At 71.8% G+C, this 57671-nt stretch carries 45 protein-coding genes (1 of these 45 running past the window's edge); 19 read left to right on the forward strand and 26 right to left on the reverse strand.

Going from position 1 to position 57671, the window contains the following annotated elements:
- Positions 1–34: 34 nt before the first annotated feature.
- Positions 35–691 (reverse strand): hypothetical protein, encoded by a 657-nt coding sequence (locus tag CAP_RS32435; RefSeq protein WP_044247977.1) that lies wholly within the window; start codon positions 689–691, stop codon positions 35–37.
- Between the two features lie 297 nt (positions 692–988).
- Here CAP_RS32435 and CAP_RS32440 point away from each other — a divergent pair, with 297 nt between their 5' ends.
- Together CAP_RS32440 and CAP_RS32445 are read left to right on the forward strand one after the other, a co-directional pair.
- On the forward strand, positions 989–2479 hold the full coding sequence (locus tag CAP_RS32440) for a bifunctional metallophosphatase/5'-nucleotidase (protein ID WP_197041450.1): 1491 nt from the start codon (positions 989–991) through the stop codon (positions 2477–2479).
- 100 nt (positions 2480–2579) lie between these two features.
- Positions 2580–3080 carry a TraR/DksA family transcriptional regulator gene (locus CAP_RS32445; protein WP_231511814.1) on the forward strand — a complete coding sequence of 167 codons (501 nt, stop codon included), beginning with the start codon at positions 2580–2582 and terminating at the stop codon, positions 3078–3080.
- Positions 3081–3244: 164 nt separating this feature from the next.
- Here the strand turns inward: CAP_RS32445 and CAP_RS32450 are convergent, their stop codons facing one another.
- Positions 3245–5269, reverse strand: coding sequence for a hypothetical protein (locus CAP_RS32450; protein ID WP_044247981.1), 2025 nt, complete (start codon positions 5267–5269; stop codon positions 3245–3247).
- Positions 5270–5397: 128 nt separating this feature from the next.
- Here CAP_RS32450 and CAP_RS52775 point away from each other — a divergent pair, with 128 nt between their 5' ends.
- The 3 genes from CAP_RS52775 (at position 5398) to CAP_RS32465 (ending at position 9265) form a co-directional block, all read left to right on the forward strand.
- The gene (locus CAP_RS52775; RefSeq protein WP_231511815.1) at positions 5398–6093 is read left to right on the forward strand and encodes a hypothetical protein; all 696 of its coding nucleotides are present in this window, start codon (positions 5398–5400) and stop codon (positions 6091–6093) included.
- A gap of 78 nt (positions 6094–6171) precedes the next feature.
- Positions 6172–7845 carry an RIP metalloprotease RseP gene (gene rseP, locus CAP_RS32460; RefSeq protein ID WP_044247983.1) on the forward strand — a complete coding sequence of 558 codons (1674 nt, stop codon included), beginning with the start codon at positions 6172–6174 and terminating at the stop codon, positions 7843–7845.
- 13 nt (positions 7846–7858) lie between these two features.
- Entirely contained in the window at positions 7859–9265 is a 1407-nt protein-coding gene (locus CAP_RS32465) for an RsmB/NOP family class I SAM-dependent RNA methyltransferase (RefSeq protein ID WP_052376435.1), read from the forward strand.
- 5 nt (positions 9266–9270) lie between these two features.
- On the opposite strand, the gene CAP_RS51220 is transcribed toward CAP_RS32465, so the two are convergent.
- The gene (locus tag CAP_RS51220) at positions 9271–9417 is read right to left on the reverse strand and encodes a hypothetical protein (protein WP_156041338.1); all 147 of its coding nucleotides are present in this window, start codon (positions 9415–9417) and stop codon (positions 9271–9273) included.
- Positions 9418–9451: 34 nt separating this feature from the next.
- On the opposite strand from CAP_RS51220, the gene CAP_RS32470 reads away from it, so the two are divergent.
- Both CAP_RS32470 and CAP_RS32475 read left to right on the forward strand, forming a co-directional pair.
- Positions 9452–10525, forward strand: coding sequence for a metallophosphoesterase (locus CAP_RS32470; protein ID WP_231511816.1), 1074 nt, complete (start codon positions 9452–9454; stop codon positions 10523–10525).
- Between the two features lie 27 nt (positions 10526–10552).
- Entirely contained in the window at positions 10553–12409 is a 1857-nt protein-coding gene (locus CAP_RS32475) for an ABC transporter ATP-binding protein (RefSeq protein ID WP_044247986.1), read from the forward strand.
- A 95-nt stretch (positions 12410–12504) separates the two neighbouring features.
- On the opposite strand, the gene CAP_RS32480 is transcribed toward CAP_RS32475, so the two are convergent.
- From CAP_RS32480 to CAP_RS32530, 11 genes are all read right to left on the reverse strand, one after another.
- Positions 12505–13047 carry a hypothetical protein gene (locus CAP_RS32480; RefSeq protein ID WP_044247987.1) on the reverse strand — a complete coding sequence of 181 codons (543 nt, stop codon included), beginning with the start codon at positions 13045–13047 and terminating at the stop codon, positions 12505–12507.
- Between the two features lie 267 nt (positions 13048–13314).
- Positions 13315–14751 carry a hypothetical protein gene (locus CAP_RS32485; RefSeq protein ID WP_197041452.1) on the reverse strand — a complete coding sequence of 479 codons (1437 nt, stop codon included), beginning with the start codon at positions 14749–14751 and terminating at the stop codon, positions 13315–13317.
- Positions 14748–16697 (reverse strand): protein kinase domain-containing protein, encoded by a 1950-nt coding sequence (locus CAP_RS52780; protein ID WP_197041453.1) that lies wholly within the window; start codon positions 16695–16697, stop codon positions 14748–14750. The genes CAP_RS32485 and CAP_RS52780 overlap by 4 nt, the downstream gene beginning before the upstream one ends.
- A 108-nt stretch (positions 16698–16805) precedes the next feature.
- The gene (locus tag CAP_RS32495; protein WP_231511817.1) at positions 16806–18119 is read right to left on the reverse strand and encodes a hypothetical protein; all 1314 of its coding nucleotides are present in this window, start codon (positions 18117–18119) and stop codon (positions 16806–16808) included.
- 23 nt (positions 18120–18142) lie between these two features.
- Positions 18143–19408, reverse strand: a complete 1266-nt coding sequence (locus CAP_RS32500) for a hypothetical protein (protein ID WP_044247993.1) — start codon at positions 19406–19408, stop codon at positions 18143–18145.
- Between the two features lie 51 nt (positions 19409–19459).
- Entirely contained in the window at positions 19460–22249 is a 2790-nt protein-coding gene (locus CAP_RS32505) for a M1 family metallopeptidase (RefSeq protein WP_052376437.1), read from the reverse strand.
- Positions 22250–22381: 132 nt separating this feature from the next.
- Positions 22382–22843 carry a type II toxin-antitoxin system VapC family toxin gene (locus CAP_RS32510; RefSeq protein ID WP_044247994.1) on the reverse strand — a complete coding sequence of 154 codons (462 nt, stop codon included), beginning with the start codon at positions 22841–22843 and terminating at the stop codon, positions 22382–22384.
- Positions 22843–23091 carry a hypothetical protein gene (locus CAP_RS32515; RefSeq protein ID WP_044247995.1) on the reverse strand — a complete coding sequence of 83 codons (249 nt, stop codon included), beginning with the start codon at positions 23089–23091 and terminating at the stop codon, positions 22843–22845. The genes CAP_RS32510 and CAP_RS32515 overlap by 1 nt, the downstream gene beginning before the upstream one ends.
- Before the next feature lie 173 nt (positions 23092–23264).
- Entirely contained in the window at positions 23265–24752 is a 1488-nt protein-coding gene (locus CAP_RS32520; protein ID WP_156041340.1) for a DUF8173 domain-containing protein, read from the reverse strand.
- Positions 24749–25396 carry a hypothetical protein gene (locus CAP_RS32525; RefSeq protein ID WP_156041341.1) on the reverse strand — a complete coding sequence of 216 codons (648 nt, stop codon included), beginning with the start codon at positions 25394–25396 and terminating at the stop codon, positions 24749–24751. Before CAP_RS32525 ends, CAP_RS32520 begins: the two co-directional genes overlap by 4 nt.
- A gap of 4 nt (positions 25397–25400) precedes the next feature.
- Positions 25401–26153 (reverse strand): RNA polymerase sigma factor, encoded by a 753-nt coding sequence (locus CAP_RS32530; protein ID WP_044248000.1) that lies wholly within the window; start codon positions 26151–26153, stop codon positions 25401–25403.
- Between the two features lie 288 nt (positions 26154–26441).
- Between CAP_RS32530 and CAP_RS32535 the strand changes: the two genes are divergently transcribed.
- The gene (locus CAP_RS32535; RefSeq protein WP_081865499.1) at positions 26442–27344 is read left to right on the forward strand and encodes an STAS domain-containing protein; all 903 of its coding nucleotides are present in this window, start codon (positions 26442–26444) and stop codon (positions 27342–27344) included.
- Positions 27345–27440: 96 nt separating this feature from the next.
- Entirely contained in the window at positions 27441–28424 is a 984-nt protein-coding gene (locus CAP_RS32540) for a DMT family transporter (RefSeq protein WP_044248001.1), read from the forward strand.
- 47 nt (positions 28425–28471) lie between these two features.
- On the opposite strand, the gene CAP_RS32545 is transcribed toward CAP_RS32540, so the two are convergent.
- The 4 genes from CAP_RS32545 to CAP_RS32560 form a co-directional block, all read right to left on the reverse strand.
- Entirely contained in the window at positions 28472–29443 is a 972-nt protein-coding gene (locus tag CAP_RS32545; protein ID WP_044248002.1) for an alpha/beta fold hydrolase, read from the reverse strand.
- Between the two features lie 66 nt (positions 29444–29509).
- Positions 29510–30475, reverse strand: coding sequence for a hypothetical protein (locus CAP_RS32550; RefSeq protein ID WP_044248003.1), 966 nt, complete (start codon positions 30473–30475; stop codon positions 29510–29512).
- Positions 30472–32733, reverse strand: a complete 2262-nt coding sequence (locus CAP_RS32555) for a M1 family metallopeptidase (RefSeq protein ID WP_044248005.1) — start codon at positions 32731–32733, stop codon at positions 30472–30474. The genes CAP_RS32550 and CAP_RS32555 overlap by 4 nt, the downstream gene beginning before the upstream one ends.
- A 20-nt stretch (positions 32734–32753) precedes the next feature.
- Positions 32754–33677, reverse strand: coding sequence for an N-acetylmuramoyl-L-alanine amidase family protein (locus CAP_RS32560; RefSeq protein WP_081865500.1), 924 nt, complete (start codon positions 33675–33677; stop codon positions 32754–32756).
- A gap of 59 nt (positions 33678–33736) precedes the next feature.
- Between CAP_RS32560 and CAP_RS32565 the strand changes: the two genes are divergently transcribed.
- Together CAP_RS32565 and CAP_RS32570 are read left to right on the forward strand one after the other, a co-directional pair.
- Positions 33737–34696, forward strand: coding sequence for a carbohydrate-binding protein (locus CAP_RS32565; protein WP_044248007.1), 960 nt, complete (start codon positions 33737–33739; stop codon positions 34694–34696).
- 112 nt (positions 34697–34808) lie between these two features.
- Complete coding sequence (locus CAP_RS32570; RefSeq protein WP_044248008.1) at positions 34809–38033, forward strand: alpha-amylase family glycosyl hydrolase; 3225 nt, start codon at positions 34809–34811, stop codon at positions 38031–38033.
- Positions 38034–38435: 402 nt separating this feature from the next.
- Here the strand turns inward: CAP_RS32570 and CAP_RS32575 are convergent, their stop codons facing one another.
- The 3 genes from CAP_RS32575 to CAP_RS32585 all read right to left on the reverse strand — a co-directional run bounded on the left by CAP_RS32575 (position 38436) and on the right by CAP_RS32585 (position 41089).
- Positions 38436–39302: a DNA adenine methylase gene (locus CAP_RS32575; RefSeq protein ID WP_044248010.1), complete on the reverse strand. Its 867-nt coding sequence runs from the start codon at positions 39300–39302 to the stop codon at positions 38436–38438.
- Positions 39303–39540: 238 nt separating this feature from the next.
- Entirely contained in the window at positions 39541–40200 is a 660-nt protein-coding gene (gene msrA / locus CAP_RS32580) for a peptide-methionine (S)-S-oxide reductase MsrA (protein ID WP_044248012.1), read from the reverse strand.
- A gap of 76 nt (positions 40201–40276) precedes the next feature.
- A complete protein-coding gene (locus CAP_RS32585) occupies positions 40277–41089 on the reverse strand; it encodes a hypothetical protein (protein WP_156041343.1) in 813 nt (270 codons plus the stop codon).
- Between the two features lie 94 nt (positions 41090–41183).
- On the opposite strand from CAP_RS32585, the gene CAP_RS32590 reads away from it, so the two are divergent.
- From CAP_RS32590 to CAP_RS32600, 3 genes are all read left to right on the forward strand, one after another.
- Complete coding sequence (locus CAP_RS32590; RefSeq protein ID WP_044248016.1) at positions 41184–42569, forward strand: flavin monoamine oxidase family protein; 1386 nt, start codon at positions 41184–41186, stop codon at positions 42567–42569.
- Between the two features lie 412 nt (positions 42570–42981).
- A complete protein-coding gene (locus CAP_RS51225; RefSeq protein ID WP_197041454.1) occupies positions 42982–43683 on the forward strand; it encodes a hypothetical protein in 702 nt (233 codons plus the stop codon).
- A gap of 403 nt (positions 43684–44086) precedes the next feature.
- Positions 44087–45004, forward strand: a complete 918-nt coding sequence (locus CAP_RS32600) for a DNA adenine methylase (protein ID WP_081865501.1) — start codon at positions 44087–44089, stop codon at positions 45002–45004.
- A gap of 619 nt (positions 45005–45623) precedes the next feature.
- On the opposite strand, the gene rsmI is transcribed toward CAP_RS32600, so the two are convergent.
- Together rsmI and CAP_RS32610 are read right to left on the reverse strand one after the other, a co-directional pair.
- On the reverse strand, positions 45624–46472 hold the full coding sequence (gene rsmI, locus CAP_RS32605; RefSeq protein ID WP_044248019.1) for a 16S rRNA (cytidine(1402)-2'-O)-methyltransferase: 849 nt from the start codon (positions 46470–46472) through the stop codon (positions 45624–45626).
- Between the two features lie 3 nt (positions 46473–46475).
- A complete protein-coding gene (locus CAP_RS32610; protein ID WP_044248021.1) occupies positions 46476–47990 on the reverse strand; it encodes an RNA polymerase factor sigma-32 in 1515 nt (504 codons plus the stop codon).
- Positions 47991–48146: 156 nt separating this feature from the next.
- Between CAP_RS32610 and CAP_RS32615 the strand changes: the two genes are divergently transcribed.
- The 4 genes from CAP_RS32615 to CAP_RS32630 all read left to right on the forward strand — a co-directional run bounded on the left by CAP_RS32615 (position 48147) and on the right by CAP_RS32630 (position 52781).
- Positions 48147–48836: an FXYD domain-containing ion transport regulator gene (locus tag CAP_RS32615; protein ID WP_044248023.1), complete on the forward strand. Its 690-nt coding sequence runs from the start codon at positions 48147–48149 to the stop codon at positions 48834–48836.
- Positions 48833–51130, forward strand: a complete 2298-nt coding sequence (gene mutL, locus CAP_RS51230) for a DNA mismatch repair endonuclease MutL (RefSeq protein ID WP_044248025.1) — start codon at positions 48833–48835, stop codon at positions 51128–51130. Before CAP_RS32615 ends, mutL begins: the two co-directional genes overlap by 4 nt.
- Positions 51127–52125: a tRNA (adenosine(37)-N6)-dimethylallyltransferase MiaA gene (miaA, locus tag CAP_RS32625; RefSeq protein ID WP_081865502.1), complete on the forward strand. Its 999-nt coding sequence runs from the start codon at positions 51127–51129 to the stop codon at positions 52123–52125. The genes mutL and miaA overlap by 4 nt, the downstream gene beginning before the upstream one ends.
- A gap of 212 nt (positions 52126–52337) precedes the next feature.
- Positions 52338–52781, forward strand: coding sequence for a response regulator (locus tag CAP_RS32630; RefSeq protein WP_231511818.1), 444 nt, complete (start codon positions 52338–52340; stop codon positions 52779–52781).
- A 123-nt stretch (positions 52782–52904) separates the two neighbouring features.
- Here CAP_RS32630 and CAP_RS32635 read toward each other — a convergent pair whose 3' ends face one another.
- The 3 genes from CAP_RS32635 to CAP_RS51240 all read right to left on the reverse strand — a co-directional run bounded on the left by CAP_RS32635 (position 52905) and on the right by CAP_RS51240 (position 55966).
- The gene (locus CAP_RS32635) at positions 52905–53540 is read right to left on the reverse strand and encodes a DUF2231 domain-containing protein (protein WP_197041455.1); all 636 of its coding nucleotides are present in this window, start codon (positions 53538–53540) and stop codon (positions 52905–52907) included.
- 210 nt (positions 53541–53750) lie between these two features.
- Complete coding sequence (locus CAP_RS55280) at positions 53751–55325, reverse strand: hypothetical protein (protein ID WP_052376440.1); 1575 nt, start codon at positions 55323–55325, stop codon at positions 53751–53753.
- Entirely contained in the window at positions 55322–55966 is a 645-nt protein-coding gene (locus CAP_RS51240; RefSeq protein ID WP_156041346.1) for a hypothetical protein, read from the reverse strand. Before CAP_RS51240 ends, CAP_RS55280 begins: the two co-directional genes overlap by 4 nt.
- A gap of 302 nt (positions 55967–56268) precedes the next feature.
- On the opposite strand from CAP_RS51240, the gene CAP_RS32650 reads away from it, so the two are divergent.
- Positions 56269–57671, forward strand: the 5' portion of a protein-coding gene (locus CAP_RS32650) for a hypothetical protein (protein WP_156041347.1). The gene runs 28 nt beyond the window's last position; the window shows 1403 of its 1431 coding nt (coding positions 1–1403); it begins with the start codon at positions 56269–56271; its stop codon lies beyond the right edge, outside the window.

Here is a 57671-nt window from a genome sequence, read left to right on the forward strand (position 1 = left end):
CGGGGGGCGGGGGCGCGAGCCCCTGCCCCGAGAACTAGAGCCCGAGCTGGGGGGCGCAGCAGCTCTTCGAGGGGAAGCAGGAGACGGTGTCGCTCATGCAGGTGCCCACCTGGGTGCCTTCGTCGAAGCACTTGCAGGAGGCTCCCCCTTCTGGCCGCGGCACGCACTCGGCGGCTACCGGCTTGTCCTTGCAGATCCCCTCGCAGCGACAGCCGCCGTTCTTGGGGGTGCAGACCACGTCGAGGCAACCGCCGGTGGTGCACAGCTCCCAGGTGGTGAGGAGCGCGTCGCAGGCTGGAGGAGGCACGCAGTCTGCGGTGCGCTCGACGAGGAGGCAGGCCCGGTAATCCGCTTGCTCGGACGCGCACTCGGGGACGGCGACGAAGCCTTCGAGGCATACGGACACGCACTCTTCGAGGGGCTCAAGAGCGCAGCCCAGCTCGGCGAGGGCCGCGCAGTCGCGGTAGCAGATCACCGCGGCGCCCTCGGACAGACCGCTGCCTCCGGCGCCACCTGCGCCGCCTGCGCCAGCGCTGCCTCCCGCACCCCCTGTGTTGCCAGCGCCGCCCGTGCTCCCCGCGTTGCCGGAACCCGTCGTGCCCGGGGCGGGTTCGTCGGCGCCGCAGGCGCATGCGAGCAACAGCAAGGTGAAGGAGACGCGGAAGAGGTGATGGTGCTGGAGAAGGTGCATGCGAGCTGCCCGGCCTGCGAGGGTATCCGAGCGAGGGTCACCGGAGGAAGAACGGCCGCGAGCGCAGAGGCGGCGCAGAATGACCGCAGGAGCGGAGCGCGGAGGTGGCGTGACGCGGCGCGCGCCAAACGGATGAGGCGCGTGGGCGGGCTGCGCAGCAAGGTTCGCGCATCTCCCTGGAGATCCTCCGGGTACACTGAGCGGGTGGAGCACGTGGGGAGTCGCAGGAGGCGTTCGTTCGTTTCCCGTCGTCGCCGCGGCATTGCGGGCGGCTTCATCGCGCTGGTTCCTCTGGTCGTGGCGGGCTGCGGCCGGGCACCGACCCCACCCGAGAAGGCTGCGGCGCGGGCCGTGGGGGCCACCGAGCGCACCCCTGCCACGGTCACCCTGCTCTACACGACCGACGAGCACGGGTGGCTCTTGTCGAGCCACGATCAAGGCGAGGTGCGCGGCGGAGCAGCGGAGATGCTCGCGCACTGGATGTCCCGCGAAGGGCACTGCCCCGGGCCGAAAGGGCCACCCAACGTGCCGGCGTGCAAGGACCCGGGCACCATCGCCCTGTCGGGCGGGGACAACGCCACGGGGCCTGCCATCTCCTCGTACTTCCAGGGGCTGCCCATGGCCGAGGCCATGGGGCGCATGGGCTACACGGCGTCGGCGTTCGGCAACCACGAGTTCGACTTCGGGCGCGAAGGGTTCGTGCGCAACCGGGCAGCGTCCGGGGTGACGTACCTGGCGGCGAACCTGAAGGTGGTCGGTGGAGGGCCCGCGGAGGTGCGGCTGCCAGGGTTCACGGTGATCGAGCGGCGCGGGCTCCGGATCGGGGTGATCGGTCTGGCCACGGAGGACACGCTCCGCACCGCGATGGCGAGCCGGTTCGAGGGGATCGCGTTCGAGGCGGAGGAGAAGGCGCTGGAGCGCGTGGTGCCGGAGGCGTGGCGCGCCGAGCCGGACGCGCTGGTGCTGATCGCGCACGAGTGCCCGGACAAGCTCCAGCCGGTGCTGGCGCGGCACCCGGAGTGGCGCCTGTCGTTCGTGGGCGGCGGCCACTGTCACAGGACCAGCAACACGCGGGTGGGCGACACGCCGCTCATCAACCCGGGGTGGAAGCTGCGCAGCTACGCGCGGGTGGTGCTCGACGTGGACCCGCGGCGGGCGCTCGGCAAGCGGGTGGTGTCGACCTCGACCGAGATCGTGGAGCTGAGCCACCCGGAGGGGCAAGCACCCGCCGAGGAGGGGCTCGCGCGCAGCAGCGCCGCGTGGCAGGAAAGGCTCGAGCGCGCCCTCGGTGAGCGGATTGGATACACGGGGGGCATGGAGCGCGACTCGCGGGAGCTCAGCCGCTGGATCGGGGCGTCATGGCGGGAGGAGCTCCACGCGGACGTGGCCATCCTCAACAAGGGAGGCATCCGTCAGGCGGTGCCGAGGGGGTCGATCACCAAGGCGACCGTGTACTCGGTGCTGCCCTTCGACAACAAGCTGCTCGTGTGCTCCCTCAAGGGGCGGGAGATCGCGCAGCTCCTCGGGAACAAGGAAGCGGTCGCGATTGGGCTGACCCCGACGCGCCAGGGTGGGTTCGTGCTCGATGGCGGGCGCCCGTTCGACGAGGACGCGCAGTATTCTGTGGCGACCGTGGATTTTCTCTACTTCGGGGGTGATGGGTTCACCTTCCAGGAGCAAGACCCCTCACCACGCTGGACGGGCATCGACTGGAGATCACCCGTGATCTCGTACACGCAAGCCCTGTCGAGCAGTCCTTCCGCACCCCTGGAACACAAGATTCACTGAGGGGAAGGGGTCCCCGCGGGGTGGCGCGAGGACCCGCAGACGACATCAAGCAGCGAGCCTCCGCTTCACCGCGGCATGGCGCTTGCCGTATAAAGCGGAGATGTCGTTTGAAGAGAACAGCGGGCCGAAGCGGAACGTGGAACCCGGGGGCGCGGCGGCCGCACCGGCTGCAATTCGGCCCCCGACGCGCGTCAGCGCAGCCCGGGATGACGATGATGGTCCGCAAGAACTGACCGCCGAGCAGCTCGACGAGCTGCGGCGCATGCTGCAGGACCGTCGCTCGGCCATCGTGGGGAGCATCGGAGAACGCCAGAACGAGGAGCGCGACGTCAGCACCTCGCGCGTGGTGGGCGACGAGATGGACGAGGCGACCCTGGAGGGGACGACCTCGATGACGGGCAAGCTCCTGGAGCGCGACGTGCGCCTGCTCTCGGAGATCGACCGGGCGCTGGCCAAGCTCCGGGAGAACGCTTACGGCATGTGTGAGGGCACCAGTGAGCCGATCGGGTACGCGCGGCTGCGGCTGCAGCCCTGGGCACGCTACAGCGTCGAGTACCAGGAGGAGCTGGAGCGCGAGGAGCGGACGCGCGGCGGGAGGTGACGCGAGCCGCGTGACGCGAGCCGCGTGACGCGCAGGACGTGACGCGCAGGACGTGACGCGCAGGACGTGACGCGCAGGACGTGACGCAGGGGGAGGTGGGGGAGGTGGGGGAGGTGGGGGAGGTGCCGCGGGGACGCTGGGCCCCGCGGCGCTCCGCGAGCCGCTCAGGGCTTGAAGGACTGGGCGAGCTTGAGGCCGCTGACGAGCAAAGCGCCCACGTCTTCGAGCGCAGGCTTGGTCACGTTGATGGTGAACTGAGCCTGCGGCGCTGCGCCGCCCTGGTTCTGGGTGGAGAAGAAGATGGGGCCCGCGCCCTTGTGCGGTAGGTTGTTCAGCACGCCGAGCGCTTGCTGCACCGCGGGGGGTCCACCCGTGCCGCCCATGCCCATCGCGCCGAGCACGGTGCTCGCAGTGCTCCCCACGGAGCGGGTGATCGGCGCGATCGTCAAGAACCCGCCCATGTTGGCCTTGGCGTTCTTGATCGTCTCGAGCCCGGCGCGGCTGGTGAGGGTGCCGTCGGCGGGAGCGCCGTTCTTCACGGCCGCAAGCCGCCGCAGGAGATCTGCCTTGTCGGCGCCGATGGCCATCCAGCTCGTGTCGCCGTCACCCATGATGTAGAGGTGCACCTCGAAGCGGAGCGGCTTGCTCTTGGTCTTCGCCGGTCCAGCACCATCGAGGGGGTTCGGGTTCGGCGCGGGCAGGTCCTTGAAGGTCAGGTCGATCGCGACCCCACCCTTGCCGAGCTCCTTGGGCGCCGCGACCGTCTTCACGGTCGGCAGGAACTTGGCGTCGTCCTTCATGAGCTTCTTGAGTGCGGCCTGGATGCTGGGCCGGCCGTACGCGGTGACGATCCGCTTGAAGTAGCCGCCCAGGACCTCCGGCTTCTCGGTGACGCCGATGAGGTTCCAGCCGACGGAAGTGTTGATCAGGTCCTCGAACATCTTCTGGGTCGCGTCCTGCCCCGCCTTCGCCGCTGCGGGTGGAGGAGAGCCGCCGGATGCGGAGACCGAGCTCGCGTCCTTGCTCACGGGGAGGTTGCGGAGGAGATCCGCGAGGGCCTTGCGGTCGGCGGCAGAGACGGCGTTCTCCTTGGCGAGGTAGCCTTCGAGGAGGTCGCCGAGGGTCTTGAGGAGGGGCGCGGCGCGGGACCCGTCCGCGCTGTGGGCGAACGTCGCCGTCTCGCTGTCCTTCGGCAGGCGCCAGAAGAAGGGCGGGGGCGGGGCAAGCACGCGCGCCTGATCGGCGATGGTGCCCCCGAGCCACGAGGAGCTGCCGCGGAGGGCGATGGCGCCGGAGACGGTCAGGCAGCTCGTCGGATCGGCGCCGACCTCCAGGGTGATCTTGTCGGCGTCGGCGATGAGCGCGCCGACCTCGGTGGTGAGCGCGTTGCCCGCTTCCATGATCGTCTTGTCGAAGAGGGGCTCGCCGATGGTGGCCTGGCTCTGGATGAGGATCGGGACGCCGCGGAGCTGCTGGCGGGCCATGGCCCCGAACTTGTCGGTGATCGGGACGAGGCGCAGCTCGCCGCGCAGGTCGCGCCCCTCGGCGGGGGTGCCGGGCAGGGTGCGGGTGACGTACGGAGAGAGCTCGACGAGATCGGCGTCGCGGTCGCCGCAGACCAGGCGCGCAGGGGCGGAGCCAGCCGCGGCGGCGATGCCGCAGGTCCTGCGCGTGCGCTCCTTGCCGCCGATGCGGGAGAGGCCAGGGGCGATCTCGGTGAGGGTGCCGAGGTTCTCGGCGGCGCCGCGCGCGGCTTCGAGTGAGGTCAGGCCAAGGGAGACCACGCCGATCGGGCGGCCGCGCTTCGAAGCGGGGTCGAGCGCGACGACCCCGAACACCGGGGCGTCGAGCGCCACGACGGCGGCGAGCGCCTTGGGATCCATGTCGGCGGGGAGCAGCTCGTCGAGGATCGCCTCGACGGCGATGCGGGCTCCGGTCTCGGTGAGCTGGGGGGGCACACCGGCACAGCCAGCGAGGGTCGAGAGGGTGCTCTGGGGGTTTGACCACCGGGCCTGGGCCACCAGGTCGGCAGGCGGAGGCACCGGGGAGAGATCGAGCGGCGCGGCGGTGGCCACGGCGGCCGGAGGCGCGACGGTGGTGGGGGTGGTCGGCGTGTCACCCGCCGGCGGTGCGGAGCCGCAGCCAGCGACGAGCGGGACCAGGAAGCTCAGCGAAAGAAGGGTGCGCATGGCGGAGCGCCTTATACGGCGGCGGTCTGGCCGAGTCGACCCTGCCGCTCGGCAGGTCACCGCTGGCCTTGATCTCCATCTTGATCTCCATCTTGATCTCCATCGCGCGTGGCCGTACGCCCTCCGGGATGAAGTCTCGCCTGCACCGCCTTGTCCCTGTGTCCGTCCTGCTCGGAGCGTGGGCGCTCGCCGCGTGCGGCGCGGACCCGAAGCCTCCGCCGCCTCCCCCGCCTGCCCCTCCTCCGGCCGCCGCGCCCGAGCCAGAGCCCGAACCGGAGCCCGCGAAGTCGGCCGACGCAGCTCCCGACGCGGCTCCCGCGGCCTCGCCTTCGCAGAGCGCCGGTCGTCCTCCGCTCCTCAAGAGCGATTCCGAGGAGATCACCGACAGCTTCGGCTCGTCTCCGCCCGCGAAGCTCGAACTCGGCGACGACACGGGACGCGCGACGCTGAGGATCCCGGAGAACGCGCTGTCGCAAGGCGTGAACATCACCTTCAAGATCGAGAAGAAGGGCAAGTCGTCAGGGCCGCCCACCGGGAAGATTTACCGGACCTCGACGGTGATCCCGCCCGACGGCACGCCCCAGGAGATCTCCTCGGCGGGCCCCTCGTTCGAGCTGGCCTTCCCCGCGGGCAACAAGAAGGACGCGAACCTCGCCATCGGCAAGATCACCACCGACGACAAGGGCAAAGAGAAGATCGAGTGGTCGGTCGTGGCGCCGACGAAGATCGACGACACCACGGGGCTCGCGCACTTCGAGCTGAAGACCCTCCCGAACGGGTACTTGCACATCACCACCAAGGCACCGACCGAGCCGAAGCAATGATCGGAAGTGCCACGCGGCCGCGCCGCCATCCCTGATGGACCCCGGCGCGGCGCTCGCCTAGAACCTCCCCTCGACGCTGTGGATCTCCTCTACTTCGCGCTGCTCTGCTCGGTGCTCATCTTCGTGCACGAGCTCGGGCACTTCGTGTGCGCGAAGCTGTTCGGGGTGAAGGTCCTCACCTTCTCCATCGGCTTTGGCCCGAAGGTGCTGCGGCTCCGCGGGCGCGAGACCGAGTACTGCGTGGGCCTGCTGCCGCTCGGCGGGTTCGTGAAGATGCTCGAGGAGAACCGGCAAGAGCCGGTGCTGCCCGAGGACAGGCGGCGCACCTTCGAGGCGCAGGCGCTGTGGAAGCGGGTGATCATCGTGCTGGCCGGGCCAGCGATGAACGTGCTCTTCCCGGTGCTCCTGTACTTCGCGGTGTTCATCGGGGAGACCCGCTTCGTGCCGCCCACGGTGGGCTCGGTGCTCCCGGCGCACCCGGCCGAGGGCAAGCTCCGGCCCGGAGACCGGATCCTCGAGGTGGACGGTGAGCGGATCACGACCTTCGCGGAGCTGCAGCGGATGGTGGCGCGGAGCCCCGGTCAGGAGCTGAAGCTCAAGGTCTTCCGCGACCGCGAGCACGTGGACGTCACGGTCATCCCCGAGGAGAAGGTCGTCCAGAAGCCGCTCGAGATCGTGGAGCGGATCGGAGAACTCGGCATCCGGCCCAGCCGACCCGCGGCCGTGATCGGGATCTCGCGCCTCGATTCGCCCGCCTTCCGCGCCGGCCTGCGCACCTTCGATCTGGTGACCGAGGTCAGCGGACGTCCCATCAAGACCTGGAGCGATCTGGAGCAGGCGCTGATGGACAACCGCGGCGCCACGGTGCCCGTGACCTACCTGCGGCCCGTGCCGGTGACGCGCGCCCTCGGCGGGCTCGCCGACCTGGCGGTGTACGAGTCCGGCGTGGCGGCGCTGACCCCCGAGACCGGCGCGGCCGACCTGCAGAGCCGGACCGGGATCGAGCACGCCGATCTCTACGTGGCAGAGGTGCCCGAGGGGTCTCCCGAGTGGAAGGCAGACCTGCGCGTCGGCGACCGGGTGGTGGAGGTGGACGGGGTGGAGGTGACGGCGTGGTCGACCTTCACCGAGCGGCTGTTCGCAGCCCCCGACAAGCCGCACGTGATCACCTGGCTCCGGGCCGGGCAGCGGAAGAGCGGGACCATCGAGCTGCGGCGGGAGGAGTACCTCGACGAGTACGGCCAGTACCGGCCGCGGTTCTTCCTGCGGGCCGCCAACTGGTCGCCGATGGTGCCGGAGCCCTACGTGGAGGGCGGTCCGGCCGCGATCCGGCTCGCGCTGGAGAGCGCCCTCGACGAGACGTACGACGTCATCCGGTTCATCATGATCGGCATCGTGCGGATCGTGGAGGGCAAGGTGAGCATCTCCACGCTGGGGGGTCCGATCACGGTCTACGACGTGGTCGGCGAGGAAGGCGCCAAGGGGGTCAGCTACTTCGTGTGGGCGATGGCGGTGATCTCGATCAACCTCGGGCTCATCAACCTCCTGCCCATCCCCGTGCTCGACGGAGGCCACCTGCTCTTCTTCACCTTCGAGGCGGTGCTGCGGCGGCCGCTGCCCCTCCGGGTGCGCGAGATCGCGAGCCTCGCGGGGCTCGTGGTCCTGGTGGGCCTCATGGGCATTGCGTTCAAGAACGACGTGGAGCGGCGCTGGGACGTGATCCAGGGGCAGCTCCGCGAGCTGGCAGGGTAGGAAACGGAGCGCCGTGACGATCAGGACGAGACGGGATCGCGGAGAGGTGCAGGCCGGTGGAGAGGTGGGGGCAGCCGGGCAGGAGCCTCCGCCCACGAGCGCGGCGCGCTCGGTCGCGGCGCGGGTGCTCGCGCGGGTCTGGGAGGAGAGCGCGTTCGCCGCCGCGGCCCTCGACGCGGAGCTGTCACGGCTCTCGGCGCTCGACGGGCGGGACGCAGGGCTCGCGACGGAGCTCGTGTATGGCGTCCTGCGGACGCAGGTCTACCTGGAAGATCGGATCGCGAAGCTCGCCGTGAGCAAGCGCTGGGCCGGTGATCCGGCGGTGCGTGCGCACCTGCTGATGGGCGCCTACTCGCTCCTGTTCCTGGATCGGGTACCGGCCTTCGCGGCGGTGTCCGAGGCCGTCAACGCCATCCGGGCTGCGGCCGACGACCGGGTCGGCGCCTTCGCGAACGCCGTGCTGCGGAGGCTCGCCGACGAGGCTGCGCTGGGGCGTCCGACCCTCGTGGATGCGGTGGTGGCGTCGGCGCCTGGCTGGCTGCGCGGGGCGCTGCGGCGGGCGATCGGGAGGGCCGGTGCTTCGGCCTTCCTGGCGGCTGGCCCGGTGCCGCCGCCGCTCGGCCTTTGCCTGTCTCCCGAGGAGGACCGGGAGGCGTGGGTCGCCAGGCTGCTGGAGGCGTCTCCGAACGCGACCATCGAAGCAGGGCGCGCGTCCCCCCGCGCGATCCTGGTCCGGGGAGCCGGCGATCTGCGGCGTCTCCCAGGCTTCGGGACGGCGTGGCTCGGGCAGGAAGAGGGCGCGCAGACGGTGGCGCTCCTGCTGGGCGCGAGGCCCGGGGAGCGGGTGCTGGATGCGTGCGCCGGGCGTGGCAACAAGACCTGGCTCCTGTCGCGGCAGGTGGGGAGCGGAGGCGCCGTGGACGCGGCAGACATCCACCCGAACAAGCTGCGCGTGGCCATGAGCGCCGGCGCACGCGCCACGTACGGGGTGGACTGGAGCGGAGGGACGGGCGACGTCCCCGAGGGTTACGACCGGGTGCTCGTGGACGCGCCCTGCTCGGGCGTGGGGACGCTGCGGCGCAGGCCGGAGATCGGTCTGCGGCGCGAGGAGCACGACCTGGAGAGGCTCTCGGCGCTCCAGGTGACCATCGCGCGACACGCCGCGACCCGGACCCGAGATGGCGGGCGCATGGTGTTCGCGGTGTGCTCGGTGCTGCGCGAGGAGTGCGAAGCAGTCGTGGAGCGGCTCTCGGGGACGCCGGGGCCCGGAGAGCCGGCGGTGAAGCTCACGCCCACCCCGTTCGACGCTGCAGAGGCCACGGCGCTGGGCATCGCCGAAGGCGCGAGCGGCGTGAGGCTCTTGCCGCACGTGCACGGGACCGACGGGTACTTCGCGGCGATGTTCGTCGTGCACCACTGAACGAGCTACCACCGCGCGAATCCTGGTTCGTCCGTGACCTCCAGGATCTCCGCGCTGCAGCAGATCGCCAGGCCTCCCGTGGTCTCGTCAGTGAGGAACGGGTTGGCATGCGCATCGGGTGTGCCCGGAGAGGCGCTTCGGAGAAAACCCATGGCGTAGCCCCGTCCGACCCTTACACTTGATGGCGTGGTGGACGCACAACCCTCCAAGGTGAAGCTGTCGAGCTATCTCAAACGGTTGTGGCCAGAGCGCGCTGCGCGTGACAAGGCAGGCCCACCGCCCACCTGGCCGGCAGTGGACGACGTGGCCGGGGGCATTGAGGAGGATGAGGGGGGCCTCTCGCCTGCGCAGCGCGGCGCCATCCAGCTCCGCCGTTTTGCAGGGCCGACGGCGTATCTCGACCAGCTCTCGCCCATCCGCATCGCGCATCTGACCGACCAGCACGTCGGGCGCGTGACGCCGATGAAGCTGCAGCGTGAAGCGGTGGATCTCACCAACAAGCAGCGCCCCGATCTGGTGATGTTGACCGGTGATTTCGTCTGCCACAGCCAGCTCTACCTCGACCAGCTCGAGGAGCTGATCCGGTCGTTCGAGGCGCCCGTCTTCGCGGTGCTGGGCAACCACGATCACTGGTCCGGCGGCGACGAGGTGAAACAGACGCTCCGGCGCGCCGGCGCCGAGGTGCTGTGCAACGCCCACACCGTGGTCACGGTGCGGCACCAGGCGCTCCAGGTGGTGGGTCTCGACGACGCCTACACGGGCCACGCCCAGCGTGAGCGGGCCGTGAAGGGGCTGCGGAAGAACCTGCCCTCGATCGGGCTGTCGCACATCGCGGAAGAAGCTGACGGCCTGTGGCGGCACGGGGTGCCGCTCGTGCTGTCGGGCCACACCCACGCGGGGCAGGTGACGGTGGCGCGGCTGCACGAGTTCTCCATCGGCAAGCTCGCAGGCCACAAGTACGTGCATGGGCTCTACGGGACCCGGACCCCCGAGGCCTCCGGGCAGGGCGCCGTGTATGTGGGCGCTGGCATCGGCGCCTCGGTCCTGCCCTTCCGGATCGGCGATCGCGGGCAGCGCGAGGTGGCCATCTTCGATCTGGGCGAGGCGCCTGGATCGTTCGAGGAGCACCACGCCGAGCAGCTTCCGCTGAAGGGCCGCAAGCCCTCGCTCACCGTGCAGGCCAAGCGTGCCGAGCAGGTGGTGAAAAAGCGCGAGAAGCGCGCCCGAAAGCGTCCCTCGGCGCTGAGCTCACGCCCCTGAAAGGGGATGGTTACACTCCAGGCACCGATGCCTGGACTATCCCGCCTGCGCGGTAGCTTCGCGTTCACCCCCCGCACCCTGGCGCTGGTCTGGAGGTCCTCGCGCGCCTCCACCATCGCGCTCGGCGTGCTCACCCTCGTCGCCGCCGTCCTTCCGCTCGGCGTCGCGTTCGCGGGCAAGGCCATCGTCGATGCCGTGGTCGCCCGGGATGCGTCGGGCGCGCTCCACTGGGTCCTCGTCGAGCTTGCCCTCGTCGCTGCGCTCGCCGCCAACCAGCGCACGCTCACCCTGATCCGGCAGCTCCTCGGCGCCAGGCTCGGCATGGACATCAACGTGATGATCCTGGAGAAGGCGCTCACCCTCGACCTGCGCCACTTCGAGGATCCCGAGTTCTACGACCAGCTCACCCGTGCGCGGCGCGAGGCCTCCTTCAGGCCGCTCTCGGTCGTCACCGAGAGCTTCGGCATGCTCCAGAACCTGGTCACACTCCTGGGTTACGGCGCGCTCCTGGTGAGCTTCAGCCCCTGGGCCGTGCTGGTCCTGGTGGTGGCGGCGATCCCCGCCACCATCGCGGAGGTGCGCTTCTCGAACACCGCCTTCCGGCTGCGGAACTGGCGCTCTCCCGAGAGCCGCAAGCTCAGCTACCTCGAGCACGTGCTCGCCAACGACAACCACGCCAAGGAGGTGAAGCTCTTCGGCATCGGTCAGGAGCTGCTCTCCCGCTACCGCCGCCTGAGCGAGCAGTTCTACGTGGAAGACAGGCGGCTCGCGCTGCAGCGCGGGGGCTGGGGCTTCGGGCTGTCGCTGCTCGGAACCGGCGCCTTCTACGGGTGCTACGTGGCCATGGCGCTGACCGCAGCCGCCGGAAAGCTCACGCTGGGCGAGCTCACCCTCTACGTCGCCGCCTTCCGGCAGGGGCAGCAGGCCTTCCAGTCCATCCTCTCGGCGCTGGGCGGCATGTACGAGCACAACCTTTACATGTCGAACCTGTTCCAGTACCTGGCCATCTCCACCACCCAGGTGACCCAGCCGCGCCCCGCCGCGCTCCCTGCCCGCGCGGAGGGCGAGGCGCCGGAGCTGCGGTCGGGGTCGTCGTCAGCCACGGAGAGCCACCTGGGAGAGCCTTCCGAGCGGGGGATTCGCTTCGAGAAGGTGGGCTTCCAGTACCCGGGCCAGAGCCGGTGGGCGTTGCGGAACGTGGACCTGTTCATCCCGGCCGGGCAGAGCCTCGCCCTCGTGGGTCACAACGGCGCCGGCAAGACCACCTTCATCAAGCTGCTCACCCGGCTCTACGAGCCCACGGAGGGCCGTATCCTGCTCGACGGGAAGGACCTCCGCGGCTGGGACCCGGAGGCGCTGCGCGCGCGCATCGGGGTGGTGTTCCAGGACTTCGCCCAGTACCAGTTCCTCCTGCGGGAGAACGTGGGCCTCGGGAGCGTGGCGCACCTGCACGACGATCCGCGGGTTCACCGCGCCATCGAGCGGGGCGGCGCGAGCGAGGTGGTCAGCACCATCTCGGGGGGTCTGGAGGCGCAGCTCGGGCGGTGGTTCAAGGACGGCGCCGAGCTGTCGGGCGGGCAATGGCAAAAGATCGCCCTGGCGCGCGCCTTCATGCGCGAAGAGGCAGACATCCTCGTCCTCGACGAGCCCACCGCGGCCCTCGATGCGGAGGCCGAGCACGCGGTGTTCGAGCGTTTCCGTGCGCTGTCCGAGGGACGGACCACGATCGTGATCTCTCACCGCTTCCCCACGGTGCGCATGGCCGATCGCATCGTGGTGATCGAGGGCGGCGAAGTGCTCGAGGAGGGGACCCACGACGCGCTCCTCGCGCGCGACGGACGGTACGCCCACCTCTTCGCGCTGCAGGCCGCCGGCTACACCTGACGAGGAGCCAGGGAGCGCTCGGCGCTTCCAGGAGGAGGTCCACCGTGACGGTCCGCGATGGCCCGCGACGCCCCGCGACGCCCCGTGATCTCGAATCAGGCGCCGGAAGCGCGGCTCCCGCCTGGCCTGTCGCTTCCAGGCCGCTGCCCTGGCTTCTCGGAGCGCGGCCCTGCATACGTGCCGCTCATGCGCAGGCCACTCTCGGGCGGCATGTCCACGATCCGACGGCGGCGGAGGATGGCTTCGGCGCGCAGCTTGTCGAAGGCGATCCGGTCATGGTGCGCCGAGATCACGCCGCCCACCGCCGCGCTCACCAGGGTGACCGCCATGGCGACCATGCGCGACCGGATCAGGACGTGCACGCCGCCCAGTCGTTCGACGTGGCTCTTCGACCAGCGCGTGTAGGTCGACCGCACCTCGGCCGTGTAGCCGGTGATCCCCGCCCAGTCGTGGAACACTTCCACCTTCTCGGTCGTGGCTGCCGCCACCCGGTCGAAGGCCTGCATCGCGTGGAGCGCGCACTCGATGTCCGCCTGCCCTTCTGCACGCGTGTAGAGCACGCCTGGCGCCGGATAGAAGATGTTCATCTCCCAGGTCGGCCCCTTCCAGCACTCGCGTTCTGCTGCAGGCGAGGACATCGGACCTCCTATCGTACCGCACATCCTTCCCCGGGAGCCCGCGACCTCCGGCGCTCCCGAGGATCGTCAGCGAGGATCGTCAGCCAGGACGCCCGTGCGCAGCATCTCCCGACGATCAGAGACGAAAACGAGAAACGATGACGGCTGCTAACTGGCCCCCCCACTACTCGGGAGCGCTCGGTTCCCGCGCTCTCCTCCGCCCACGGCCTCCTCCGTCGCGCGACGGATCTCGAAGGGGTGAGGCGGAAGGCGCGGGAGGCCATCGCGCTAGAAGCTCCCCACGAGCTTGAACCCGCCAGGAGACGCCTGGGCCCCCAGCGTTGCGGTCTGGGGGCGCCCCGCCCGCGCGCTGCTGCCATCGGGCCAGAGCCACAGCGTGACCGCTGCGGCCGCTGCGACGCCGCCACCGATGAGCAGGCCGAAGCCAACCGTGGTCAGGGTCTTCCGTTCGTCGTCGATGGCCTGGAGCTGGCTGTACTCCACCGCTGGCAAGCTCGACCCTGGCTCCCTGCGCGCCGAAGCTTCCTCGATCTCGCGCCGCCGTCCGTCGGCGGTGAGCAGGAGGACTCCGCCCACGGAGCCCAGCGCGACCGCGGTGCCGGTGGCGATCCAGGCCATGGTGCGGCTCCGGGCCTGCCGTTGTGGCGAGAGCGCCACCCGCGAGATGGCCCCGCGCGATACGTCGACCTCGGCGCTCGCGAAGGCGCCATCCGTGAGCTCCAGCGACACGGCGTGGTGCCCTGGCGCGACGGGGACACGGCCGCCCGCGCCGGGCTTCACCGGAGCGCCATCGACGTGGACACTCGCACCTGCGGGCAACTGTCCGAACGCGAGCATCGCCTCCGCCGCGGGCACCACGAAGGAGACGGCTGACGCGGGAGCCCCGGCGGGTGCGCTGCCCGCGGGCCCCGAGGGCGATGCGCCGGGGGGCGGGGAACCGCCCAGATCGCCGTGACGGTCCTGAGCGACGAGCTCCACGGTGATCTTCGCGCCCGGCCGGCACCACGCGGCGTCCATCGTGGCGCGCAGCGGCCCCTCCAGGGAGGGCGCCATCGCCAGCTCGAAGGAGCCCTCCAGCGCCGAGGAGGTGACCCGCGCCGCGACGCGCAGCCACGCGGGCACCTGGTTGGCGGTCGCCGCGATCCGCACGGGCTGCCACGCCACTGCCGGAGCGTCCACCTTCAGCCCGGAGAGCGTGATCTGCGACCGCGCGAGCCGCTGTCCGCGCTCCTTGTCCGCCGCGGCCCGGCACGCGGCGCGCACCTTGGGCGATTGATCCCGGGCCACCTCGGGGTCGTACCCCGAGGCCACCACCGCCTTCGCGCAGGCGGCTTCGCCAGCAGAAGGACCCGCGGTCACCAGCGCCGCCGTGGTCTCGAGCAGGCCGGCCTCGACGCGCAGGGCATCGGGCACCCCCGTCGTCGGGAGCCCCGAGAGGGTCTTCGTCGCGTCCGCGTAAGCCCCGTTCTCGACCTGCTCTCGGGCGCGCGCGACGACACCCGCGAGATCCTGGGCGACTGCCGGCCGAGACATCCCCGTGATGCCAAGCGACGCAGCCAGAGAGAGCACTGCAGCAGCGCCCCGGGTGACACATGCCCTGGAGGCGCCGCGCGCCGCGGGCGCGGAGCGCACCCCGGGGACGGTCGGCGCGCCGGAGAGGGGGGGGCGCTGCCGGGTGGGAAGACGGGAGCGAGGGCGACTCATGGAGACTCCGTGCGGCGCAGGTCGACGCGCAGGAGCGTCGGCTGGCCCGGCTTGAGGACCACCGAGAGGGTGCGCGATGCTCCCAGCTCGGCGTTGCGCAGCACGACGCTGTGCGGTCCTGGTGGAAGCTGGATGGGGGCGATGGGCGTGGTGCCCATGGCCTTGCCGTCGACGGTGACCTCGGCCCAGGGCAGCACCACGACCTGCAGCGTACCCGGGCCGCTCGGCTCCTCCGCCGTGGCGCGGGTGCTCGGTGGCGGCCACGGCCCTGGCGCAGGTGACGGCGTGGGCGCCCCGCTACCGGGGGAGGTGGGGAGCTTGCCGGTCAGCCGAGGCTCGACGCCCTGCTGCGAGGCCGGCGGCGCCGCGGTCCCGGTGTGGCCTTCGGGGTGCCCGCTCTCCGGGGGCTTCTCGGCAGTCTTCGTGTCCTTCGCATCTGCGGTGTCGGACGCAGCCGGGGCCGCCGTCCCAGCAGTGCTCGGATCAGGCGCCGACGTGTCGCCCGCAGGCGATGCCGTCTCCCCAGGGCGTTGGCTGATCCAGAGGAGAAAGACCCCTGCAAAAGCTGTCGCCGCCACGAGGAGCAGCACGATCCACGATCCACGCCGCGACACGGGCGGGACGTCCACCCGGGGATGGCTGCCATCCGGCACGGATCTCGTCGGAGATGAAGACCTGTCGGGCGCAGAGGTCCTCCCCGAGCGGCCTGTCGGCACGGTCGGGAGTGGCGGGATCGCCGAGGGCGTCTCTTCCGGCGGTGCGTCGTCGGCTCCCGGGCGCTTCGTACCGCCGCGCTCCAGCACCGTCGGTGCCGAGTGGGAGCTCGGAGGCCCCGCCTCGTTGCTCCCTGCCTCACCCGCCGCGGGCGCGGCCGCCCCCCGCGCGTGGACCTCGGAGATGGGTGTCCGCGGGGTGTTGAGGCGCGCCGCGGGGGTCGCTCCCGCGCTGCCGCCGGTCTGGCTCCCCCCTCCTTGCCGGTGCGTGCCGGTCACTGCCTCGCCGAGTGCAGCCAGGGTCGCTTCCACCCGGCGCTTCAGCTCGGTCCGCGCCTCCTGCTCCGCCGTCGGACCCATCGCCCACAGCGCCGCATCGAGCGAGGCTGCCAGCGCTCCCGCGTCCTGGGTGCGCGCGTTCGGGTCGAAGGCAGCCGCCGCGTCGATGGCCTCCGCGAGCGCTGGAGGCGTGTTCGGCGCGAGCTCCAGGACGCGGGGCACCGGCGACATGCCGACCTTCATCATGAGCTGCGCCTGCGTCTCGCTCTTGCGCACCCGCCGCCCGATGAGGCCCTCCATCAAGGTGATGCCGAGCGAGAACACATCGGCCCGCTGATCGAAGGCCTCTCCACGCGCCTGCTCGGGAGGCATGTACGGGAGCTTCCCCTTGAAGACCCCCGTCTCCGTCTTCTCCCCCGCGAAGCCCGAGATCTTCGCGATGCCGAAGTCGGTGAGCCGCACCCGTGCGTCCCGCGCGAGCAGGATGTTCGCGGGGGAGATGTCGCGGTGGATCACCCCGAAGTTCTGGCCATCGTCGTCGCAGAGGGAGTGCACGGCCTCCAGCGCCCGCGCCACCTCGCGTCCCACGTAGGCCACGGCGGCAGGCGAAAGCGGTCCGCCGCTCTTCCGGATGAGCTTGTCGAGCGAAGGCCCGTCCACGTAGTCGAGCGCGAGGAAGACCGTGTCCTCGGCGACGCCAAGCTCGATGAGCCTGACGATGTTGGGGTGGTCGAGCCGGGCGATGACGTGCGCCTCGGAGAAGAACGACTCGTACGCGTAATCGTCGATCTCCACCTTGGAGAGCAGCTTCTTCAGCGCCACCCTCCGCCGGAAGTTCCGCGGCCCCTCTTCCTCGGCGAGCCACACCTCGCCCATGCCGCCCTTCCCGAGCAGGCGGATCAGCCGGTACTTGCCGGCGAACAGCGGCTCGGAGTTCTCGGCTCGGGGCTTCATCGGCACGCTGACCGGCTCCCGCACGCCTCGCGCGTCTCGCACACCCACGCGCGGTGCGCTTTCCTGTGGCTCGCTCGGGCTGGGCTCTCTTGCAGGTGACGCACTGGATCAGGGCTCGGGGAGGACGGCCATCCGGATGACGGCCGCCGATTCGGTCACATCGGTCCACGCGACATAGAGAGACCCACCGGCGACCACTGCAGCGGTGGCGTCCACGTTCGTGGAAGACAGGCGCTCGATCCGGGTGACCAGTGTCGCCACGCCCGACTCCGGATCCACAGTGTGCACCTGGAGCGAGGGCGCGTTGATCGACGCCCCCGGTGAGACGAGGAGCGCAGGCCGCCCTTCCCGGGCGACCCAAGCGGGACGCGGCGTGTCGCGCACCTGTCCCAGCGTCCCGACCGGCGTGTCACTCAGCGCGAAGGGCGGATCTCCCCCGCTCAGGGTCGCGTCCACGCGGCGCAGCTCCGCCTCCCCTGCCACCGGATCGGTCGGCAGCTTGTCCCCTCCCCGCTCCGAGGGCTGCAGGTACAGGAGCGTCCGCGTCGTCGCGTCCACCGCCATGCCCAGCGCCCCGAGGCGCAGCTCGGAAGGAGCACCCCCGCCCGCGAACAGCACGGCGCTCGGGCGCACGTCGTCCAGCACCCAGAACGCTGCGTCCTCGCGCGCGATGGCGCCGGCCACGCCGACCGCCACAGACTGCCCTCTCCGCACCCGGGAGAACGTCGCCGGGGCCTGCTGCGCGCCATCGAGCCCGAGCAGGAAGACCCCCAGCTCGCCGATGACACCTGCCTCGGGCTCGGTCTCCGGTTCACGTGTGCGCACGTAACCGAGCTCCACACGATCGCCGCGCGCGAGGAGCTTCGGGCGGGACACCGCGCCGTAGCCTGCGGTGTCCAGGCGCTCTTCCCCGGGCCACGCCGCCTCGAACTGCACCCCGCGCGTCTCGTTGCCCCAGGAGGGCAGGCGCACCCGGTAGGTGAGGAGCCGCGCCCTTGGCGAGTCGTCCTCCGGCAACCGCGTCGCGCTCACCGCGAGGAGCAGGTCCTCGTCCGAGACCCCGAGCACGTCGTAGAAGGGCTCCACCGAGCCCTCGTCCGCGACGAAGCTCGTCACCAGGTCCATCGTGGGGCCCACCGACCCATCGGCGCTGACCCGGGCGCCACGGAAGCGCTGTCCCTCCGGCCCGTATGCGTAGGTTTGCCAGACGACCAGCACCCCCTGGCTCTGGGGGATGAGCTTGAGATCCTCGCCGCGCAGGTTCTCGACGCGCGTCACGGTGATCGGCACCGACGTCCCTGGCTCTGCGCACACCCCGCGGATGCAGTCGTAGCCTTCGGGGCACGTCCCTTCCGAGCAGAGCGCCGGCAGCGCGCCGTACTCGGGCGCGGTGCACGCGGTGCTCCCGACACCGAGCACCAAGAGCGCTCCGAGGGCGGCCCTCGTCACTGCCCACCCTCGAACGGAACGACCGCAACCCACAGGTCCATCAGCGACTCGTGGAACTCGGTCCAGGCCACGTACACCTTGCCGTCTGCGGCGAAGGCGCGCGCCGAGTAGATCTCGTTTCCGCTCGTGCGCGGCACCCGCCCGACGCGCACCGGGGCATCGGTTCCCGGGGACCAGAAGCCCACGTCGAGCGTGGAGAAAGAGGCGTCTCCCTCGAGCGCGAGCGGCGCGATGAGCGCCCCGCCCTCGTAAGGCGTCCCGGTGTAGGGCTCGAGCGCTGCCTGGAGGACGCCGCCGGGAGCCTCGCCGAGCACGTCACCCCCGGTGGTCATGCGCGCGAAGCTCACCGCGTAGGTCCCCGCGCGCTCGTCGTACGCCTCCCTCCGCAGCACCAGCACCTCGTCCCCCGCCGCGTAGAGCGGCACCCCATCCAGGAGCGCAGGAGGCGCCAGATCGCCGGCCGCGTCCACTTTTCCGATGGCGAAGGTCTCGAACCCCACCCGCACCGTCAGCGCGTCTTCGCCGCTCCGCCCGCTCCGCCAGAGCACACAGTCACCCGACAGCGGGAGAATGTCGGCCGGGAGCGGCTGCGTCCCCACCTGGGACTTGCCCCACACAGACCCGTTGCGGGTGATCCTCAGCACCTCCACCCGCCCCCCTTCGGAGGGCCGCGTCCAGGCGACGTCGATCGCGCCGGAGGCCGCCACCGCCCCCACGTACGGCGGCTCCACGCCGCCCAGGAACGGCTCGGTCTCCGCGTAGAGCCGCTCGATCCCGGGCGACGTCTCCCCGGGCGCCTCGCGCTCCACGGCGAGGATCTCCAGCGTCATCGCGTCCTCGTCGACGTTGGGGAAGCGCAGCATCGCCATCGCGTAGCGCGCGTCGTCGAGGGCCACCACGCTCGACGAGATGGGCATCTCGTCGCCATAGCCGAGCAGCAGCTTCGGTGCGGAGGCCACGCCGTCCGGCGACACGAGGATCTCGTACACCCCGTGCGCGTCCGGCGAGAACCCATCGTTCACGACCAGCGCCGCGCCGCCCCCGGCACGCTCCATCCAGTACATCTCGGCCGCGTTGATCCACGTCACCCGCGCCGGCCGCGAAGGACCCACCGCTGCGCCCTCGCGCACGCAGACCGTGGACTGGCAGGCGTACCCCTCGGGGCACACCTCACCTGCCCCGCAAGCAAACGGGACATCGCCGAGCTCGGGCGCGCAGCCCGAGGCGAGGAAGACCGCAGCGGCCAGCGGAAAGCGGCGCATTCCCGGGTTATATCCGTGAGGAGCGACGCCGGGAAGAGCAGCCTCGCGTGATCAGCCCTTCTCTCCCCGGCCCTTCTTCTCGTAGCGCGCGAGGAACGTGCTCAGGCTCGCGCCCTGGGCCTCACGCAGCGCGCTGCACAGCGAGATCTCCTCCACGGCCTGCGCCAGGCGTCGGGGACCGCCCGTGAGGCGGCCGATGCGCTCGCGGAAGAAAGCGTCGAGATCCGCCGCCGCTGCAGCGTCGCAGAGCCCCGATCCCACGAACGGCAGGTCCCCCAGCAGCTCCCCGGGCATGCGCTTCACGAGCGCGTCGAAGTGCTCCTTCACGAACCCCAGCGCCGTCCCTGCCATGCGCGCGTCGCCCGGGAACAGCAGCCACACGGTCTCCCGCACGTCCAGCGTGTCGGCGAGCACGAGCCCCATCACCTCCCGGGCGATCGCCGGATCCGCGAAGTCACGGAGCGCTCGCAAGAGGATCGTCCGACGCTTCATCTCCTTCTCCTTCAGGGCCTCGGCGCGCATCCGATCGAAGAGCTTCCGGTCGCCGTGGCGCGCGGCAATCGCCAGCACCGTGTCCACCACCTCCGGCTCCAGCGACGCTGGATCGGCCAGGTAGCCGTCCGCCAGACGCCGCGCCTCGGCCACCAGCGAGGGCTCCTCGCCCCGGTTGGCCGTGAGCCTCAGCAGCCTCGGCCTGAGGAGCCGCAGCGCCTCGCTCTCTCCCGCCCTGGGCTTGAACCCGAGGGCGCGCGCGCGGGCGCCGAACACCTCACGCACGAAGCGCGCGTAGGCAGGGGCGAGTGCCTCGGGCACGTGAGACCGAGGTACCCCGGCCGCGATCCCGAGCGCCGCCTCCAGCACCCGCGGGTCCGGATCCTTCGCGGCCTCCACCACCACCCCGAGCGCATCGGCGATGGGAACCTTCCCCGCAGACGTCAGCGCCTCGAGATCGCGCAGCACCGTGACCCGCTCCACCAGCGAGAGCGGCGCTCCTCCACGCCCCCCGCGCCCGATCAGCGCACGGAGCGCCTCCTCGTCGTAGGCCACGTGGTAGTACCCAGCCCCGCCCGCCTGCAGCATCGCCCAGGCAGGGCAGCGTGCCCCCGCCCCGAGCGGCACCACCACCGACGGCTGCGACACCACCGTGCACGCGCGCGTCTCCGCGCCCTTGCGACCCCCGCCATCGAGCCGGTAGCACACCGGGATGCTCCAGGGCGCAGAGGCGCCTCCCGCCCCTGCAGATCCCATCGGCAAGAGCCGCTCCTGCGTCAGGCGGAGCGCCGGTGCAGCGCCCGCCTCGCAGGTGATCTCCGACCGGAGCAGCGGCACCCCGGGTTGGTCGAGGAAGCTCGACAGCACCGCCGAGACCTCCTTCCCTCCCACCTCCTGCATCGACGCCAGGAAATCTGCCGACGTCGCCGTCTTGTGTGCATGCCGCTCCAGGTAGCGCCGCACCCCTTGCATGAACCGCTCGGGCCCCAGCCACCCCTCCACCATCGAGAGCACCGTGGCCCCTTTCTGGTAGGTGATCGGGTCGAAGGCGTTCTGGATGTCGTCCTTGCTGACGATCTCCTGGCGGATCTTCCGCGCCGACACGAGCGCGTCCTGCGACATCGCCCACGCCGCCGCCTGCGCCTGCGCGATCTCCTCGTCCCAGGACGGCTGCCACTGCTTCACGGCGCGGCTCATCACCCAGTCCGCGAACGCCTCGTTCAGCCAGATGTCGTCCCAGAACGCCGTCGTCACCAGGTTGCCGAACCACTGGTGCCCCAGCTCGTGCGCCATGATCCGCCCGAAGCCTCGCTTGAACGACGGCGTCTCCTCATCCGGCTTGGCCAGTGTCAGGGGCATGGAGAACGTGATGAGCCCCGGGTTCTCCATGGCCCCGAACGACACCAGCTTCGGGACCGGCACCACATCGAGCTTCTCGTACGGGTAGGGAATCCCGAGCTGCTTCTCGAGCACCCCGAGGAGCGCCGGCGTCGCCTCCTTCGCCCACCGCGCCTCGGCAGCGCGCCCCCGGGGCACGGCGATCCGAACCGGGGTCTGCCCCGCGCCCGCCTTGCCGGCGTCGACCAGCTCGAACGGCCCCACCGCGAACGCGACGAGGTAGCTCGGCAGCGGCTTCGTCTCGGCGAACCGCACGAGCTTCATCCCCTCGCCTGCCGGCTCCTCCGAGACCACGGGCGTGTTCGACAGGGCCATCTCACCCGCCCGCACCCGCAGGGAGAGCTGCCAGGGCACCTTGAACGAAGGCTCGTCGAAGCAAGGGAACGCCCGCCGCGCCTCGACACTCTCGAACTGAGAGAACACGAACTTCGCCCCCCCCTCCTCCTCGACGAACACGCCCCGATCGTCCTTCGAGGACACGGCGCCGCGGTAGCGCAGGGTGAGCTTCGCCTTGCCCGGCGGCACCACCCCCTCCAGCGCCACGCCGAGGTGCTCTTCCCCGCCGGGCACCACGCGCGCGCCCACGCGCTTGCCGGAAGCCTCCACCTCCACCCGCTCGACCGAGATCGCCTTCGCGTTCAGCCAGAGGACCGAGGTGGGCTCGGTGAGGTCGAGGTCGATCACGATCTCCCCCTCGAGCGCCGCCTCCCCGGGCAGCACGGTGAGGGTGGCGCTGTAGCGCGACGGGGACACCGTGCGCGGGAGGCGGATCCCGGGCGGGGTGAACCCTCCCTTGCCGTCCACCTGACCGCTCTCCGCGTCGGACGAGGCGAGCGCGGGCGGCGCCCCGGAGGGCGGGGGCGGCGCGGGCGGCGACGAAGCGCACGAGGCGGTGGCGAGCGCGGCGAGTACGGCGGTGAGCGTGGTGATCCGAGGGTTCGGGCGGCGCATGGGTCCTCCGGGAGGGGCGCAGGGCGAGGCCCATCCTAGTACGCCATCCCCGAGGTTCGTCTCTGCTCCTTCGAGGCCCGCTCGACCGGAGACCGGGATGGCGCTGCTCGGGAGCCCTAACTGCGGGAGCGGTCAGCGCGGCGGCGCCGGATCCAGCACCCGCACCTCGCAGGTCAGGTAAGGCAAGAACTGGGTGAAATGTTTGCCGTTCGCCGTCACCAGCACGTCCATCCCGTGGCGCGCGGCCGTCCCCGCGATCGCTGCATCCCGCTGCCAGGCGTTCACCAGGGCCCGCCGCTCGCGCCGCGCCCCCTTCTTCGTCGGCGCGCCGACCCGCGCTGCCAGCGCTGCCGCGCGGATCGCGCAGGGCTCGTCGAAGGCCAGCACGTTGAAGCGCTCCCCCACGAAGCCGAGCGTCGCCTCGACGTCTCCGTGCGCGCGGGCGAAGACCATCAGCTCCTGGAGGGAGACGGCGGAGATGTAGAACGTGGGCTCGACCTTGAAGCTCGACAGCGTCCACCGCAGCGGGGCCCTGAAGGGCGCCTGATCCCCCATCCAGTACGACACGACGTTGGTGTCGAAGAGGATCCGCATCAGGTCGACCGGGGCCAGAGTGAATCCATGTAGTCGCGCACGTCGTCCGTGCCCCACACCGCGCCCAGCGCGCCCCGCGATCGGTCGTGATCCACCAGCGCATCACGTACCTTGAGCGCCGGCCGTAAGCCGACCACGCTCGGCTCGCACAGCTCCCCCTCGCACGTCACCGCGGCCTCCACCTCCACGATCGCCTCCTCCCCCCAGAGGCGCCGCGCCTCCTCGCGCAGCTCGGCGCGGAGGGTCACAACCGGAGGGCCAGCTCGCGGCGCACCTGGTGAGCGTAGCGCAAAGAATGGCACCGAGATCTCCCCCGAGGACCGCCGGAGCACGCCGGAGCGCGGCCCGTCGAGGTCGGACAGGGGGCGCCGCGATCACACGGGACACCTCTCTTCGAGACGCCCCGTGCCGGGCGGGGCGTTCAACCAAAGAGGCTGCGGAACGGGTGCGTCGCGGCGGCCGCGGCGGTGCTCGCGCGCGGCTTGACCAGCCCGGCGGCGCGGGTCGAGACCAGGGCCCCGGCGCCCGTCAGGAGCACGGCGGCCCACACGATGTTGCCGACGTACGGGAGGGCGCCGAGCACGAGCAACCCCGCGCACCCGGCGGCGAGGTGCACGTACGGGTTCCGCGTGCGGTGGCCGAGGACGGCGGCCCCTGCGGTCTCCAGGACGGAGCAGGAGGCGATGAACACCGCGAGGATGGCGGCCAGGAACCCCACCGCCGCGAACGGGATGCCGATGATGGTGATGCACATGGCCGCGAGCATCACGATTCCCGTCAGGATGCCGACGATGCCGCGCGCGAAGGAGCGCATGGGGTGGGCGGCGATCTCCACCTTGAGCGTGTCCATGCGGCCGGGGGCGAGGGCGAGGAGCACCGCGCCGAGCACGAAGAGAAACGCCATGCGCGTCACGGCGTCGCCCGCGTCGTTCAGCGCCCGCTGGAGGCTGAACCCTTCCTCGTCCTCGTTGTGCGTGGTGGCGTCGACGTTGCCGGCGAGGATGGCCTTCTCGCCGCGCTGGAGAGAGCCGCCCCGGACGCCGATGTCACCGTCGATGCGCGCCCCATCCTCGACGGTGATGGAGCCGCCCATCGTCGACACGTCGCCGCGCACGCGGGCGCCGTTCCGGAGGGTGACGTTGCCGCCCGCGATGGTGATGTCACCCGTCACGTTGCCGAGCACCTCGAGCGAGCCGCCCACGACCGACACGTCGTGGACCACCTCGTCCTTCTCGATGCGCAGGTTCGTACCGACCACGCTGCGGTCGCGGTTGCGCTTCTTCCCGTGCTCACCTCCCGCGGCGCGCTCCTCGCCGTCGTCGCTGTCGTCGTCGTCGTCGTCATCGTGCGCGGCAGCAGCCGCGGCAGCGGGGGCCTCACCTGCGGCGTCACCCTCAGGCACCGCCTCGGAAGGCCCCTGGGCGGGGGCCTCCGGGCCTGCGACCTGCGTCGGAGCAGGCAAGCCAAGCAGCCCCTGAGGCGCAGGAGGCCCGAGCGGCAGCAGGGGCGCAGGGATGGAGTCGGCCTCCAGGGCGGCAGTGGGCACGGCGGCGACGCTCGCCCGGGAGATGGCGAGCAAGGAGCCATCGCGGTGGACCACGTAGTCGCCATCGGCGAGGAGCAGGTCGAGTACCTTGCCAGCCGGCTGCCCCTTCACGTGGATGTCCACCCGATCGGCGGCCGGTGCGTTCACGATCACGCTCCAGCCGGCCTCGCCCGCGAGGCGCTTGAGGGCCTCGTTGCGGGGAACGCCGTCGAGGTCGAGCGTGATGGCCTTGTCACGGCTGGGCCACTCCCCCTCGCGCTTGACGGCGGCCGACGTCACACCGGCGAAAGAGAGCGAGAGCGCGGCCGCGGCGCCGCCGCCGAGCATCCGTGCCGCCCACCGCTTGCTGGTCAACGTTCTCATCCCTGTTCTCCTTGTTCTGGCAGGATCCTGCGCTGCGCGGCCCGCGCCACGCAGAGACCGAACACCACGAGCAGCGCTGCCGACACCCAGGGCAGCAGCGAAAGCGATCCGCGCGTCGCGAGCGCGCCCGTCTCCACGAGGGTGCGGCACATGCGCACCGCGAACAGGAGCAGGCGCCCGAACGCCCCGAGGTCGGCCCCGAGCGTCCACAGGCGAGGCACTGCGGCGAGCGCGGCGACGGCCAGCGCCGCAGCCACGGGCACGAGCGGCAAGGGGCGCGACGCGAGAGACGCGGGCCGCGCGGGCGCTGGCGCTGCCGAGGGTGACGCCGAGGGTGACGCCAGGGGCACCTCGACGACGGCGACCACGCTCCCCGCAGCCGGCTGGTGCACGGGTTCGCCCGACACCGCGCGAAGAGGCGCGTGCTCGCCCTTCGCAGCGACGAGAGACTCGCCCACGCGCAGCGACAGGAGCGCCGCAGCCCCGAGGGCGCTGGCACATGAAGCACAGCTCTCGGCATGGACCACGGCGGCGTCGGGCAAGAGCGCGACCTCGCCATCGGCCAGGGCCGAGAGCGCGACCTCGCCGAGGTGGCCGTCGTCCTGCCACACCAGATCGAGCGGGAGCTTGTCGTCACACTCCATGGGCTCACTCTCCCAGCGCCGCGGCGAGGCTGCGCCTGCCGCGGGCAATCCATGTCGCCACCGTCCCCAGCGGGATGCCGAGACGACGGGCGATGTCCTGATAGCTCTGCCCCTCCACGTGGAACGCCAGCAGCGCCTCGCGCTGCGGCGCGGAGAGCTCGGCCAGTGCCTGCTGCGTGCGCCGCGCGCGCTCGGTCAGGGCGGCACGCTCCTCGGGCCCCGGACCGGGGTCCACCAGCGCATCGATCGGTGACGCTGCGTCCTCCTCGCTCTCCGACGCGGCGTACGTCGCGTGCGGCGCCTGGCGGTCGCGGCGCTCGCGGCGCTCACGGCGGAGGGTGTCGAGGGCGACGTGGCGCGCGATGCCCAGCACCCAGGGCCTGAGGGGCTCCCCTTCCTGCAGCCGCGCGTGCCCCTCGATGGCGCGCGCGAGCGCCTCGTGGGCGCCGTCCTCGACGTCAGGGTGATCCACGCTCCGGCCGAGCACGCAAGCGATGAGCGCGCGCACGGCAGGACGGAGTGCGGTCAGGTGAGGGGGCGCCATGGAGGGCCCACGCTCGGACCCCGAGGTCACCGCACCTGACGGTGCCCCCGCCCCACCAGCGCCAGACCCGGCGGTCGCTCGGCCCCCATCGTCCGTACCCGCCGCTGCAGCCACGCCTGCCGACACGCCAGCGTCCAGCGACGCGAGGTCGGCCTCGGGCGACGGCGCCGGGCACGGACTGACGTGCTGGGCTGGCATGAAGGCGTGCAGCATGCGGATGCTTGCCTATTCGCGCGAGGGCCTCGCGAAATTTCACCCCGCTGACGAGGCTCGTCAGATTTTCATCGAGCGGCTTCCGCCGTGTCCTGTCCCACATCCACGTGGGCCCGCACCGGGCCGGACGACAGGCGTATCGAGGTACGCACCGCTTCACATATGACTGCAACGGTGCTCGCAAGCACCGGGTTCGGTGTGTTGTGGCTGGATGGGATCGGATACGCTGCACGAAGAGAGGGGACCGCGCGGCGTGCTGTCCGGACGCACGCGAACGAGGGGGAGCACATGACGAAGCACGACCCGCAGGAGCACAACGGGGAACCGCAGGCGGCCTCCGCAGAGGCAAACGCGGGGGGGGACAGCGAGCATGCCCGGCTCACCACGCGGTGCCGCGAGCTGGAGGCGATACTCCGCACCATCCTGGACCACGTGCCCCTCATCGCGTGGCGCCTCGACCGTGAGGGGATCATCCAGTTCGCGGACGGTCGCGGGCTCACGAACGCCGGGATCAAGAAAGAGGACCTGATCGGCGCCAACGCCTTCGAGATCTACCCCGACGACGTGGCGGTCCCCGTGCGCGCCGCGCTCGCAGGTGAGATCATCCACGCCCCGAGCGAGGCGCACGGCATCTCCTGGGAGAACTGGGACGTCCCCCTGCGCAACGACGCCGGAGAGATCACCGGCGTCCTCGCCGTGTCGCTCGACGTCACCGAGAACCGCCGCGTGGAGCGCGAGCTGCGCAACCAGCTCGACGTGGTGATGCGCCAGCGCCAGGTGATCCAGGACCTGTCGACGCCCATCCTCCAGATCTGGGAGGGCGTGATCGCGCTGCCGATGATCGGGGTCATCGACAGCATGCGCACCGCCGAGGTGATGGACAGCCTCCTCGACGCGGTGGTGCGCGACAGGGCGCGCTTCGCGCTGCTCGACCTGACCGGCGTGGAGGCGGTGGACACCAAGACCGCCAGCTACCTCATCGACCTGGTGCGCGCCATCCGCCTCCTCGGAGCCGAGGGGGTGATCACCGGCATCCGCCCGAGCGTGGCGCAGACCATCGTGGCCCTCGGCGTCGACCTGAGCGAGATCACCACCCTCGGCAACCTGAGAGCCGGGCTGCGCCACTGCATCGTCCAGATGCGCCGGGAGCAGGTCGCCGCGAAACAGGAGCCCCGCAAACCCTCCGCCTGATACAAGCAGCAGGAGATCCTCCCGCGTTCCGGAGCGACGGGCACGACGCCCGTGGCTGTGACCCGCGCTGGAGCGTCCGGGGACATCGCGAGGATCATGGCGGCGATCGGAGAGCTTGCGGCCCTGGGTACTGCGGGCTGCTGGGTGGTCAGCTCGCTCGCGTTCACGGCGTCGGCGCGCCGCATCGGGTCCATGACGTTGAACCTGGTCCGGCTGGTGCTGGCGCTCGGGTTCCTCACCCTCTTCTGCTGGCTCTACCGAGGCCTGCCGCTGCCGCTCGACGCCTCGCCGTCCACGTGGGGCTGGCTCTCCGTGTCGGGGGTGGTGGGGTTCGTGCTCGGAGACCTGTGCCTGTTCCGCGCGTTCCTGCTCGTTGGTCCCCGCATCTCGATGCTGATCATGTCCCTCGCGCCGCCAGTCGCGGCGGGACTCGGCTGGATCTGGCTCGGTGAGCGGCTGAGCCTCGCCGATCTGGCGGGCATGGCCGTGACGCTCGGAGGCGTGACCTGGGTGGTGGCCGAGCAGCAGCCAGCGCCGGGCGCCGCCGGCAAGGCGGGTGAAGCGGGTGAGGCGGGCACGGCGACTGCGGGAGCCGCGGGGGCCAGCGTGAGCGGCATGGCCGGCGTTCCCTCCTCTGCGCCTCCAGCGTCGCTCGCAGGCCTCGCCCTCGCCGCGCTGGGAGCGCTGGGGCAAGCCGTGGGGATGGTGCTCAGCAAGCGGGGCATGGGCACCTACGATGCCTTTGCCGCGACGCAGATCCGGGTGCTCGCCGCGATCGCCGTCTACGCCGCACTCTTCGTCGCCATCCGGTGGTGGGGTCAGGTCGCGCAGGGCGTGCGTGATCGGGCAGGCATGGGCTTCGCGGCGCTCGGCGCGCTCGCCGGTCCCTTCGTCGGGGTGTCGCTCTCGCTGGTCTCGATCCAGCACACCAGCGTGGGCGTGGCGACGACGCTGATGTCCACCACCCCCGTCCTGATCATCCCGGCCGTGATGGTGCTCCACCGCGAGCGCGTGAGCCTGCGGGCCGCCCTCGGCGCGGCGCTCGCGGTCGGCGGGGTCGCGCTGCTCTGGGTTCGCTGAGCCTCCACGCGACCGAGGACACCGCCTGCTCCCCCGGGTGACGGAGGTCAGCGCGCGAGCATGGGCGCGAGGCGCTGCAACACCTCGTCGGGCGCCTCGTGGTGGGGCGCGTGGCCGCGCCGCATCACGTGGAGCGTGGCCCGCGGGAGCATCGCCGCAGCAGCGATGCCGAGCGGTGCAGGCAACAGCGCGTCGTGCTCGCCCCAGAGGAGCACCACCTCGGCATCGATCTCCTGGAGGCGCTCGCGGCGGTGCGGGACGGGCCCGAGCGCTGGCGCGAGCACCCGGAAGGCCCTCGCCGCGTCGCGCCGGCCATCCGACACGGCGGCGAGCTCGGCGTGCAGCGCGTCCAGGCGGCGCGCGGTCGGCGACGCGGCGCGCGCACCGGCCAGCGAGAACAGGGCCGACGCCGCGCGACCCGCGGCGCGCTCGGGCCCGAGCAGGAAGTAGGCGCGCCCGAGGGCGCTCATCTCCGGCCCGAGGCCCATGGGCGCGAGGAGGCCGAGCCAGCGGGGCCTCGCGCGGCGACGCAGCGCGATCTCGAGCGCGCAGAAGCCTCCGAGCGAGTGGCCCACGAGCGGCGCCTCGTCGAGGCCGAGATCGCAGAGCAGCGCCTCCACGGGCTCGACGAAGAAGCGCAGGGCCTCCTCCACGTCGCCCCGCGCGTCCTCCGGAGCCTCCCCGGGGGTGCAGCTCCCGGTCGACCCTTCCGTGATGTCCTCGGGAGCGCGCGCCGGGAAAGGAGGCCACGCGGAGTGGCCGAACCCCGGCAGGTCCACGGCGATCACCCGGTGGGTCCGAGCGAGCGCCGGGAGCAGCGGCAACCAGCTCGACGCCGCGTGCCCACGGCCGTGCAAGAGGACGAGCGGCGGGCCGCTCCCGCCCTGGAGGATCCTCAGCGCGACGCCCGCTGCGCCGCGCCGCTTGACCTCGAACGGAGGCACGCCCGAGCCGAGCTCGTCGAGGATGTCGGCCTCGACCGGACCGGGCCGCGAGACCACCGCGTACACCTTGCTCATGGCTGGAGCCGAAGGGGGCGGAGAAGACACCGGAGCGGCCCGCGTTGCAAGCGTCCCGCAGCCGCCTCAGCGCGCGCGCCGGGGGGAGACGAGTTTCCCCGGCAGCCCTCGCAGCCAGGTGAGCACGCCGAAGGGCGCGTCCGCGGTGGCACGCAGGTCGGCGAGCCCCTCGTGGAGGTAGAGCAGCCAGCCCGAGCGCACGAGCCAGATCCACACCACGGCCTGAAGGCAGAGCGCCGCGCACCACCCGCCGAGGAGCAGCCCGAGGGCGCCTCCGCGCACGGGCTCGGCCTGCCTCCACGCGGCGAGCACCGCGCCCGGCAGGAGCGTCGAGATCACGGTGCTCGACACGAACAGCCCCGAGGAGCGGAGCGGGTGACGGACGAAGACCCGCAGCGCGAGCAGCAGCGTGCGGCGCACCCGGCGGCGACCATCGGCGGCGGTGATCAACCGGCACCAGAAGACGAGCGCCCCGACGGCGGCCATCCACAGCACGGTGAGGCCCACCGAGGCGAGCGGGAGGTAGAGGGCCCTCGCCTCGCCGCTCCAGCCGGCGCGGTAGCCCATCACGTCGAGGCGGCGAAACAGCGCCCCGATCAGCCCCGCGCCGACGGCGGTGAGGATCACGCCGACCGCGACCGCGCGCAGGAACGGCCAGAGGTGGGTGAGGCCGCGCTTCCACACCACCGCCAGGACCCGGCGCTCCTTGGGAGGCCTCGGGCCGAGCAGCGCGACGGCGCCCCCGGTGAGGAGCTGATCCCCGAGCACCGCCAGCACCACGGAGACGGCGAGCGCCGCCGCGTAACCGTCGGGCAGGTCGCGGGCGAGCTGCAGCAGGCGCGCTACCGGGAGCCTCCCGGGCACCTCCGTGAAGTACGGCCTGCGCGCCGCGCCGGCGTCGAGCCCGAGGAGGGCCGTGACCAGTGCGGGCGACGAGGCCAGCACCACCATCACCAGCCGCAGCAGCGCCAGGCGCAGCGCGCCCGCCGGAGGCCGGAGCCCGTCGAGCACGGGCCGGAAATGTGCGTTCATAGCCACAGCGAGGCGCCTCCCGCGATCCACTCCGCGACCGCCCCCAGCCAGAAGCCCCAGTCCCGCGCGAACCCCTCGTCCGCGTCGACGGCGAGCGCGTTGTTCTGGGGCGCCGCGTCCACCTGGATCTTGTGCGCAGGGTCGACCCGCGCGTCGACGAGCGGCGCCCCCCGCAGCACCCGGTAGCGGCGCCACCGCGCGCGCCCGTCCCAGGTGTCGTGCACCACCGCCCCGTCGGCGAAGCGCAAGAGGACCTCCACCGGCAGCGTGGCCCACCCCGGCCCGGTGATCGTCACCTCGCTCGTGAAGTGGCCGTCGTCGGCGCGGTGGCCGCGGTGGTCCGGGAAAGGCGCGAGCTGCTCGGGCTTCATCTTCACGCGCTGGATGGTGCCCGTCCGCTCCTCGCTGCCGCTCACCCACCCGGGATCGAGGATCTCCACGAGCACCTGCCCGTCCTCCTCGCGCGCCTCCTCGGGGAGGCCCACCCCCGCATGCTGCGCGCGGTTCTCGCGGGTGACCACGAGCGGCCCCTCGGCGGTGATGATCCGGCCGAGGGGCACCTTGAAGCGGGTGACGTCCGCGTCCGTCACCGCGTAATCCGGCAGGTGGTCCTTGCCGAACGCCTCGCGGCAGAAGGCCTCGAACTCGGCGCCCCCCACCTCGGCCGCGACCTTCAGGAAATCCTCCGTGTCCGGGTGCTTGAAGACGAAGCGGCGGAAGTACTCGGCGAACACCCGGTCCACGCGCTCCTGCCCGAAGAGCGCCGCCGCGGTCGCGAAGGTCACCGCGCTGCGCGGGTACGCCTGCAAGCTCCAGGTCCCGTCCTCGAACAGCCAGGTGGGGCGCTTGCGCATCGGCTCGTGGATCGTCTCGGCCGCGGACCCGAGCCGGAGCGCCCCCAGCTCGGCCCCCTCGACCCGACGCCCCAGCACGTACCCCAGCGAGGCCGCGTCCCCGTAGAGCGCGCGGGTGATCTCGCCCTCCCAGTAGCTGTTGAACCCCTCGTCGAGGAACGCCTCCTCCTGCTCGTTCGAGGCGAGCAGCCCGTGGAAGTACTGGTGACCGAACTCGTGGATGTTCACCACCTCCCCGAGCCGCACCTGCGACAGGAGCGGGTTGTCCACCAGCCTGTCGCCGCTCCCCCCGGTGATGAACGTCGGGTACTCCATGCCCCCGGTTGCACCGGCCCAGAACGGCGGCATCACCACGGTGAGCACGTCGTACGGATACGGCCCCACGCGGCTCCCGAGCACGTCGAGCGCCCCGGCGATCGACTGGTGCCAGCGGGGGATCTGGTGCTCCGTGCCCGCGGGGACCATGTAGCGAATGTCCACCGTGGGCCCCCCGCCCGCGGGGCTGTGCCGCTCCCAGCGATCGACGAGGTGCTGGCTCGCCACCAGCGCGAAGTCGATCACCGCCCGCTGCGTGTACCGCGCCGTGACCAGCCCATCCGTGCGCGGCGCCATCCCGGCGGCGGGCGGCGCGAGGCGGCCGGTGGCGCCCACCATCCAGCCCGGCGGCGTGGCGAAGGTCACGTCGTAGTCCGCGAAGTCCGCGTAGAACTCGGTGGGCCCGTGGAACTGCCGCGCCGCCCGCCGCGCCGCTGGCGCGTGGCGCACCCCCGCCGGCTCGATGACGCCGATCTTCGGATACCACTGCCCCACCAGGAAGTAGCCGCGCCCGCCCCCGGTCCGCGCCATCGGCTCCGGAAGCCTCCCGGTGAAGGTCACGTTCAGCACCACCACCTCGCCGGGCGCCGCCGGCTGCGCCAGGGTGATCTCGCCGAGGCTCCGGTCGAAGGGGTTCCCGTCATCGGGCTGGATGGGGCGCCACGACACCTCGCGCTCCTCGTTCCCCACCCGCTGGGTGATGGTCACCGGCTCCATGTAGCCCCACGGGTCGGGGTTGCGCGCGAGCAGCTCCGACTCGCCGGGGCGTCGCGGCGCCGACTCGCGCATCCAGGTGGTCTCCTGGTGGGCGAAGCCGTTCAGGTAGAGGTGCATCGGCAGCGCCGCGATGGACTCCCCCGTCTCGTTGCGCCAGCGGATCTCCTCCTTGCCTTCGAGGCCGCGCGTGTCCGGGTGGAGCTCGGCCTCGATGCGGTACGACACCGGGACCGGTGGCAGATCGAGCGCCAGCGCCACCTCCGGGGCGCCGACGGTGGTCGTACACGCGGCAGCGAGGAGGCAGAGCCGGGTCGTCGAGAGCGCGGCAGGGAAGGTCCCCGCAGTGCGTCCACGCGTTGGGCGGAGGAGCATGCGGCGGGGACTCTACTCCACTAGGGTCCCCCGAACGCCAGCGTGTCGAGCAGCGCCGCCCCCAGCGCCGCCGCGAACACGTCGAGCGTGAACGGGTCGTCCCACCGCGTCACCTCGCGCGGGTCGAGGGCATGGTGGGTCTCCACCAGGACGGAAGGCATCGTGGGCCGGCGGAGCACGAAGATCCGCTCCTCCAGCGCGTGCCGGTCCAGGAACACGCCGCGCTGCGCTGCGTCGGGCGCGTAGAGCCCCGTGTACTCCGCGCCGTCGTAGGGCAAAAACCCCGCCTCCTCCAGGCGCGCCGCCACCCTGCGCGCCAGCGCCGCGCGCCGCGCCACGAGCGTCGCTTCCCCCTCGTCCGACCACAGCACCGAGAACCCTGGCGAGAGCACGCTCACGGGGCACCCCCCCTCCCGCCGCTCCGGCTTCCCGCGCACGTCCGAGTGCAGGCTCACGAACGCCTCCGCGCCCCAGGCGTCCGCGTCCTCCACCCGCTCGTGGTACGTCACGGGCCTGTCGCCTTCACGGCTCACGCGCAGGTCGAACGCGCCGGTGGCCTCCAGCCTGCCCGCGACGGCGCGCGCCGCCGCGAGCGTGAACGTCTCCTCCCGCTCGCAGCGGCACGAGGTGTTGCCCCGGTTGTTCGGGGCGCCATGCCCCGCGTCGATCACCACGCGGTGCGGCACGCCTGGCGGTGGCAAGCGCAGGTCGGGCACCGACAGCGTGGCCCCCGGCGCCGGCCAGCGCGGCGCGTCAACAACCGGCGCGCGCGCGCGCACCCCGTCCTCACGGCCCTTGCGTGACCTCACCGCCCACGCCAGCACCCCGAGACCCACAGCGCCCGTCATCCCCAGGAGCACCCGCCTCCGAGACCCTGCTCTCCCCGCATCCCTCTGCGCCGCCGACCGTTGCTTCTCCAGGTAGCCGATGGTAGCGGCAAGCATCCGTCGCGCGCCAGCCGCCCTCTCTCAGCGACGCGCGGCGCGCACCCGAGGAGGACCCGATGCGCACCACCAAGATGTCCGGCCGCATGATCACGCCCCACACCTTCGGCGAAGCCTTCGAGCGCGCCGTCGCCGCCGTGCGCCAGACGGGTCGCGGTGTCCTGCGCTCGGGCGCCGTCGCCGGCGCGATGGTGCTCGCCGCCGGCCCTGGCGTCACCGGGTGCCTCGCCGAGGCCGGAGACGAGGCGACGCTCGCGATCGGCGACCTCGACCTCGCCGAGCAGGACTGGGCCCAGTACGAGGGCCAGCGCAACACCGCCATGGTGACCTACGAGAAGTCCCACTGGCACAACTACACCGGCTGCGGGAGCCGCATGGGCTGCACCGGTGTCGACGTGTTCGTCAAGCTCCGGGTCAAGCCCGTCGCCGGCGCCAACCTCGACAACAAGCGCGTCGGCATCATCTACAAGAGCGGCGGCCAGGGCACCGAGGTCACCGCGACCGGCTACTACTTCTCCACGCGCAGCAACGGCGACGAGGAGTGGCACGTGAAGGTCAGCCTCCCCTCGTACGTGCAGCAGGTCTTCACCTTCAACGCCTGGTACCAGGACGGCGCCGGCCACACCTACTACGACGACAACAGCGGCGAGCTGCACGTGGCCAACTACGGCGCCACCTCCACGGTGATCTACCGCGACACCTCGATCCCGGACCTCACCCTCACCTCCGCGGGCTTGCAGGGCACCCTCAAGGCCAACATCGCCGACCTCGACTACGACAAGAGCGTCGTCGTCCGCTGGACCACCGACGGCTGGCAGACCTTCACCGACACCCCCCTGGCCTTCGACGCCGACCTCGGCAGCCTGAACGAGAAGTGGGCGGTCACCTTCAACGTGGCCGGCGACTTCCAGCAGGTGCAGTACGCCATCGTCTACCGCCACGGCGTGGTCAACGGCGCCGACGTCTACGAGTTCTGGGACAGCAACAACGGCGCGAACTACACCGTGAACCGCCAGTGAAGCGCGCGTGAACCGCGCGTGAGGCGCCCGTGAAGCGTCGGTGAGGCAGCGCGCCGGCCGGGCATTTCCGGCGAGCCCCGGGCGGCGCCCCCTGTAAACTCCGCCGCCCTCCGTGCGCCGTCACCTCGCCACCCTGCACCTGCCCGACGAGGGCCAGGTCGTCTTCCGGCACCGCCCCTCCCGCCCCGTCCCCTTCGTCGATCTGCGCGGGGACCTGACCCACTGGTATCACGCCGACCCCATGCGCCCCGTCGGCGACGGCCACTTCGAGGCCGTCGCCCGCCTGAGCGCCGGCATCTACGGCTACAAGTTCGCCCTCATCGACGGCGGCTGGGAGCTCGACGCCCACAACCCCCGCACCCGCAGCGTCGACGGCGTCCAGAACAGCGTGCTCTCCGTGGGCGGCGCCGCCGAGCCCGTGCTCCATGCGCCCGCGCGCCCCTGGCTCTTCCGCGAAGACGACGGCCGTGTCTGCGTGCGCGCCGGCCTCCGCCGCGGCCACGGGGAAGCGCTCACCGTGCGCTGGGACGAGGGCGATGGCCCGCGCACCGCGACCATGGCGCTCGCCGCCGAGGAGGACGAGCACCTCCTCTTCGAGGTCCACCTCCCCGCCTCCGCGCAGAAGCTCGAGTACCTCTTCCTCCTCGACGATGGCCGCCCCGTGGGCCGCGAGGGCGGCGCCGCCCAGGCCTTCCGCCCCGAGCCCCGCACCCTGTCTCTCGCTCCCCTCGCCGCTCCCGCCTGGTGGCGCGAGGCCGTGCTCTACACCATCTTCGTCGACCGCTTCCGCCGCGGCGGCGCAGGTGGTGCAGGCGGCGCAGGCGGTGACTGGAGCACCACGCCCCTCCAGGGCGGCGCGGGCGCGCTCGCCGCGGCGCCGTACCCCCCGCGCCCTCCCGAGCAAGGCCGCGCCGGCGGCGACCTCGCCGGCATCGTCGAGGCCCTCGACCACCTCGCCGATCTCGGCGTCACCGCCCTCCACCTCACGCCCCTCGCCCTCTCCACCTCCTCGCACCGCTACGACGCCCTCGACCCGCGCGCCGTCGACCCGGCCCTCGGCGGCGACGCCGCCCTCCAGCGCCTCCTCGACGCGGCCCACCGCCGCGGCCTCAAGGTGCTCTTCGACCTCGCCCTCACCCACGTTCACCGCGACTTCCCGCCCTTCGTCGACGTGCGCGCGCGCGGCCCCGATTCCCCCTACTGGCACTGGTTCCGCGCCACCCGCTGGCCCTTCTTCGAGGGCCTCGACCCCGGCTACGCGCACTACCAGAACGGCGCCTGGGAGCTGCCCCTCCTGGAGACCGCCCACGAGGAGGTCATCGAGCACCTCGCCGCGACCTGCGCCGCCTGGGTCGCCCGCGGCGCCGATGGCCTGCGCATCGACGCCGCCGCCGACGTCCCCCTGGGCACCCTGCGCCGCATCGCCCGCGAGGTGCGCCGCGCCCGCCCCGACGCCGTCCTCTTCGGCGAGGTCACCCCCGACAACCTCCACCGCTGGACGGCGGGCCTGCTCGACGCCGCCACCGACTTCGGCGCCCAGAAAGCGCTCGACGACTGGCTCGTCCGCGGCCGCGGCGCCGCCCGCGCCAGCGCGCTCCTCCTCCGCCGCCGCTTCTACCGGGGAGGCCCGGGCCACAGCGCCCTCGCCTTCACCGCCACCCACGACCAGATGCGCCTGCGCACGCGCCTCGGCGATCCCGCACGCGCCCGCCTCGGGCACCTGCTCGTGCTGCTCCGCGCCGCCATCCCCGCGCTCTACTACGGCGACGAGGTCGGCCTCACCAGCGCCTCCGCCGGCGCCTCCGCCGACGCTTCTGCCAGCGCCTCCGCCAGCGCATCCGTCGACGCTTCTGCCGAGCGCGCCTTCGAGGACGTCTGGCCCGATCGCCTCCCCATGGAGTGGGACGCGTCGCGGTGGAACCACGAGACCCTCGCGCTCTTCCGGAGCGCCCTCCGCCTCCGCCGCACCACGCGCGCGCTCCGCGAAGGCGACGAGCTGTTCCTGCCCGCCGAGGCTGCCGACGACGGCCCGGCCCCTCCTCACGTCCTCGTCCTGCGCCGGGCCGCGGGCGCGGAGATCATCGACGTGCTCCTCAACGCCGACGCCTCCCCCTGCGAGGTCCGCCTTCCAGAAGGCGCGCCCTCGTTCGCCGAGCCCCGCCTCACCCTGGGCGCAGCGAGCGTCGACACCGAGCGCGGCACCGTCTCCCTCGGCCCGCAGGCGGCCATCGTGCTCCGCCGCGCCCTCCCGCCCGAGATCGACCTCGCCGCCAGGGAGCTGCTCCGCACGAGCCGCGCCCGCGCCCTCACCGCCTTCCGCGAGGGCGACCTCGCCCCCCTCGCGCTCCCCGTGCACCTCTACGTGACCGTCACCGAGCGCTGCAACCTCCGCTGCCGCCACTGCATCACCGCAGCCCCCCGGAGAACGCGCGAGGGCACCGCGCGCACCCTCAAACCCTGGCTCGTCGACGCCCTCGGCGAAGCCTTCGCCGCCGCCGAGTACGTGGGCTTCGTCCACGGCGGCGAGTCCCTCACCGCCGGCATCTTTCCCGAGGTCCTCGCGGCCCTCCAGCGCGCCCGGCAGGGCCAGCCGACCGACGTGCACCTCCTCACCAACGGCATGCTCCTCGACGGCGCCACCGCCCGCCGGATCATCGCCCTCGGCGTCACCAGCGTGGCCTTCTCCCTCGATGGCGCCACCGCCAGCACCAATGACGCACTGCGCGAAGGAGGCAGCTTCCCCACCATCATCACCCATGTGCGCGAGACCCTCGCCGCCCGGCGCGCCCTCGGCGCCGACCTGCGGGTGGGCATCTCCACCGTGGTCAGCCGCAGCGCCGTGCGCGAACTCCCCGACCTCGGCCGGCTCGCCATGGACCTCGGGGTGGACTGGCTGAAGGTCGAGGAGATGGTGCCGTCCACCCCCCTCGCCGCCCACGAGCTGCTCTCCCCGCACGCGCCCGCCGTGGAGGAGGCCATGGAGGCCCTGCGCGAGGCCCTGCGCGGCTCCCCGGTCGTGCTCGTCGACCACCGGGCCCCCCCCACCGGCTGCGCCTGCGAGGCCCGCACCCGCCCCGAGCTGCGCGCCTTCCGCGAGGCCGATGATTACGCCAACCGGGCCCGCTTCAACACCTGCCGCATGGCCTGGGAGCAGGCCGCGGTGGATCCGGACGGGACGGTGCACCCCATCGATTACGACCACCCGCCCGTCGGGAACCTCCTTCAGCAGAGCCTGCTGGAGATCTGGAATGGCGAGGCGATGCAGGCCCTCCGCGCCGACGCCCTCCGCAGGGTGCCCAGGGCGCGACGGATCTCGTGTCCGACACGGAATGACTGATCAGTAGTACCGGTCTGCCATTGCATCAGGCGCCGCGGCGGCCGGGCGCATGGACCATTCGGCACGGAATGACTGATCAGTAGTACCGGTCCGCCATTGCACCGCCCCCCCGAAAACCCGGCGAATGGCGTGCACGGCACGGAATGACTGATCAGTCGTTCCTGATCACCGCCTCACCCAGGTACGGCTGACCAAACGCCCTTGGATCCAGGAGCGGACGAACGTGAGACAACAGACCAGGAACGCCTGGCCCACCCGCTCCAGGGCGCGCCCCTGGCCGTCGCGAGTCACAGAGAATAAGGAGGAGGGTGGCAGCCGCCGGGAGCGCAGGCGCTCGGAAGCGCAGCCGCTGTGAGCGCAGGCGCTCGGCGACGCTTTTGAGGGGCCCAGGCGCTCGGCGCCTCAGTAGTTGCGGACCACGATCTCGCCGACCTTGCCCCGGCCGGTGGCGCGGCTGTTGATGCTGCGCGAGGCCTGTACCGAGTCGATGGAGAAATCGCGGTAGACGTGCCGGATCTGCGGCACATCCGAGCAGGACAGCATCACGAAGGCCCGCTTCTGCGCGAGCGTGCAGAACACTTCGTAGAGGCGGAGCTGGTCGGCCCAGTTAAAGCCGCCGGGGATGTAGGACGTGAAGTTCGCCGTCGCCGACACCGGCGGGTAGGGCGGGTCGAGGTAGACGAAATCGCCGGGATTCACGTCGTCCGCGACCTTCGAGAAATCGCGCACGGCGAGGTGGACGCCGCGGAGCGCGGACGAGCAGGTCCGCAGGTTCTCCGCGTCGCAGATCTTCGGCTTGGTGAAGCGCCCGAACGGCACGTTGAAGCGCCCCTCCTGGTTCACCCGGTACAGGCCGTTGAAGCCGGACCGGTTCAGGAACACCGTCCTCGCCGCCCGCTCCACGTGGGACATGTCCCGCGGCTCCAGGCCGCGGACCGCGTAGTAATGGTCGCGGTCGTAGCGGTGCCCCTGGAGCACCTGGATCAGCGGCTCCACCTCGTCACGGACGACGCGGTAGCAGTTGACCAGCTCCTCGTTGACGTCCGTCAGCGCCGCGTCGAGATCCACCGAGGTGGAGGTCCGGAGGTGAAAGAACACCGCCGCGCCACCGACGAATGGCTCGAAATAGCGGCCGAATCGCTTGGGAAACAGGGGGCGATATTGATCGAGAAGCTGGCCCTTGCCCCCCACCCACTTGAGAAACGGGCGCGCACGTGGTGCGTCGTCCCGCTCTTCAACAAGGCGGACGGCGGCCGAGGAGGTCGGCATACTGCCTCCGAGGACGCATTGGAGACGCAATGCAGCGTCTGGCGGATCCGGACCTTAGCACGCGATCCAGAGATGCCTCAAGCGACGGATCACGCGCGGATCCGCTATTTCTCCCGCGGATCTCGCGCCGATCGCGAAACCACGACCTATTGGGGCAGACGCCGGACGATACCCCTATCCATTGGGGAGAGCGTCCATGGCTGGAGAGGAGGGGGGAGGGCGCGAGGAGAACGCTGGATCAGGCCTGGGCGGGGCGCACCAGGCCCACCGGGCAGGAGACGCCGGTGCCGCCGACCCCGCAGTAACCGTCCGGGTTCTTGGCGAGGTACTGCTGGTGGTACTCCTCGGCATAGTAGAACTCGGGCGCGTCGAGGATCTCCGTGGTGATCCGGCCATACCCAGCCGCCGTGAGCTCCTTCTGGTACCCCTCCAGGGAAGCCTCGGCCGCCTTCCGCTGCCCCTCGTCATAGCAATAGATGCCCGAGCGGTACTGGGTGCCCACGTCGTTGCCCTGCCTCATGCCCTGGGTCGGATCGTGGTTCTCCCAGAAGAGGCGGAGCAGCTCCTCATAAGAGATCACCGCGGGGTCGAAGACGACCAAGGCCACCTCGTTGTGACCCGTGCCGCCCGTGCAGACCTCGCGGTACGTGGGGTTCGGCGTCACGCCCGCCGCGTAGCCCACGGCCGTGGTGTACACGCCGTTCACCTTCCAGAACTTGCGCTCGACGCCCCAGAAGCACCCCATCCCGAAGAGGGCATGCTCCATCCCCTCGGGAAAGGGCGGGGTCAGGCGGTGGCCGCTCACGAAATGTCGCTCAGGCACGGGCATGCGTTCGGTCCTGCCCGGCAACGCCTCCGCGGGGGAGGGCAACTTCAACTTGCGCGCTTCGATCCACATGGGGAGAGATCTTGGCGGATCGCCCGCCCCGCGGCCAGGGGTCCAGCGTTCGCCTCTGCTGCGGCAGGCGCGGCGGTCAGGGAAGAGGAACCGGCTGTGGCAGGCGGTGCGGCTCTGACGGGGGCTCTGACGGGGACTCTGACGGGGACTCTGACGGGGACTCTGACGGGGGCCGGCGCGACGGCGCGGGCTTGTCGTACGGCTCGCCCACCCGGAACTTCACCGCGAAGCCCGCCGAGAAGAAGAGCGCCGCGTTGTTGTCCAGGTTGTCGAGCCAGGTGGCGACGCCCGCGTGAGGCTGGAGCCGCACCAGGTCGCTGACGATGAACTCGATGCCGAGCGAGCCGCCAGCGAAGTTCTGGTACGAGCCGCCGCCCTCGCTGAAGGTGGAGACGCCGATGTAGCGGGGGCCAATCGTGAAGCGCATCCAGTCGGTGGGCGCGAGGTCGACGAGCAGCGGGATCTGGAACTGCACGAACCCCGCCGTCGAGCCGCCCGGCGACACGAAGGTGCTGTTGACGCCAGGGTCCACCGCCAGCGCGACGTACTCGGTGTCGAGGAAGTTCACCTTCGCGTCGAGCCCGAAGTTGCCCCAGCCGCTGATCTGGAAGGCGGCGTCGAAGCGCTCGTGGAAGCCGTAACGGAGGCCGAAGTCGATGTTGGGGATGACGGCCGTGCCATCGTTCTCCGACGAGGTGCCTCCGAGCGCGCTGTAGCTCAGCCCCGTCGCCCCTGGCGAGACCGCGATCTCGAACTGCCCCGGGGTCACGGCCTTGGCCGTCGTCATCGACGAGTAGCTGGGACACCCCATGAGGAGCGCCGAGGCGCCCGCCACCGCCACGACTCCTGCGATCCGCCCCGGCCCCCGCCTCAAGAGATCACCCCACATCCTGCATGCTCCTTCCCCGGCATTCACCGCCCGGGACGCTGTGAAGAAAGAGGCACCGTACCTCGGGTCCGCGCGTCTGCGGTAGGGTGCAGGGATGGCGCGCTCACGCGAAAACGTGCTGGTGATCGGCGCCGGGATGGCCGGTCTCGCGGCTGCCTCGCGGCTGCTGGAAGCCGGGGTGGAAGTTTCGATCCTGGAGGCGCGCGCACGCCCCGGAGGACGGCTCGCCACGCTCGATGCAGAGGGCCTCTCCATCGAGGCAGGCGCGGAGTTCGTGCACGGCACCCCCGAGCCACTCTGGGAGCTTCTGGCGCGCGCAGGCATCGCCACGGTCGACGTCGGAAGTGGACAGGTCGACGTCGGGACCCGAGCGTCGGAGCCATCGCCCGCGTCGGAGCCATCGCTCGCCGAGATGGCCGAGATCCTGGAAGCGTTCGCCGACGCCGACGGCAGCGTCGCCGACTTCCTCGCGCTGCCATCCACCCAGGCGCGCTGGAGCCCCGAGGCGCGCGCGCGCGCGGCCACCTACGTGGAGAGCTTCCACGCCGCCCCCGTCGCGCTCGCCAGCGCGCGCGGCACCGCCCGCGCCGAGCAGGGGGCGTCGGCATCCTCGGAGTCGGCGACGTTCCGGGTGCAGCCAGGCTACGGGGCCCTCGTACGCGCGCTGGCGGCGCCACTCGGAGACCGGCTCTTGCTCGACACGGTCGTCACCGCAGTACGCTGGGAACGCGGGCGGGTGGAGGTGGACGCGCGCACGTACCCCGGGGCCCGCATGCGCACCTTCGAGGCGCGCGCCGCCGTGATCACGCTGCCGATCGGGGTGCTCCAGCTCCCCGCCGGCGCCGAGGGGGCGATCCGCTTCACGCCGCCGCTCCCGGAAGCGACCCAGCACGCCATCGCATCCCTCGGGATGGGCCCCGTGGTGCGGGTCGTGCTGGCATTCGCGGCGCCCTTCTCGACCGGTCCAGGCGAGCCGACGTTCCTGCACACGCCCGGCGAGGCGTTCTCCGTGTTCTGGGCCCTGCCCGGCAAGGCACCCCGCGCGTCCGGGAGCCCCACCATGCTCGTGGCATGGGCGGGCGGGTCGAACGCGGCAGCCCTGTCGGGGCGCGGTGCACGCGCCATCGCCGACGAGGCACAGGGGGTGCTGGCGCGGGCGCTCGGGCAGGACGAGGCAGCGCTCGCGGCACGCTGCACGGGCGCGTGGGTCTTCGACTGGCTGCTCGACCCCTACGCCCGCGGCGCCTACGCGTTCATCACCGCAGGCGCCGAAGACGCGGCCGACACGCTCGCCACGCCGGTGGAAGACACCCTCTACATCGCCGGCGAGGCGACATGCTCCGAGGCCATCGGCACCGTCCACGGCGCCCTGCGCAGCGGCCACCGCGCCGCCACCCAAGTACTGGTACTGCGTACCCTGGATCAGGGGCCTGACGGCCCCTACGCTCCCGAGGGTCGCTACCCCCGAGAGGGAGCGTGAGCGCATCACCAGGGACCCGGTACGAACTCGCGGGCATGCGTGAGCGCATCACCAGGGACCCGGTACGAACCTGCAGTACTGCGTAGCTTGAATCAGGGGCCTGTCGGCCCGTGCGGTTCCGAGGGTCGCTACCCCCGAGAGAGAGCGTGAGCGCTTCACTCACTCACCAGGGACCCGGTACGAACCTGATGAACGTGGAGGCTCGAGCGAGCGAGGGTGCGCACGTTGCGCAGCCCTCTGTGGCGCGTTGCTCCAGGACGTCTTTCGCCGCGGAAACAGGCTTCGTTTGACGCAACGCGCGCTGCATGGACCAGAGCAAGAATTGCCCATGGATCTCGGCGCGACTCGGTCGCTGGTGTGCAGCTACCGCGCACCCTGACGGCGCACACCCGAAGCCCTGCGCGCCCCGGAGGTGCGCCGACCTCGTGTCGACGCCCCGGTGGTGCGACGCGCACGGCTCGCAGCGCTCCGCTTGCGGGCCGCAGTTCCGGCACTCCGACGCTGCGGGGTGGTGGAGGCGCTCCGGCGGCGGGCCGTGGTGCCTGTCGCGCGCTTGCGGGCCGTGGTCCCCGTGGCGCGCTTCGCCGTCGACCGCTTCGCCGTCGCGCGCGTCGCCGTCGACCGCTTCGACCCCGTGGCGCGCTTGCGGGCCGTGGTCCCCGTGGCGCGCTTGCGGGCCGTGGTCCCCGTGGCGCGCTTGCGGGCCGTGGTGCCTGTCGCGCGCTTGCGGGCCGTGGTCCCCGTGGCGCGCTTCGCCGTCGACCGCTTCGCCGTCGATTTCGTCTGGCGCTTCTTCGGGGCCGTCTTCGACGTCGACGTCTTCGCCTTCGACGCTCTCGTCTTCGGCTTGGACGCCGAGGTCTTCGACGTCGACGTCTTCGCCTTGGCCGGGGACTTCGCCTTCGCCGACGACTTCGACGACTTCGACGACTTCGCCTTCGCGGACGACTTCGCCTTCGACGGAGTCTTCGCCTTCGAGGCGGCAGACTTCGACGTCGAGGACTTCGACGACGACTTCTTCGGGACCTTGACCCCGGCGCGACGCGCCTTGCTCAGGCCAATGGCAACCGCCTGCTTCTTCGAGGCAGCCCCGTGCTTGCCTTCCTTGATGTGATCCATCTCCTCGTGGACGAACTCACCGGCCTGGGTCGTCGGCGCCTTCCCCCCGCGCTTCGCTTGCTGCGCGCGCTTCACCGTCTTCTTGCTGGGCACGATGCAATCTCCTTTGCGACGCTCGCGCGTCTGTGCTCATCAGGACTTGCAGTTCCCGGGCCACGCACCGATTGCGATCGCGCGTTCCATTGCTGCTCGTTTTCGTCGCGCTGCAGTCGACGACCTCTCCCTACCCTTGATGACGCACCTCGTGACGCGCGCACCAGCCTCCCTTGCGCGACACGCAGCGGCTCCCCGCGAGCGCGCGTGAGAGGAAGCCCACGGCTCTCCTGGAGTCCCCGCGAGTCCCTGCGCGTCGAGAACTTGGCCCGCGTGAACGACGTCGAATACCGCCCCGGGAGACGATGCTTCAGACCGCGGCCCGACCCCAACGGACATCGCTGCACAGCCCCGCCCCCGAGACCCACCCCGGCCTCGCCAGCACGCGGCGGCGGCGGCGGCTCGAGGCCCCGACCCCCACGCCGGACAAGGCGCGGCCTTTCCTGAAGTGGGTCGGCGGCAAGCGACAGCTCCTGCCCGAGCTGTCACCGCGCATTCCCGCGGACTATGGCACCTACCACGAGCCCTTCGTCGGCGGCGGGGCCCTGTTCTTCCACGCCCGGCCCCACCGCGCGGTGCTGTCCGACGCGAACGAGAGGCTGATCCGCACCTACCGGGGCGTGCGCGACGCGGTCGAGGAGGTGATCGACCTGCTCTCGAGCTACCCGCACGACCGCGCATTCTTCCTGGAGATGCGGGGCATCGACATCGACGCCCGGAGCGACGCGGAGGTCGCCGCCTGGTTCATCTACCTGAACCGGACCGGCTTCAACGGCCTCTACCGGGTGAACCGGAGCAACGTCTACAACGTGCCTTTCGGTGACTACACGAGCCCCGTGATCTGCGACGCCGAGAACCTGCGCGCCTGCGCGGAGGCGCTGCGGGCGACGACCCTGCGCTGCGAGTCCTTCGAGAAGGTGCTCGACCGGGCCAGGCCCGGCGACTTCGTGTACTTCGACCCTCCCTACGTGCCCCTGTCGGCCTCGTCGAATTTCACGTCCTACACCCGCGGCGGGTTCGGAATGACCGAGCACGAGCGGCTCCGCGACGTGGCCTGGAAGCTCAAGGCCCGCGGGGTGCACGTGCTGCTCTCGAATTCGTCAGCGCCGGAGGTGCACGCCCTCTATGGCGAGCGCTTCGAGCTGGCCTCGGTGGGCGCCGCGCGCGCCGTGAACTGCAAGGCCTCCGGCCGCGGCAAGGTGCAGGAGCTGATCATCCGCTGAGCCGCAGACGCTTCAGGAGACGCGGAGCTCCGGGAGAATGGGAGAGAGGGCCGGGCGGTCGTCCTTGCGCAGGTCCCCGGCGTGGCGGCTGCGCTGGACGAGGCCGGGGTGGGCAGAGGTGAGAGAAGCACCGTCCTGCGGGCCACCGGAGGGGCCCAGGGCGGCGATCCCTTCATCTATATAGGGAGAGACAGCCGCGGATCCGCAGCACCACGGATTTTTCGGGAGACGACCCCTCCCCCGACCACGTAACGCGGTTTTTTGGGAGACGACCCGTCCTCCGAAAAAGGGGCACGGGTTTTCCGGGAGACGACCCCTGCCCGCCAAAAGGGACGGGGTTTTTCCGGGAGACGAGCCCTCCCCCGCAAAAGGGACGGGGTTTTTCCGGGAGAGGACCCGTCCCCCGAAAAAGGGACGGGGTTTTTCCGGGAGAGGACCCGTCCCCCGAAAAAGGGACGTGGATGTTGCGGAAGACGGCTTGTCCGGCAGGCAGAGGGCACATCTGGGCCTGAGGGCGGGCCGCCGCACCGTCGCGGAAGCCTTCCGTGTCCGCGGCGCGCCGCGCTCCCTGATGCCCGAACGACGCACAAACGACGCGCGAACCCCGGTGCCGCTCCGGTCAGCCCTTGCGCGCGGTCACCCGGGCATAGATGGTGCGGCGGGGGACGCCCAGCTCCACGGACAGCTCGTCGGCGATGTCCCGGGGGCGGCGGCCGAGGGCGAGATCGCGGTCGATGCGGGCGTCGATCTCGGCGTCGCTCAGGCCTTCGGCTTCGCCAGCCTCGCCGGGCTCGGCGGGGCCGACGACCAGGGTGACCTCGCCGCGCCACTCGCGCTCCTGGGCGCGCGCGGCGAGGTCGGCGAGGGATCCGCGCAGGAGCTCTTCATGCACCTTGGTCAGCTCGCGGGCGATCAGGACTTGCCGGCGCGGGATGCGCTCGGCGAGGTCGCGCAGGGTGTCGGTCGTGCGGTGGGGGGACTCGAAGAGCACCACGGCTTCGGGCGTGGAGGCGACGAGGGCCAGCGCTTCGCGGCGCTCGCGGCCGCCGCGCGGGAGGAAGCCGACGAAGCGGAAGCCGCCGGTCACCAGGCCCGAGACGCTCAGCGCCGCCATCACCGCGGAGGCGCCGGGGATGGGGACCACGGGCGCGCCGGCCGCGGCGGCGGCGCGGACGAGGGCGTTGCCAGGATCGCTCACCACGGGCGTGCCGGCGTCGGTCATGAAGGCGAGCTGCTCGCCCGCGGCGAGGTGGGCGGCGGCGCGGGCGAGGTCGGCGTCGCTGGCGTGCTCGTCGAGGCGGTCCACGGGCTTGCCGCCGATGCCGAGGTGCGAGAGCAAGGCGCGGGCGCGGCGCGTGTCCTCGGCGAGGATGCGGTCCGCCGCGCGCAGGACCTCGACGGCGCGCTGGGTGATGTCACCGAGGTGGCCGATGGGCGTGGCCACCACGTACAGGGTGCCGACAGGCAAGGATCAGCGCGCCTCGACGGCGTCCCCGAGCTCCTCGCGGAGGTACTCGCGGAGGCGCTGGGTGAGGCGCGACTCGAGCTGGCGGACGCGCTCGCGGGAGATGCCGAAGGTGTTGCCGAGCTCCTGCAGGGTGAGCGGGTCCTCGGCGACCATGCGCTTGTCGAAGATGTCGATGTCCTTGCCGGTGAGCGTCTTCCTGAACTCGGCGAGCCGGTCGTGGACGAGGTGGCCGACCTCCTGCGACTCGAAGTCGATCTCGGGGCCCTGGCCGGGGTTCGGGAGCAGCTCCACGCGGGAGATGGTGCGGCCCTCGGCGTCGCCGGCCGGCGCGTCGAGCGAGGCCTCGCCGTTGGAGAGGCGGCGATCCATGTCGACGACCTCGTGCTCCTCGACGTCGAGGCGCTTGGCGATCTCGTTCGGCGTGGGGTCGATGCCCATCGCGGAGAGCTTGGCCTTCTCCTTGTTCAGGTTGAAGAAAAGCTTGCGCTGGGCCTGCGTCGTGCCGAGCTTCACGAGGCGCCAGTTGTTGAGGATGAAGCGGAGGATGTACGCGCGGATCCACCAGGCCGAGTACGAGGAGAGCTTGACCCCGCGGTACGGGTCGTAGCGCTTCACGGCCTGCATCAGGCCGATGTTGCCCTCCTGGATGAGGTCCATGATGTTCTTGTAGGCACGGCGGTACTCGTACGCGAGCTTGACCACGAGGCGCAGGTTCGCGGTGACGAGGCGGGCGGCGATGTTCACGTCGCCGGTCTGCACGTACTTGACCGTGAGATCCTTCTCCTCGGTGGGCGTGAGCAGCGGGTAGCGCTGCACCTCGCGGAGGTACGCCTGGAGCGGGTCAGTGCGGGAGAGGGCAGCGCCGCGATCGAGGTGGAGATCCTCGTCCTCCAGCACGTCACCCTCGACGCCAGCGCGCTGGGCGGCGGCAAAGACGTCGGTGTCGTGGGTGCCGCTCACGTGACCGTCGTCGTGGTCATGCGCCTCGTCGCCGTCGTCGACGAGTTCGCCCTGGGCCTCGATGACCTCCTCGTCACCGCCGTCGCCGTCGGCGCGCTTGCTCTCGGCGTCCGCGTCGACATCCGCGTCGGCGTCTGCGTCGGCATTCGCCTCGGCGTCCGCGTCGTCCGCCTCCAGCTCGTCGTCCTCATCGGCGCCCGCGCGGCCAGCGCTACCCGCGCGGCCAGCGCTACCCGCGCGGCCCTTCTGAGCTGTAGCGCGGGCCGGCGCCGCCGCGGTCGCCTTGGCGGCCTTGCCGGCCCTGGCACGTGCTGGCTGGCGTTGCCGCCTGGGCGCCCGGGCCGCAGCAGCCGGGGCGGCCGGCGAGGACTTCGTCGCCGGCGAGGACTTCGTCGCCGGAGCGCTCTCGGTCGCTTCGTCCTTCGACGTGCCGACCAAGACGGTGCCGGATGCGGCGCCATCGGGCGACGACACGGCAGAGATGCCGGAGCCCGGAGCGGACGTCGCGGCGGCTGAATCCTCGGTCTGCTTCGTGTGCGGCTCGCTGTTCTTCGCCACTGGACCTCGCTTGCTGCGCCCCTCTGTATAGTACAGCTCTCTCGAAGGGCGCCATCCGACGCCGGGTTTTGGCCCCCGAGGCAGGCCCACGGCGCCAGCGCAGGGGACAGCGACGTTACTCGACCGGGAGAACGTGCTACACGCTGCCCCGGTTTCGTGAGCTCGTCGGTCCCGCCCCTCGTCCGCGCCCGGTCACTCCGGCCCTGGTATGTCATGGCGGCGCTCGTCCTCGCCGTGGTCCTCGGCCTGCAGGGGCTGGTCAACGGATGCGGCTCGACGCTGATCCTGCGGGAAGGGACCATGCCCAACCTCGCGACCGTGGCGGCTCAGGCCGAGGAGGCGGCTCAGGCCGAAGAGGCGGAGCCGATCCAGATCCAGATCCAGATCCTGTTCCGGCTCGGTGACGCGGCGCACCTGCGCTCGCTCGCGGAGCACGCCCGGGTGACCTTTCCGCTCGGGGTCGGGCGGATGCTGCTCGGAGGGCTGCTCTGCGTGGCGGGGTTCCTGGCCCTCAGCGGCAGGCGGGGCTCGCGGACGTTCTTGCTCCAGGCGGTGGCCGCAAACGCGGTGTTCGTGGCGCTCGACTACGCCCTGACGCCCGCGGTGCGCGCGTCGTGGATCGGGATGATGGCCCAGGCGTCCTCGCTCTTGCCCGGCGGGCTCACCGAGCAGGAGCGCGCGTCCATGACCGATCCGAGGCTGTTGTGGATGGCGCAGCGGTTCCGGTTCGTGGTGTTCGGGCTGGGTCCCCTCGCGCTCATCGCGCTCGCGATCACGCGGGCGCCGGCGCGGCTGTGGTTCCAGGCGATGGCGGCCGCGACCAGGGACGACACGGAGGAGCCGTGAACGCGGTCGGGTCGGGGGGCTCGACGCGCGGCGAGCGCGGCGCGCAAGGCGTGAAGGATGCCCGGCGGGTGAGCGTGCTGCCGGAGGATCTGGCCAACCAGATCGCGGCCGGCGAGGTGGTGGAGCGGCCGGCGAGCGTGGTGAAGGAGCTGGTCGAGAACGCGCTCGACGCCGGGGCGCGGCGCATCCAGGTGGACATCGAGAGCGGCGGCGTCGTGCTGACCCGCGTCGCCGACGACGGCTCGGGCATGGCGCGGGAGGACGCCTCGCTCGCCGTGCTGCGGCACGCGACGAGCAAGATCACCCGCATCGACGACCTGCACGCGATCCAGAGCTTCGGCTTCCGCGGCGAGGCGCTGCCGAGCGTGGCCTCGGTGAGCCGCTTCGCGCTGCGCACGCGGCGCGAGGTGGACGCGGAGGGGACCGAGGTGCGCATCGAGGGCGGGGGGGCGCCGAAGGTCACGCCGTGCGGGTGCGCAGTGGGCACGGTGGTGGAGGTGCGCGACCTGTTCTTCAACGTGCCGGCGCGCCGGAAGTTCCTGCGCGCGGTGGCCACGGAGTCGGCGCACGTGACCGAGGTGGTGCAGGCGCTGGCGCTGAGCGAGCCCGGGGTGACGGTGATCCTCTCCCGCGAGGGGCGCGTGGCGCGGGAGTGGCTGCGGGCGTCGAGCCGGGCCGAGCGGGTGCGCGCGGCGCTCGACGGTGAGGAGCTGGCGACGTGCGCGGGCGAGCGCGGGCCGCTCCGGGTGGAGGCGTTCGTGTCGCGGCCGGAGCGGGCGCGGGCGGGCGCGGGCTGGCTGTGGTTGTTCGTGAACGGGCGGCACGTGCGCGACAGGACGCTCGCGCGCGCGGTGGGCCTCGCCTACGGGAGCGTGCTCGAGCCGGGGCGCTACCCGGTGGGCGCGGTGTTCCTGGACCTGCCGCCCACGCTGGTAGACGTGAACGTGCACCCGCAGAAGGCCGAGGTGCGGTTCGCCGACGGGCGCACGGTGGCGGAGTCGCTGCAGCGGATCATCGCCGGGCAGGTGGCGGCAGCGTTCGGGTTGCCGGCGCCGGGGCCAGGCGGCGGTGGCTGGGGACAGCGCAAGCAGAAGCCGGCTGCAGAAGCGCAAGGCGGCGGCTGGTCGTGGCCGGACCGCAAGCAGAAGCCAGCCGCGGAGGCGCAGGGAGAGGGCTGGTCGTGGTCGGGCAGCAGCAACGCGGGGACGGAGAGCGCCCCCGGAGACCCTGGCGCGGACGAGGGCGAGGAGAAGCGCTGGCGCGAGGGCGGGGTGCGCGCCGGGGATGGGCCGGTGCGCGCCGGGGATGGGCTGGTGCGCGCCGGGGATGGGCCGGTGCGCGCGGAGAATGGGCTGGAGAGGCATGCCGCTGCTGACGCCGAAGGCGACGAGGCGCGAGGAGCGCGCGGGGGCAGCATCGAGGCTGGTGCGAGGGGAGCGCCAGGAGGTCCCGCCGAGGCGCAGGGCACTGGCGATCCGTGGGGGCTCGGGGGAGAGGTCCAGGCGGCAGGGCCTGTGGTTCGCGCGGAGCCGAAGGCGCCTGCGCCCGTGAATGCACAGCTCCCGTTCCTCGCTCTGGTGACGTCCGGAGAGGGCGCGCAGCGGTCACCTGCGTCGGCCTCCGCGTCGGGCGCGCCGCGGCCGCAGCCCGGCGCGCCGCTCACCGCGTATCCGACGGCGGGTCAGATCCTGAGCGCGACTGCGGAGCGGCCGACGGTGTTCCGGGGCCTCAGGTTCGCGGCGCAGGTGCGCGCGACCTTCCTCGTGTGCGAGGGGGCGGACGGGATCTACTTCCTCGATCAGCACGCCGCGGCCGAGCGGGTGACGTTCCACCGCCTCCGGGAGGGCTACGTGGCGCGCGAGGTTGCGTCACAGAAGCTCTTGTTCCCGGTGCTCTTGCAGGCCACGCCGGCGGAGGTGGCCATGGTGGAGGAGGCGCAGGACGACATCGCGCGCACTGGCCTGGAGATGCGGCCCGCCGGGCCTGCGCAGCTTGCGGTGCACGCGGTGCCGAGGATCCTGGCGCGCGCGGCCCCGGAACGCCTGGCGCGCGATCTGCTCGACGAGCTGGGGCACGCGGGAGAGCGCGCGTTCTCGGGGGCGGTGGACCTGGCGCTGGCGACGATGGCCTGCCACGGCTCGGTGCGGGCAGGCGATCCGATGTCACCGGAGGAAGCGCAGGCGCTCCTCAACGCGCTCGACGAGGTGGACTTCGCCGGACACTGCCCGCACGGCCGCCCGGTGGTGATGCGGGTGGGGTGGGGAGAGCTCGAGCACCGGGTGGGGCGGCGATGAGCGCGGGGTTCGACCGCGCTGACGACACCCGCGCTGACGACACCCGCGCCGACGACACCCGCGCCGACGACACGGACGTCGATGACGCTCCGGGCGGTGCCGCGGCCGACTGGAGCACGCTCGCGCCGCCCACGGCGGAGGAGCTGGTGGTGGTGGTGGGACCGACGGCGAGCGGCAAGACCGAGCTCGCCGTGCGCCTGGCAGAGCGCTTCGGGGGCGAGGTGGTCAGCGCGGACAGCGTGCAGATCTACCGGGAGTTCGACGTGGGGTCCGGCAAGCCCAGCGCCGAGGAGCGCGCGCGGGTACGGCACCACCTGGTGGACGCGCTGGACCCGCACGATGCGGCCGACGCGCAGCGGTTCGCGCAGATGGCCGGGGAAGCCATCGCCGACATCCGGGGGCGGGGGCGGACACCGATCGTGTGTGGCGGGACGTTCCTGTGGGTGAAGGCGCTGGTGTGGGGACTCGCCCCGGCACCTCCTGGAGACGAGGGGATCCGGCTGCGTCACAAGACCTTCGCCGAGCGCGAGGGGCGCCCGGCGCTGCACGCCCAGCTCGCCGCGGTGGACCCGGAGAGCGCGGCGCGGCTCGCGCCGAACGACATGGTGCGGGTGAGCCGGGCCCTGGAGATCTACGAGCTGACAGGAAAGCCGCAGAGTGCGTGGCATGCGGCGCACGGGTTCCAGGAGCGACGGCACGCCGCTCGCTTGGTGGGGGTCTCCCGGGAGCGGGATGAGCTGGAGCGGCGCATCCATGTGCGCGTCCGGGAGTTCCTGAGCCACGGGTGGGTGGAGGAGGTGCGAGGGCTACTCACGCGCGGGTATGGGAGCGCGCGGGCGATGGGCTCGGTGGGGTACAAGCAGGTGCGGGAGCACGTGGAGGGGCGCTTGTCGGCTGGAGCGCTCGAAGAAGCTGCCGTCCGGGCAACACGGGTGTTCGTGCGGCGGCAGCGGACCTGGTTGAGGGATCTCGATGTCTCTTACGTGCGGATGTGACGCAGGTTGGCGTGATGCCGAAAGGCATGCCAGGGGTAGAGAGTACCTGATAGACTTCAATGGGGATCGGCACGAACGATCCCGGCTACCGGCGCCCAGGGAATCCACGTGCCGGAAGGGAGATACTCATGCGCGACGCTCGTAACATGCCGCCAAAGAGCTCCCCCGTCGGAGGGGATTCAGAGCCGACGAGTGGCCTGAAATCTGGCCCTGTGTCGAGCACCGGGAACCGCAGCGCAGCGGACAGCGTGCGCGAACCGGCGGTGACCACCACGAAGAAGAAGATCCTCGTCGTCGACGACTCGTTCAGCTCGCTCTCGACGCAGCAGGGGACGCTCTCGGCCTACGACGTGGTGCTCGCGCGCAATGGCCGGGAAGGCATCCGCCAGGCGATCACGGAGCGCCCCGATCTCATCCTGATGGACGTGAACATGCCCGGCATGGACGGCTTCCAGGCATGCCGGTGGCTGCGCGCCTTCGAGGCGACGAAGGCGGTGCCGATCATCATCATGACCACCCGCGCCGATCCGCAGAGCGTGAAGGTGGCCTACGCCAACGGGTGCAACGGCTACCTGGTGAAGCCGTTCAAGGAAGAGGAGCTGCTGACGACGGTGCGCAAGCTCCTCAGCGAGAGCGAGCCCGGCACCGAGGCCTGAGCCCCTCCGGAGCCCTGCCGCCGCACCCGCTGTCAGCGCGGTGAGCAGCGCCAGCGCAGGATCTGACGGGATCCTGGTCCACGGTACGCCCTGCGAGCCTCCCTCACGCTCTCACGCTCGCTCTCACGGGGGACCGAGGGTGTGGAGCTGGGGGAGTGAGGCGTCGGTGACGTCTCGTTGATCCGGGGAGGCCTTGGTGCGGCGCCTGGCTTTGCCGCGCATGCCCACGCCGTGGCGGTAACTGAGCTCTCCGCCGAGCCAGGCGCTGAAGCCCAGGAGGCCGAAGCCCACGGTCGACAGGGTGATGCCCAGCGTGCGGCGGCTGCGCTTGCGGGCCACCAGCGAGGCCCCGTAGAGGCCAGCGACGACGAGGTTGGTCATCCCGTGCACGAAGCCCAGGCGCTTGGCGTCGCCGCGCGTGTCGGACCAGTCGGCCATCCCGGCGACGGCGGCCGCCATCGCGCCTGCGAGCCCGAGCGCGTGCAGGATGTCGGCGCTCCGCTGGAGGCTCCGGGTGCTGCGTGAGCTTCCGAGGAGGCCTGCCATGTCGAAGGCCTGGGCGGTCATCCAGGCGCCGACGGGCAGGTCGGTGAGCACCGAATGGAGCGGGTGGCCGAGCCAGCGGCCGTGGAGCGCGTCCGCGACCCCCCTGGAGCGGTGGATGATGGGGTGAAGGGTCTTTTGAAGGGGATCGGCCGCCTGGTCGAGCCAGTGCTGGGACGAGATACTCTGGTCGATCTTGATCGCTGTCTTCGCCATCGGGTCCTCCCTGGGATCGTGCATCCGGTGCACCTCGCGGTGGATCGCGCGAGCAGACAGACGCGCTTCGGGTGCCCTGCAGTGCCTGAGCAACCCGTCCTCGCTGGTGGAGGCGTTCACGTTGCGCCCGATCTGGTCCCTCTGCCCTGAAGAGGGCAAGGGGTGGGCCGAGCGCGCAGGAATGCTGGAGGGAGAGAGAGACCTCGGGGGCTAGTGATGGCCGCCGAGCGAGAGTGACAGGTCGAGCAGCTCGCCGAAGGTGGGTGGCCGAGGTGCGCGGGTGGCTTCGACGAACCGGGTGGCGCTGCTCTGCGGGAGGGGAGAACGACGGGCGATGTCAGGCTCGATGTCGAGCGGGAAGGAGGGACTGAGCGCCTGGGGGAGAGCGACGGCGGGCGGGGCGAGCTCGGGGGCGAGCTGGAGATCGAGCGCGGCGTCGTGCCCCTCCGAGGGGGAGGCTTTTGCCCAGGCTTCGAGGGCGTTGCTGCGCCCGGCTGTGCTGGAAGGTTTGCGCTGACTGGCGACCTCACCGGACTCGGGGGGGGCCTCTTCGTCATCGAGGAGGTCCGGGAAGGGCTCCTCGGCGGGCAGGTCGTGTCTGGGTTGCCGGGCGGAGACGGGGGGGGCCTCGTGGCTGGGGTTTCCGGGAGTGGTCGTCTCCGCAGGGCGTTGCTGCTCCGTGCTGGTAGTTGCGCTTTTCGCAGCCGCGGATTCTCCCGCCGCGGCCTTCTCCGTGGCCACCTTCTCGGTCGCTGCCCGGTAAGCGGCGGCCTTCTCTGCAGCAGCTTTGTAGGCGGCTGCCTTGTCAGCGGCGGCCTTCTCCTGGGCCGCCTTGTCAGCGGCGGCCTTTTCGAGGGTCGCTCGACGGGCCGCGGATCTATCTGCTGCGGCTTTCTCTGCTGCGGCTTTCTCTGCTGCGGCTTTCTCTGCTGCGGCCTTCTCTGCTGCGACTCTTTCCCTGGCGGCCTTGTCCGCTGCGGCCTTGTCCGCCGCGGCCTTCTCCCTGGCGGCCTTGTCCGCTGCGGCCTTGTCCGCCGCGGCCTTCTCCCTGGCGGCCTTGTCCGCCGCGGCCTTGTCGGGCCCCTTCCCCGTTGCCGTCTTCTTCGTGGCGGTCCCCTTGTCCGGAGCGACCTTCTTCGTGGACGTCTTGTCCGCTGCCGTCTTCTCGGGTGCTGCGCTCTTGGCGGTGGTTTTCTCGACGGCCTCGCCTGCGTGGGTGCGCTTTCGCCCCGTGGTCCGGCTGGCCTGGCTCAGCTCACGCTGCAGCTCTTCCTCGGTGTGGCTCGCACGGGCACGTTCGTCTTCGTCGAGGACGAGATCGATCTCGTCGAGCTCCAGCACATCCTCACGAGCAAGCGCAGGAGGAGCTGGAGGAGGTACGGACTTGGCGGAGACAGGGAGGGGCGGCGGCGGTCGGGTCGGCGCTCCTGCGGGCTTTGGAGGGGGGACTGTCCCTGGCCTGGGCGGGGGAACTGTCGTGGGTCTCGCGGCCGCAGGGACGGCGGGCTTCGCGGGAGGCACCGTGGGAGGTCGCGGCGCCATGGTGTCCACGGACCTGGCCTGCGAGGCGGTGCGTCGGGGGGAGGCGCCGTCCGTGATCGTGTAGCGGCCAGGGCTCACGTCGGAAGCGCCAGGGATCTCGAGCGCGAGGACGTCGTCACCAGCGCTGCCGGAGAGGGCGCTGAGCGACGGCTCGGGGTGACGCGGGGCGCGCGGCTCTGCGGCGTTGCGCTTGATGCGGTCGAGCAGCGATTCGAGGGCGCTGATGCGCTTGTCGTCGCTCATGCTTCACCCCGCGGAGGGCTGTGGAGCCTCACCAGCGCCTCGCCCCAGGAGGAGCCTGCGGCGAGCCAGGCGCGCACCCGCTCCAGGGCGACGCTGCTCGCGATCAGGAACCGGGCACGGGAGGCGTCTCGGTCGATGCACAGCGCGCGCGCGGGGCGACCACAGGCAGCCTGGAGCGCTCCTTCGAGCACGCCTTCGAGGAGCCGGTCGGCCTCCGCGTCGAGCGGGCACTGGTCGAGGACCATCACCATGGCCTCACCCCACCGCTCGATGGCGAGGCTCCCGAGGCCGGCGAGAGCGACCTCGCCGCCGAGGTGATCGACGATGGTGTCGAGCGAGGCGGCGCGCACGCCCTGGATGCGATCCTCGGCAGCGGCGACGGGAGGCCTGAACCCGGCGGAGGGGTCCTCGTCGGCAGCGGAGGGTGCGGCCGCTCCGAGGCGGCTCGCGAGGCGTCTTCCCATGGCCCTGCCGAGCTGGCGGCCGAAATTGAGGGTCGCCTCGGGGCCGGCAGCGGCGCAGAGCACGCCGAGCGCAGAAGCTGGGACCAGCAAGCGCGCGGGGGCGCCCTCCAGGTGGACGAGTCCGTTCTCCAGGTCGAACGTGACTGCCTTCGCAGGATCGAATCGCAACCCTTGCATCGCGCCTGAAGTTCCCGCCCCGGACCACAGTGGCCGCCTCGCGGCGGCGGCTCGGAGCGCGTATAGAACGTGGGAGTACGCCGGTATTGGCAAGGCCCGGGCCGGCGGGCATGCCGATGGTTGTAAAGCCCTGCAAGCGAGCGTGTCAAATCCCCGCGGCGCTCGCGGCGCTCGTGTCGCTCGCGTCACTCCGCCAACGGGGAGCGTCGATGCTGGCCGTGGGCGCGGTGATCGCGGGATGCGGTGCGTGCACGAGCCCCGGGTCGGCGTTGGTCGGGCCGGGGGAGCCCGCGGAGCGTTCCATGCTGGCCGGAGAGGACGCAGGCCAGGTGGAAGGCGGCGCAGATGTGGACGCCGGTGTTCGCGACGCCGGTGTCCGCGGCGCCGGTGTCCGCGAGGAGAGAGGGCCGCAGGAGGGGCTGCCGGTGTTCTCGGAGGTGCGTCGCCCCGAGCCCACGCAGGTCCCGTTCCGCGCCTGCTCTACCGCGCTGCCGCTGTGTGTGCATGCCCCGAACGGCACCCCGGGAGAGGCGCTCGGGGAGGCGCTCACGCGGTCGGAAGAGGCGATGCGGGCTTACGACGCGCTCGGGTTGCCGCGCCCGCTGCCCGACGACGATCGGGGTGGCGGGCCGGCGTTCGACGTCTATCTCGCGCCCGAGGTGGCGCCCTTCGCGCCCCGCGTGGGTCACGACGGGCCAGCGCTGGGGGAGGGGCATGACGGGGCGAGCGGGTTCGGGGTGGTGGCGCTGCCGCGCGGGAGGAAGTCTTCAGGGTGCGCGCTCGGCTCGGACGTGGCGTACGCGCTCGCCCACGGGATCGCGGTGCGGCTCGACGCAGGTGCGGCAGCCGGGGAGCTGGCCATGGTGTCGAGCCATCTCTCCTCGGTCGTGGCGCCGTGCCCCGAAGCGGAGCTCGTGGCCGTGGCGTCCTTCCAGCGCGCGCCGGAGCGTTCGCTGCTCGGCGGGACCCTCGGCCTGCGGGATGGGTCGCTGCTGTTCGGGAGGTATCTCGACGAGGCGTACGGGATCGGAGCGCCCGGCGCGGTGCTGCTCGGGCTCGTGGCCATCGCCTGGCAGCAGACGCCCGCAGGCGCGCTGCACTTCCGGAACGAGCCGGACGTCTTCGATGCGCTGCGGGCGTCGCTGCAGTCGCTGGAGCGGCACGTGGAAGGGACGCTCCTCGATTTCGCGGTGGCCCGCGCGTTCATGGGGTCGCGGAGCGATGGGAGGCATCTGTCGGACGTGGCGTGGCTCGGGGAGGCGGGTCGGGTGAGGCTCGACTGGTCCATCCCGGTGGGGACGCTGCCGCGGAGGGTGGCGCCGGCGCGCCCGGTCGCGCCGACCGGGGCGACGTACCTGTGGCTGGACCTGGGGGGTCAGGGCAGCGATCCGGGAGGCAACGCGCGCGCGGGGAGCGCGGGGAGCGCGGGGAGCGCGGGGAGCGCGGGGAGCGCGGGGAGCACGGACGAGGTGACCGTGGTGGTCGACTGGGAAGTGCCGGCGCTGTTCCGGTGGGCCCTCGTGAAGGTCGATGCGCGAGGTGCCGAGGTGGGGCGGGCCGAGTTCGGGGGGGTCTACGGCGAGGCGCGGGCGCAGCGCACGGTGGTGGGGCTCTCGGGGCTGTCGGGGCTCTTGCTGGTGGGCGTGCACGTGGGGAGCGACGATCGGAGCTTGCCCTTCGATCCGGAGCACCCGACCGCGGCCCG

This window comes from Chondromyces apiculatus DSM 436 (assembly GCF_000601485.1).
Lineage (GTDB): Bacteria > Myxococcota_A > Polyangia > Polyangiales > Polyangiaceae > Chondromyces > Chondromyces apiculatus.

Bases quoted from the DNA above. Each gene is read 5' to 3' on its own strand.
- CAP_RS32435 (WP_044247977.1), bottom strand. From the start codon at position 691: ATGCACCTTCTCCAGCACCATCACCTCTTCCGCGTCTCCTTCACCTTG.
- CAP_RS32445 (WP_231511814.1), top strand. From the start codon at position 2,580: ATGTCGTTTGAAGAGAACAGCGGGCCGAAGCGGAACGTGGAACCCGGG.
- CAP_RS32450 (WP_044247981.1), bottom strand. From the start codon at position 5,269: ATGCGCACCCTTCTTTCGCTGAGCTTCCTGGTCCCGCTCGTCGCTGGC.
- CAP_RS52775 (WP_231511815.1), top strand. From the start codon at position 5,398: ATGAAGTCTCGCCTGCACCGCCTTGTCCCTGTGTCCGTCCTGCTCGGA.
- CAP_RS51220 (WP_156041338.1), bottom strand. From the start codon at position 9,417: ATGGGTTTTCTCCGAAGCGCCTCTCCGGGCACACCCGATGCGCATGCC.
- CAP_RS32475 (WP_044247986.1), top strand. From the start codon at position 10,553: ATGCCTGGACTATCCCGCCTGCGCGGTAGCTTCGCGTTCACCCCCCGC.
- CAP_RS32480 (WP_044247987.1), bottom strand. From the start codon at position 13,047: ATGTCCTCGCCTGCAGCAGAACGCGAGTGCTGGAAGGGGCCGACCTGG.
- CAP_RS32485 (WP_197041452.1), bottom strand. From the start codon at position 14,751: ATGAGTCGCCCTCGCTCCCGTCTTCCCACCCGGCAGCGCCCCCCCCTC.
- CAP_RS52780 (WP_197041453.1), bottom strand. From the start codon at position 16,697: ATGAAGCCCCGAGCCGAGAACTCCGAGCCGCTGTTCGCCGGCAAGTAC.
- CAP_RS32500 (WP_044247993.1), bottom strand. From the start codon at position 19,408: ATGCGCCGCTTTCCGCTGGCCGCTGCGGTCTTCCTCGCCTCGGGCTGC.
- CAP_RS32505 (WP_052376437.1), bottom strand. From the start codon at position 22,249: ATGCGCCGCCCGAACCCTCGGATCACCACGCTCACCGCCGTACTCGCC.
- CAP_RS32510 (WP_044247994.1), bottom strand. From the start codon at position 22,843: ATGCGGATCCTCTTCGACACCAACGTCGTGTCGTACTGGATGGGGGAT.
- CAP_RS32520 (WP_156041340.1), bottom strand. From the start codon at position 24,752: ATGAGAACGTTGACCAGCAAGCGGTGGGCGGCACGGATGCTCGGCGGC.
- CAP_RS32525 (WP_156041341.1), bottom strand. From the start codon at position 25,396: ATGGAGTGTGACGACAAGCTCCCGCTCGATCTGGTGTGGCAGGACGAC.
- CAP_RS32530 (WP_044248000.1), bottom strand. From the start codon at position 26,153: ATGCTGCACGCCTTCATGCCAGCCCAGCACGTCAGTCCGTGCCCGGCG.
- CAP_RS32535 (WP_081865499.1), top strand. From the start codon at position 26,442: ATGACGAAGCACGACCCGCAGGAGCACAACGGGGAACCGCAGGCGGCC.
- CAP_RS32540 (WP_044248001.1), top strand. From the start codon at position 27,441: ATGGCGGCGATCGGAGAGCTTGCGGCCCTGGGTACTGCGGGCTGCTGG.
- CAP_RS32545 (WP_044248002.1), bottom strand. From the start codon at position 29,443: ATGAGCAAGGTGTACGCGGTGGTCTCGCGGCCCGGTCCGGTCGAGGCC.
- CAP_RS32550 (WP_044248003.1), bottom strand. From the start codon at position 30,475: ATGAACGCACATTTCCGGCCCGTGCTCGACGGGCTCCGGCCTCCGGCG.
- CAP_RS32555 (WP_044248005.1), bottom strand. From the start codon at position 32,733: ATGCTCCTCCGCCCAACGCGTGGACGCACTGCGGGGACCTTCCCTGCC.
- CAP_RS32560 (WP_081865500.1), bottom strand. From the start codon at position 33,677: ATGCTTGCCGCTACCATCGGCTACCTGGAGAAGCAACGGTCGGCGGCG.
- CAP_RS32565 (WP_044248007.1), top strand. From the start codon at position 33,737: ATGCGCACCACCAAGATGTCCGGCCGCATGATCACGCCCCACACCTTC.
- CAP_RS32575 (WP_044248010.1), bottom strand. From the start codon at position 39,302: ATGCCGACCTCCTCGGCCGCCGTCCGCCTTGTTGAAGAGCGGGACGAC.
- msrA (WP_044248012.1), bottom strand. From the start codon at position 40,200: ATGTGGATCGAAGCGCGCAAGTTGAAGTTGCCCTCCCCCGCGGAGGCG.
- CAP_RS32585 (WP_156041343.1), bottom strand. From the start codon at position 41,089: ATGTGGGGTGATCTCTTGAGGCGGGGGCCGGGGCGGATCGCAGGAGTC.
- CAP_RS32590 (WP_044248016.1), top strand. From the start codon at position 41,184: ATGGCGCGCTCACGCGAAAACGTGCTGGTGATCGGCGCCGGGATGGCC.
- CAP_RS32600 (WP_081865501.1), top strand. From the start codon at position 44,087: ATGCTTCAGACCGCGGCCCGACCCCAACGGACATCGCTGCACAGCCCC.
- miaA (WP_081865502.1), top strand. From the start codon at position 51,127: ATGAGCGCGGGGTTCGACCGCGCTGACGACACCCGCGCTGACGACACC.
- CAP_RS32635 (WP_197041455.1), bottom strand. From the start codon at position 53,540: ATGGCGAAGACAGCGATCAAGATCGACCAGAGTATCTCGTCCCAGCAC.
- CAP_RS55280 (WP_052376440.1), bottom strand. From the start codon at position 55,325: ATGAGCGACGACAAGCGCATCAGCGCCCTCGAATCGCTGCTCGACCGC.
- CAP_RS51240 (WP_156041346.1), bottom strand. From the start codon at position 55,966: ATGCAAGGGTTGCGATTCGATCCTGCGAAGGCAGTCACGTTCGACCTG.